51 protein-coding genes (1 of these 51 running past the window's edge) are annotated in these 55,622 nt (G+C 73.0%); 24 read left to right on the top strand and 27 right to left on the bottom strand.

Going from position 1 to position 55,622, the window contains the following annotated elements; translation table 11 throughout:
• The 3 genes from ACWEPF_RS06530 to ACWEPF_RS06520 all read left to right on the top strand — a co-directional run.
• Positions 1–329 carry the 3' portion of an enoyl-CoA hydratase/isomerase family protein gene (locus tag ACWEPF_RS06530; RefSeq protein WP_452171668.1) on the top strand. Its footprint begins 715 nt before the window's first position, so only the last 329 of its 1,044 coding nucleotides appear in the window; its start codon lies beyond the left edge, outside the window; it ends in the stop codon at positions 327–329.
• 104 nt (positions 330–433) lie between these two features.
• On the top strand, positions 434–1,264 hold the full coding sequence (locus ACWEPF_RS06525) for a hypothetical protein (RefSeq protein ID WP_452171667.1): 831 nt from the start codon (positions 434–436) through the stop codon (positions 1,262–1,264).
• Between the two features lie 113 nt (positions 1,265–1,377).
• Positions 1,378–2,154 carry an enoyl-CoA hydratase gene (locus ACWEPF_RS06520; RefSeq protein WP_345279301.1) on the top strand — a complete coding sequence of 259 codons (777 nt, stop codon included), beginning with the start codon at positions 1,378–1,380 and terminating at the stop codon, positions 2,152–2,154.
• Positions 2,155–2,206: 52 nt separating this feature from the next.
• Here the strand turns inward: ACWEPF_RS06520 and ACWEPF_RS06515 are convergent, their stop codons facing one another.
• Complete coding sequence (locus tag ACWEPF_RS06515; protein WP_452171666.1) at positions 2,207–2,821, bottom strand: HdeD family acid-resistance protein; 615 nt, start codon at positions 2,819–2,821, stop codon at positions 2,207–2,209.
• A gap of 186 nt (positions 2,822–3,007) precedes the next feature.
• Between ACWEPF_RS06515 and ACWEPF_RS06510 the strand changes: the two genes are divergently transcribed.
• Positions 3,008–4,831, top strand: coding sequence for an NAD-binding protein (locus ACWEPF_RS06510; protein WP_452171665.1), 1,824 nt, complete (start codon positions 3,008–3,010; stop codon positions 4,829–4,831).
• Positions 4,832–4,835: 4 nt separating this feature from the next.
• Here the strand turns inward: ACWEPF_RS06510 and ACWEPF_RS06505 are convergent, their stop codons facing one another.
• Positions 4,836–5,165 (bottom strand): antibiotic biosynthesis monooxygenase family protein, encoded by a 330-nt coding sequence (locus ACWEPF_RS06505; RefSeq protein ID WP_345279309.1) that lies wholly within the window; start codon positions 5,163–5,165, stop codon positions 4,836–4,838.
• A gap of 134 nt (positions 5,166–5,299) precedes the next feature.
• On the opposite strand from ACWEPF_RS06505, the gene ACWEPF_RS06500 reads away from it, so the two are divergent.
• The 3 genes from ACWEPF_RS06500 (at position 5,300) to ACWEPF_RS06490 (ending at position 6,326) form a co-directional block, all read left to right on the top strand.
• Complete coding sequence (locus ACWEPF_RS06500) at positions 5,300–5,557, top strand: Prokaryotic metallothionein (RefSeq protein ID WP_345279311.1); 258 nt, start codon at positions 5,300–5,302, stop codon at positions 5,555–5,557.
• A 119-nt stretch (positions 5,558–5,676) separates the two neighbouring features.
• Positions 5,677–6,012, top strand: coding sequence for a hypothetical protein (locus ACWEPF_RS06495; protein WP_452171664.1), 336 nt, complete (start codon positions 5,677–5,679; stop codon positions 6,010–6,012).
• A complete protein-coding gene (locus ACWEPF_RS06490) occupies positions 6,006–6,326 on the top strand; it encodes a hypothetical protein (RefSeq protein WP_449794582.1) in 321 nt (106 codons plus the stop codon). The genes ACWEPF_RS06495 and ACWEPF_RS06490 overlap by 7 nt, the downstream gene beginning before the upstream one ends.
• A gap of 47 nt (positions 6,327–6,373) precedes the next feature.
• Here the strand turns inward: ACWEPF_RS06490 and ACWEPF_RS06485 are convergent, their stop codons facing one another.
• The 3 genes from ACWEPF_RS06485 to ACWEPF_RS06475 all read right to left on the bottom strand — a co-directional run bounded on the left by ACWEPF_RS06485 (position 6,374) and on the right by ACWEPF_RS06475 (position 9,826).
• A complete protein-coding gene (locus tag ACWEPF_RS06485) occupies positions 6,374–7,648 on the bottom strand; it encodes an ATP-binding protein (RefSeq protein ID WP_452171663.1) in 1,275 nt (424 codons plus the stop codon).
• Positions 7,649–7,742: 94 nt separating this feature from the next.
• Positions 7,743–8,990: a cytochrome P450 gene (locus ACWEPF_RS06480; protein WP_380150536.1), complete on the bottom strand. Its 1,248-nt coding sequence runs from the start codon at positions 8,988–8,990 to the stop codon at positions 7,743–7,745.
• Positions 8,991–9,052: 62 nt separating this feature from the next.
• Positions 9,053–9,826, bottom strand: a complete 774-nt coding sequence (locus ACWEPF_RS06475; protein WP_452171662.1) for an EI24 domain-containing protein — start codon at positions 9,824–9,826, stop codon at positions 9,053–9,055.
• A gap of 215 nt (positions 9,827–10,041) precedes the next feature.
• Between ACWEPF_RS06475 and ACWEPF_RS06470 the strand changes: the two genes are divergently transcribed.
• Positions 10,042–10,608: a hypothetical protein gene (locus ACWEPF_RS06470; RefSeq protein ID WP_452171661.1), complete on the top strand. Its 567-nt coding sequence runs from the start codon at positions 10,042–10,044 to the stop codon at positions 10,606–10,608.
• 73 nt (positions 10,609–10,681) lie between these two features.
• Positions 10,682–11,155 (top strand): hypothetical protein, encoded by a 474-nt coding sequence (locus ACWEPF_RS06465; protein WP_452171660.1) that lies wholly within the window; start codon positions 10,682–10,684, stop codon positions 11,153–11,155.
• Between the two features lies 1 nt (position 11,156).
• On the opposite strand, the gene ACWEPF_RS06460 is transcribed toward ACWEPF_RS06465, so the two are convergent.
• Together ACWEPF_RS06460 and ACWEPF_RS06455 are read right to left on the bottom strand one after the other, a co-directional pair.
• On the bottom strand, positions 11,157–12,230 hold the full coding sequence (locus ACWEPF_RS06460) for a Fic family protein (RefSeq protein WP_452171659.1): 1,074 nt from the start codon (positions 12,228–12,230) through the stop codon (positions 11,157–11,159).
• A complete protein-coding gene (locus tag ACWEPF_RS06455; RefSeq protein ID WP_452171658.1) occupies positions 12,227–12,871 on the bottom strand; it encodes a DUF6426 family protein in 645 nt (214 codons plus the stop codon). Before ACWEPF_RS06455 ends, ACWEPF_RS06460 begins: the two co-directional genes overlap by 4 nt.
• Before the next feature lie 174 nt (positions 12,872–13,045).
• Here ACWEPF_RS06455 and ACWEPF_RS06450 point away from each other — a divergent pair, with 174 nt between their 5' ends.
• The 3 genes from ACWEPF_RS06450 (at position 13,046) to ACWEPF_RS06440 (ending at position 17,176) form a co-directional block, all read left to right on the top strand.
• A complete protein-coding gene (locus ACWEPF_RS06450; RefSeq protein WP_345279325.1) occupies positions 13,046–13,777 on the top strand; it encodes a maleylpyruvate isomerase family mycothiol-dependent enzyme in 732 nt (243 codons plus the stop codon).
• A 365-nt stretch (positions 13,778–14,142) separates the two neighbouring features.
• Complete coding sequence (locus tag ACWEPF_RS06445; RefSeq protein ID WP_452171657.1) at positions 14,143–16,362, top strand: NADP-dependent isocitrate dehydrogenase; 2,220 nt, start codon at positions 14,143–14,145, stop codon at positions 16,360–16,362.
• Positions 16,363–16,474: 112 nt separating this feature from the next.
• Positions 16,475–17,176, top strand: a complete 702-nt coding sequence (locus tag ACWEPF_RS06440; protein WP_452171656.1) for a GNAT family N-acetyltransferase — start codon at positions 16,475–16,477, stop codon at positions 17,174–17,176.
• Positions 17,177–17,207: 31 nt separating this feature from the next.
• Here ACWEPF_RS06440 and ACWEPF_RS06435 read toward each other — a convergent pair whose 3' ends face one another.
• Positions 17,208–17,573 carry a hypothetical protein gene (locus tag ACWEPF_RS06435; RefSeq protein ID WP_452171655.1) on the bottom strand — a complete coding sequence of 122 codons (366 nt, stop codon included), beginning with the start codon at positions 17,571–17,573 and terminating at the stop codon, positions 17,208–17,210.
• A gap of 155 nt (positions 17,574–17,728) precedes the next feature.
• Between ACWEPF_RS06435 and ACWEPF_RS06430 the strand changes: the two genes are divergently transcribed.
• Entirely contained in the window at positions 17,729–18,217 is a 489-nt protein-coding gene (locus tag ACWEPF_RS06430) for a cupin domain-containing protein (protein ID WP_452171654.1), read from the top strand.
• Positions 18,218–18,275: 58 nt separating this feature from the next.
• Here the strand turns inward: ACWEPF_RS06430 and ACWEPF_RS06425 are convergent, their stop codons facing one another.
• Together ACWEPF_RS06425 and ACWEPF_RS06420 are read right to left on the bottom strand one after the other, a co-directional pair.
• Positions 18,276–20,039: a hypothetical protein gene (locus ACWEPF_RS06425; protein ID WP_452171653.1), complete on the bottom strand. Its 1,764-nt coding sequence runs from the start codon at positions 20,037–20,039 to the stop codon at positions 18,276–18,278.
• Positions 20,040–20,231: 192 nt separating this feature from the next.
• Positions 20,232–21,656 carry a lipase maturation factor family protein gene (locus ACWEPF_RS06420; RefSeq protein WP_452171652.1) on the bottom strand — a complete coding sequence of 475 codons (1,425 nt, stop codon included), beginning with the start codon at positions 21,654–21,656 and terminating at the stop codon, positions 20,232–20,234.
• A 250-nt stretch (positions 21,657–21,906) separates the two neighbouring features.
• Between ACWEPF_RS06420 and ACWEPF_RS06415 the strand changes: the two genes are divergently transcribed.
• A complete protein-coding gene (locus ACWEPF_RS06415; protein ID WP_452171651.1) occupies positions 21,907–22,866 on the top strand; it encodes an EamA family transporter in 960 nt (319 codons plus the stop codon).
• A gap of 217 nt (positions 22,867–23,083) precedes the next feature.
• Entirely contained in the window at positions 23,084–24,166 is a 1,083-nt protein-coding gene (locus ACWEPF_RS06410) for a sugar ABC transporter substrate-binding protein (protein WP_452171650.1), read from the top strand.
• Between the two features lie 80 nt (positions 24,167–24,246).
• Here the strand turns inward: ACWEPF_RS06410 and ACWEPF_RS06405 are convergent, their stop codons facing one another.
• Both ACWEPF_RS06405 and ACWEPF_RS06400 read right to left on the bottom strand, forming a co-directional pair.
• Positions 24,247–24,774: a hypothetical protein gene (locus ACWEPF_RS06405; protein ID WP_452171649.1), complete on the bottom strand. Its 528-nt coding sequence runs from the start codon at positions 24,772–24,774 to the stop codon at positions 24,247–24,249.
• Positions 24,775–24,827: 53 nt separating this feature from the next.
• Entirely contained in the window at positions 24,828–25,778 is a 951-nt protein-coding gene (locus ACWEPF_RS06400; protein WP_452171648.1) for a DMT family transporter, read from the bottom strand.
• Here ACWEPF_RS06400 and ACWEPF_RS06395 point away from each other — a divergent pair.
• A complete protein-coding gene (locus ACWEPF_RS06395) occupies positions 25,777–27,216 on the top strand; it encodes an aminotransferase-like domain-containing protein (RefSeq protein ID WP_452171647.1) in 1,440 nt (479 codons plus the stop codon). The two genes, ACWEPF_RS06400 and ACWEPF_RS06395, sit on opposite strands and share 2 nt — an antisense overlap.
• Before the next feature lie 43 nt (positions 27,217–27,259).
• On the opposite strand, the gene ACWEPF_RS06390 is transcribed toward ACWEPF_RS06395, so the two are convergent.
• On the bottom strand, positions 27,260–28,042 hold the full coding sequence (locus ACWEPF_RS06390; protein ID WP_452171646.1) for a hypothetical protein: 783 nt from the start codon (positions 28,040–28,042) through the stop codon (positions 27,260–27,262).
• A gap of 77 nt (positions 28,043–28,119) precedes the next feature.
• On the opposite strand from ACWEPF_RS06390, the gene ACWEPF_RS06385 reads away from it, so the two are divergent.
• Entirely contained in the window at positions 28,120–28,998 is an 879-nt protein-coding gene (locus ACWEPF_RS06385; RefSeq protein ID WP_452171645.1) for an Fpg/Nei family DNA glycosylase, read from the top strand.
• Here the strand turns inward: ACWEPF_RS06385 and ACWEPF_RS06380 are convergent.
• Positions 28,991–29,278, bottom strand: a complete 288-nt coding sequence (locus tag ACWEPF_RS06380; RefSeq protein ID WP_452171644.1) for a putative quinol monooxygenase — start codon at positions 29,276–29,278, stop codon at positions 28,991–28,993. The genes ACWEPF_RS06385 and ACWEPF_RS06380 overlap by 8 nt on opposite strands.
• 7 nt (positions 29,279–29,285) lie before the next feature.
• Entirely contained in the window at positions 29,286–30,329 is a 1,044-nt protein-coding gene (locus ACWEPF_RS06375; protein ID WP_449798653.1) for an NAD(P)-dependent alcohol dehydrogenase, read from the bottom strand.
• 158 nt (positions 30,330–30,487) lie between these two features.
• Here ACWEPF_RS06375 and ACWEPF_RS06370 point away from each other — a divergent pair, with 158 nt between their 5' ends.
• Positions 30,488–31,324 carry a helix-turn-helix transcriptional regulator gene (locus ACWEPF_RS06370; protein WP_380150543.1) on the top strand — a complete coding sequence of 279 codons (837 nt, stop codon included), beginning with the start codon at positions 30,488–30,490 and terminating at the stop codon, positions 31,322–31,324.
• Between the two features lie 72 nt (positions 31,325–31,396).
• On the opposite strand, the gene ACWEPF_RS06365 is transcribed toward ACWEPF_RS06370, so the two are convergent.
• Positions 31,397–32,743, bottom strand: coding sequence for a M14 family metallopeptidase (locus tag ACWEPF_RS06365; protein ID WP_452171643.1), 1,347 nt, complete (start codon positions 32,741–32,743; stop codon positions 31,397–31,399).
• Between the two features lie 201 nt (positions 32,744–32,944).
• On the opposite strand from ACWEPF_RS06365, the gene ACWEPF_RS06360 reads away from it, so the two are divergent.
• Positions 32,945–33,979, top strand: coding sequence for a phosphatidylinositol-specific phospholipase C domain-containing protein (locus ACWEPF_RS06360; RefSeq protein ID WP_452171642.1), 1,035 nt, complete (start codon positions 32,945–32,947; stop codon positions 33,977–33,979).
• Positions 33,980–34,059: 80 nt separating this feature from the next.
• Positions 34,060–35,250: an aminotransferase-like domain-containing protein gene (locus ACWEPF_RS06355; RefSeq protein ID WP_452171641.1), complete on the top strand. Its 1,191-nt coding sequence runs from the start codon at positions 34,060–34,062 to the stop codon at positions 35,248–35,250.
• Between the two features lie 77 nt (positions 35,251–35,327).
• Here ACWEPF_RS06355 and ACWEPF_RS06350 read toward each other — a convergent pair whose 3' ends face one another.
• Together ACWEPF_RS06350 and ACWEPF_RS06345 are read right to left on the bottom strand one after the other, a co-directional pair.
• Entirely contained in the window at positions 35,328–37,838 is a 2,511-nt protein-coding gene (locus ACWEPF_RS06350) for a collagenase (protein ID WP_452171640.1), read from the bottom strand.
• Positions 37,839–38,116: 278 nt separating this feature from the next.
• Positions 38,117–38,869: a metallophosphoesterase gene (locus ACWEPF_RS06345; protein WP_452171639.1), complete on the bottom strand. Its 753-nt coding sequence runs from the start codon at positions 38,867–38,869 to the stop codon at positions 38,117–38,119.
• A gap of 78 nt (positions 38,870–38,947) precedes the next feature.
• Here ACWEPF_RS06345 and pdxR point away from each other — a divergent pair, with 78 nt between their 5' ends.
• Entirely contained in the window at positions 38,948–40,360 is a 1,413-nt protein-coding gene (gene pdxR, locus ACWEPF_RS06340) for a MocR-like pyridoxine biosynthesis transcription factor PdxR (protein WP_452171638.1), read from the top strand.
• 35 nt (positions 40,361–40,395) lie between these two features.
• Here pdxR and ACWEPF_RS06335 read toward each other — a convergent pair whose 3' ends face one another.
• Genes ACWEPF_RS06335 through ACWEPF_RS06325 form a run of 3 tightly spaced genes read right to left on the bottom strand, consistent with a single transcriptional unit; the run spans position 40,396 to position 46,209 of the window.
• Entirely contained in the window at positions 40,396–40,974 is a 579-nt protein-coding gene (locus tag ACWEPF_RS06335; protein WP_449798646.1) for a hypothetical protein, read from the bottom strand.
• Positions 40,971–41,294 carry a hypothetical protein gene (locus ACWEPF_RS06330; RefSeq protein ID WP_452171637.1) on the bottom strand — a complete coding sequence of 108 codons (324 nt, stop codon included), beginning with the start codon at positions 41,292–41,294 and terminating at the stop codon, positions 40,971–40,973. The genes ACWEPF_RS06335 and ACWEPF_RS06330 overlap by 4 nt, the downstream gene beginning before the upstream one ends.
• A complete protein-coding gene (locus ACWEPF_RS06325; RefSeq protein WP_452171780.1) occupies positions 41,287–46,209 on the bottom strand; it encodes an HD domain-containing protein in 4,923 nt (1,640 codons plus the stop codon). The genes ACWEPF_RS06330 and ACWEPF_RS06325 overlap by 8 nt, the downstream gene beginning before the upstream one ends.
• Before the next feature lie 169 nt (positions 46,210–46,378).
• On the opposite strand from ACWEPF_RS06325, the gene ACWEPF_RS06320 reads away from it, so the two are divergent.
• Positions 46,379–46,999 carry a hypothetical protein gene (locus ACWEPF_RS06320; RefSeq protein WP_452171636.1) on the top strand — a complete coding sequence of 207 codons (621 nt, stop codon included), beginning with the start codon at positions 46,379–46,381 and terminating at the stop codon, positions 46,997–46,999.
• A 94-nt stretch (positions 47,000–47,093) separates the two neighbouring features.
• Here the strand turns inward: ACWEPF_RS06320 and ACWEPF_RS06315 are convergent, their stop codons facing one another.
• On the bottom strand, positions 47,094–48,125 hold the full coding sequence (locus ACWEPF_RS06315) for an aminoglycoside phosphotransferase family protein (RefSeq protein ID WP_452171635.1): 1,032 nt from the start codon (positions 48,123–48,125) through the stop codon (positions 47,094–47,096).
• Between the two features lie 199 nt (positions 48,126–48,324).
• Here ACWEPF_RS06315 and ACWEPF_RS06310 point away from each other — a divergent pair, with 199 nt between their 5' ends.
• Together ACWEPF_RS06310 and ACWEPF_RS06305 are read left to right on the top strand one after the other, a co-directional pair.
• On the top strand, positions 48,325–48,999 hold the full coding sequence (locus ACWEPF_RS06310; RefSeq protein WP_452171634.1) for a scabin-related ADP-ribosyltransferase: 675 nt from the start codon (positions 48,325–48,327) through the stop codon (positions 48,997–48,999).
• A gap of 99 nt (positions 49,000–49,098) precedes the next feature.
• Entirely contained in the window at positions 49,099–49,608 is a 510-nt protein-coding gene (locus ACWEPF_RS06305; RefSeq protein ID WP_452171633.1) for a GNAT family N-acetyltransferase, read from the top strand.
• 4 nt (positions 49,609–49,612) lie between these two features.
• On the opposite strand, the gene ACWEPF_RS06300 is transcribed toward ACWEPF_RS06305, so the two are convergent.
• The 5 genes from ACWEPF_RS06300 to efeB all read right to left on the bottom strand — a co-directional run bounded on the left by ACWEPF_RS06300 (position 49,613) and on the right by efeB (position 55,495).
• Positions 49,613–51,115, bottom strand: a complete 1,503-nt coding sequence (locus ACWEPF_RS06300; protein ID WP_452171632.1) for an alkaline phosphatase family protein — start codon at positions 51,113–51,115, stop codon at positions 49,613–49,615.
• A 174-nt stretch (positions 51,116–51,289) separates the two neighbouring features.
• Positions 51,290–52,042, bottom strand: a complete 753-nt coding sequence (locus tag ACWEPF_RS06295; protein ID WP_345288743.1) for a GntR family transcriptional regulator — start codon at positions 52,040–52,042, stop codon at positions 51,290–51,292.
• A 31-nt stretch (positions 52,043–52,073) separates the two neighbouring features.
• Complete coding sequence (locus tag ACWEPF_RS06290) at positions 52,074–53,237, bottom strand: magnesium and cobalt transport protein CorA (protein WP_345288744.1); 1,164 nt, start codon at positions 53,235–53,237, stop codon at positions 52,074–52,076.
• 86 nt (positions 53,238–53,323) lie between these two features.
• A complete protein-coding gene (gene efeU / locus ACWEPF_RS06285; protein WP_452171631.1) occupies positions 53,324–54,154 on the bottom strand; it encodes an iron uptake transporter permease EfeU in 831 nt (276 codons plus the stop codon).
• A 45-nt stretch (positions 54,155–54,199) separates the two neighbouring features.
• Complete coding sequence (efeB, locus tag ACWEPF_RS06280) at positions 54,200–55,495, bottom strand: iron uptake transporter deferrochelatase/peroxidase subunit (RefSeq protein ID WP_452171630.1); 1,296 nt, start codon at positions 55,493–55,495, stop codon at positions 54,200–54,202.
• Positions 55,496–55,622: the final 127 nt, after the last annotated feature.

Here is a 55,622-nt window from a genome sequence, read left to right as displayed (position 1 = left end):
TGGAGCGCCTGGACGCCGAGGGCACCGCCGAGGCCAAGGAGGCGGCCGAGCAGATCCGGGCCAAGTCCCCCACCATGCTCAAGGTCACCCTGGCCGCCCTGCGCCGCGCCCGCGCCCACCACTCGCTGGCCGAGACCCTCGACCAGGAGTACCGGATCTCCTGCACCGCCCTCACCACCCCCGACCTGGTCGAGGGCATCCGCGCCCAGGTGGTCGACAAGGACCGCAACCCGCGGTGGAGCCCCGCCACCCTCGACGGGGTGACGGACGCTCAGGTCGACGCCTTCTTCGCCCCGCGCCCCGGCGACGAGCTCGGCCTGGCCGGCTGACGGCACCGGCGCGCCCGCCCGGCGCAGCGGTGCGTTGCGCCGGGCGGCGGCCCGGTCTTGACTGGGGGTGTGTACACGTCCCGTCCCGCCGGGGAGGCCGCCGCATGAGTTCGGGTCACGCGATGCCGGGCAAGGCCGACTTCGCCGCCGCGTACGCGGGGCCGGACCCGCGCGGGTACTTCCGGGCGCTGGCCCCGTACGAGTACCTGACGCCGCACCACGCCCAGCGGGTCTTCCGGCTGCTGACCGCCGCCCGGGCGCCCCGGGCGGTGGTGGACCTGTGCTGCTCGTACGGGGTGAACGCGGCGCTGCTCAACCACCAGCTGACCCTGGCCGAGCTCTACCACCGCTACACCGACCCGGCCCTGGACTCCCTCTCGGCCGAGGAACTCACCCTGCGGGACCGGCAGTTCTACGCCGCCCGGCGGCGGCCCGAGGCGGTGCCGGTGATCGGCGTGGACGTGGCCACCGGCCCGGTCGACCACGCCCGGCGGGCCGGGCTGCTGGACGCCGCCTTCGCGGAGAACCTGGAGCGGGCCGCACCCTCCCCCGCGCTGCGCGCGCTGCTGGCCGACGTCGGTCTGGTGACGGTGACCGGCGGCATCGGCTACGTCTCCGAGCGCAGCTTCGACCACCTGCTGGCCTGCACCGCCTCCCCGCCCTGGGTGGCGGCCTTCGCCCTGCGGGCGGTGCCGTACGGGCCGGTGGCCGAGGTGCTGGCGGAGTACGGCCTGGTCACCGAACGGGCCGCCGGGACCTTCCCGCAGCGCCGCTTCACCGGGCCCGAGGAGCGGGCGGGGGCGCTGCGGGCGGCGGTGGAGGCGGGCCTGGACCCGGCCGGGCTGGAGGAGGAGGGCTGGTACCACGCGGCGCTGTACGTCTCCCGGCCGGCCGCGCAGGTGACGGCCCGTCCGCTGGCCACCCTGCTGCGCTGAACCGCCCGCCTGACACGTGATCATCGTCTCGGATCGCGAGACTGGTGTGCGGCGCCCTTCTTCGGGATGGTTGTCCCCGGAGACCCGCAGGCGTACCGAGGGAGTCAACGAGGATGACCGAGTACCAGACGATCCTGGTGGAGCAGAAGGGGCGGGTCGGGCTGATCACGCTCAACCGCCCAGAGGCGCTGAACGCGCTGAACAACCAGCTGATGCGGGAGGTGGTGGCCGCCGCCACCGCCTTCGACCGGGACCCGGAGATCGGCTGCACCGTGATCACCGGCTCGGAGAAGGCCTTCGCCGCCGGGGCGGACATCAAGGAGATGCAGGGCAACGCGTTCCCCGCGGTCTACCTGGAGGACTGGCTGGGCCCCTGGGACGAGCTGGGCCGGCTGCGCAAGCCGGTGATCGCCGCCGTCGCGGGCTACGCGCTGGGCGGCGGCTGCGAGTTGGCGATGCTCTGTGACGTCCTGATCGCGGCCGACACCGCGAAGTTCGGCCAGCCGGAGATCAAGCTCGGTGTCATCCCCGGCATCGGCGGCTCGCAGCGGCTCACCCGGGCGATCGGCAAGGCCAAGGCGATGGACCTCTGCCTCACCGGCCGGATGATGGGCGCCGAGGAGGCCGAGCGGGCCGGGCTGGTGGCCCGGATCGTTCCGGCCGCCGACCTGCTCACCGAGGCGCTGGCCACCGCCGAGACGATCGCGGCGATGTCCACCACCGCCTCCGTGATGATGAAGGAGAGCGTGAACCGGGTCTTCGAGACCACCCTCGCCGAGGGCGTGCGCTTCGAACGCCGCCTGTTCCACGCCCTGTTCGCCACCGCGGACCAGAAGGAGGGGATGGCCGCCTTCGCCGAGAAGCGCAAGCCGTCCTTCGAGAACCGCTGACCGCGCGGGACCCCCGGCCGGGCCGGCCGGGGGTCCCGTTGGTCCGACGCCCTCAGACGCCCGCCGGGATCTCCTTGGAGCGGCGGCGGACCTGGAGCGCGGTGACGATCTCCATCAGGCCGAGCACCAGCAGCCACACCCCCGCCAGCACGGTCAGGGCCGCCACCGAGTGCACCGGCCAGACCATCAGCAGCACGCCCGCCAGGGTGTTGAGCACCCCGCCGAAGACCTGCCAGCCGCGGGCCGGCATCCGGGGGTCGGAGGCGGTGGCCGCGAGCTGGGTGATGCCGCGGAACAGCCAGCCGATCCCGATCCAGATCCCCAGCAGCGCCAGCGACTGCACCGCGCTGCGGAAGCAGAGCAGCCCCAGCAGCAGGCAGAGCGCCCCGCTGACGAACGCCAGCACCCGCAGCGCCGTGGTGGCGTGCGTGCCGAAGGCGGCGACCAGCTGCACCACGCCGATCACCACCAGGTAGAGCCCGAACAGCACCCCCACCACCCACAGGGTCTGCTTGGGCCAGACGAAGACGATCACACCGAGCGCCAGCGAGACGACGCCCGCGGCGAGCAGCACCTGCCAGGCCATCTTGGCCAGCCGCTGGATCGGGCCCTCGAAGCCGGGGTGCTCCTCGTCGGGGATCGGGGTGGGGCGGTAGACCTCGTTCACGGCGCGGCTCCTGACGGGCAGTGGTGTCGATCGTCCCCACTCTGCCGCTCCCCCCGGTGGTGCGCCGTACGGGAACGGCCGTTCGGGGGACGGCCATCGGACCGCCATCCGGCGGACACCTCGCTGGTTATGATCGGGTCGGGGGCCGCACCACTGGGCCGGAGCGGGACGAGGTCGGGGGGCCGGTTGAGTCACTACCTGGTGTGCGGCGGCAACGCGCTCGCCCACCGTCTGATCCGCGAGCTGATCGAGCACTACGACGTCCCGGTGGTCGCGCTGGTCCCGGACCTGACGAAGGACCACGGACCGCGGATCAGCCAGATCCCCGGGCTGGCCGCGGTGCACGAGTACGCCGCCATCTCGGCCGAGACGCTGCGCGCCTGCGGGGTGGCGGACGCCAACGGGATCGCCCTGGTGGACGGCACCGACCAGGGCAACATCCACGCCGCGATGGCCGCCGAGGGTCTCAACCCCGGGATCCGGATCGTGCTGCGGATGTACAACCAGCGGCTCGGCCAGCACATCGAACGGCTGCTGCCCAACTGCACCTCGCTCTCCGGCTCCGCCACCGCCGCCCCGGCCTTCGCCGACGGCGCCCTGGAGCGGCCCAACTCGGTCCAGGTCAACGGCCGTTACCTCTACGTCGCGTACGACGAGGAGATCCACGAGAACCAGCTCACCGTGGTCGCCGACCGGATCGACCCGCAGGACCTGAGCCGGCTGCGGCTGCTTCCCGACACCGCCGGACGGGCCGCCGAGTTCATCGAGCTGGCCCGCCGCTTCGGCGACGAGGGCCAGGGCGGGCCGCCGCCCGAGCGGGCCGAGCGCGAGCCCGGCGGGATCGCCGCGCTCCAGGCGCTCAACACCCCGCCGCGGCAGCGCACCCCCTGGTGGCGCAGGCTGCGCTGGCGGGTGCTGGACGCCCTGCGGTTCTTCACCAGCGCCCGGCTGCGGCTGCTGCTCACCGTGGCGCTGGGGGCGGTACTGCTCGGCGGGGCGGTGATCTGGTGGTCCACCGGCCACCTCGGCTGGGCCCTCTACTACACCCTGCTGGACGTGGCCGGGGCCGCCAACCCCGACCGGCCGGGCGACTCCCCCGGCGACGGCAGCGGCCCCTGGGCCCGGGCCGCCCAGGTGATCGTCACCTTCTGCGGCATCACCTTCGCACCCCTGGCCACCGCCATCGCGGTGGAGGCCCTGGCCACCGGCCGGCGCGGCCTGCCCCGCAGTCCCGGGGCCGGGCTGCGCGACCACGTGGTGGTGGTCGGGCTGAACAACCTGGGCACCCGGGTGGCCGGGATGCTCCGGGAGACCGGGGTGCCGGTGGTCTGCGTGGAGCGCGACCCGCAGTCCCAGGGCGTGGCCGCGATGCGGGCGCTCGGCGTGCCGGTGCTGCTCGGTGACGCCCCGTTGGACGGGCAGCTGCGCCGGGCCCGGGTCCAGCACGCCCGGGCGGTGGTCTCGGTGACCAGGGACGACGCCGCCAACCTGGAGGCGGCCCTGGAGGCCCGGGCGATCCACCCCGAGATCCGCATCGTGGTCCGGCTCTTCGACGACGAGTTCGCCCACCACGTCTACGCCACCCTCGGGAACGTGGTCTCCCGCTCCGTCTCCTACCTCTCCGCCCCCGGCTTCGCCGCCGCCCTGATGGGGCGTGAGGTGGTCGGCACCCTCTCGGTCTTCCGGCACGTGCTGCTGCTCGCCGAGCTGACCGCCGAGAGCGGCGAGAACGGGGTGGGCTCCAGCCTGCTCGGGCGGACGGTCTGGGAGCTGGAGGAGGCCGGCGGGGTCCGGGTGGTCGCGGTCCGGCTGGCCCGCCGGCCCGGGGTGGTGTTCTGGAACTTCGCCGACCGCGGCCACCGGTTGCAGGCCGGCGACCGGGTGCTGGTCGCCGCGACCCGCAGCGGCCTGGCCCGGCTCAGCCCGGCGCCGCCCGTCCCGCCCGAGGGGCCGTCCGAGGAACTGACTGAGGGGCCGCCCGAGGAACTGTCCGAGGGGGCGACTGCTTAGCTCCTCACCGCTGCTGGGCCGTCAACTCGGCGGCCAGCGGCAGGTGTTCGAAGTGCGACACGGACGGCGGGTGCTCCAGGAAGCCGAACTCCCCCTCCGCCCAGACCGGCCTGATCCGCCACATCGTCCCCGCGTAGGCCCGCAGCGCCGCCTCGTCCCGCCAGCGCGTCACCACCAGCACCCGGTGGTCCAGCTCGGAGACCGACCGCATCAGCTCGGCCCCCTCGAATCCGTCGGTCCCGTCCAGCGCCGGGATCACCACCTCGGTCAGCCTGGTGCAGAACTCGTCCCTGCGGCGCGGGACCACCTGCGCCTCCCAGATCCGGACGATCATCGCCACCACCTCCGGTAACCCCTCCATTCTCCGTTCGGCCGCCCGAGCTTGCCGCCCCTGGTGCCCGGTTCGACAGTGGAAGCGCGCGGCCGAGCCCGGCCGGGCGCCTTCCCCATCGGAGACGGAGCAATCCCATGGCAGTCTGCGTGGTCTGCGGCAACGACTACTGGCTGGCCTTCGAGATCAGGACGATCACCGGAGACAGCTACACCTTCGACAGCTTCGAGTGCGCGATGGAGAAGCTGGCGCCCCGCTGCGAGTACTGCCAGGTGCGGATCGTCGGCCACGGCGTCGAGGTCTCCGGCAAGTTCTTCTGCTGCGCCAACTGCGCCCGCCGCGACGGCGGCCTCGGCGAGCAGATCCGCGACGCCGTGGGCGCCCACCCGGCCTGACGGCCGGCGCCTCCGACCCCCGCCGAACGACGGGTGCTCTCCGATGTCCGGCCGTGCAAGGATTCCCGCATCGCACACGAAGCATCACTCTCGGTCACCAGTGAACATGTGGGAGCGCCATGAGAACCTCTTCCGCCACTCTCGGAAAGCGCCTGGGAAAGGCACTGCTGGCGGCCGCACTGGCGTCACCACTCCTCGTGCTGGCCCCCGCAACCACGGCGTCGGCCGACCCCGGCTTCTGCGGGGTCAGGGTGGCCGGGCCGACCCCGATCAACGGCGGTGACGTCCCGTACTTCGCCTACCGCGTGCACAACAAGTGCGGCACCGCCCACAACTTCAAGGTGTACATCCCGGAGAGCGGCCGGTCGACGTTCTGCGAGAGCATCGACCCGTACGGGGACCGCACCTACGTCTACGCGGGCAGCTCCACCTCGTGGGAGGTCCGTTCATGCTGAACACCAGCCGCAGGTTCGCCGCCGCAGGCATGAGCATCGCAGCACTCGCCCTCTCCCTCACGGTGGCCGGCCCGGCCACCACGGCATCCGCGGACCCCGGATTCTGCGGTGTCCGCGCCGGGGTGAGCGGAGGCAGCGGCCCGGCGGACGTCATCTACACGGTCCAGAACCGCTGCAGTTCCACGCACAGCTTCAAGGTCTACCTACCGGCCCCCGGCCGGACCAGCCAGTGCCAGAGCGCACCCCCTGGTGGGTACGCGTACTTCCTGTTCTCGTACGCCGACCGCGACTGGCAGGTCCTTGCCTGCTCCTAGCCGAACCGGATGCGCCGGCGGCCCGAAGCCCCGGCGCATCCACGGGCCTAGAGCCGGGCGTGGGTGGTGATGTCCGCCTCGAAGTCGGCGACCAGCTCCGGGGTGACGGTCGGGCGGCACTGGGCGATCGCCGCCAGGTAGTCGGCGGTGGTGGCGCCGGCCGTCGCCGAGGGGTCCTCGCCGGTGTCCCGCTCGAACGCCGTCTGGGCCGCCGCCCGGGCGGCGTGCTCGATGTCGGCCGGGGTGAAGAGCGCGCTCCGCTCGACCAGCAGGTCCAGGTCGACGCCCTCGCGGCCGGCCGTGTAGCGGGACCAGATGGCGTGCCGGGCCACCGCGTCCGGCGTGCCGATCGGGATCAGGTAGTCGAACCGGCCGTGACGCAGGAAGGCCGGGTCGATCGAGCGGATCGAGTTGGTGGCGCAGACCAGCAGCCGCTCCTCGCCCTCACGGAAGCCCGGGATCAGCTTGAGCAGCTCGTTGGTGACCCCGTGCAGTGCGGAGTCCACCGCCTCGCCCCGGACCGGCGCGATCTCCTCCACCTCGTCGACGAAGACCAGCACCCGCTCCAGTTCGGCGATCCGCCCGAAGGCGGTGCGCAGCGCGGCGGCCAGGTTGCCCCCGTCGGCCAGCCGGGAGGGCAGCAGCTCGACGAAGGGCCAGCCGAGCCGTGAGGCCACCGCCCGGGCGAAGGTGGTCTTGCCGGTGCCGGGCGGGCCGAACAGCGCGATCGCCCGTGGCGGCCGCACCCCGTGCCGGGCGGCCCGCTCCGGTTCGGCCAGCGGCTGCACCACCCGACGCTCGATCAGGTCCTTCTCGGTGCCCATCCCGGCCACCCGCTCCCACAGGTCGCCCGGCAGCAGCCGCCCGCCGAGCTCGTCCAACAGCCCGCCGCCCGGGCCGGCCTGCGGCTCGTCCTTCTCGAAGTACGCCACCGCCGGGCGGCGGGTGTACCCGGCGTTGTGCAGCCCCTCGCCGAGCTGCTCCTCCTCGGGGAGCACGTAGGCGATCCGGCGGACCCGGCGCTCCAGCAGCCGCCGCTCCAGCTCCCGCAGCAGCGCGCTGGCCAGGCCCCGGCCGCGCCAGCCGGGGGCGATGGCGATCCGCATCACCCAGGCCCGGTCCCCCGCCAGGTGGGCCAGCGCCGCCCCGATCGGCTCGCCCCGGCGGACCGCCACCACGGCGGGCTGACGGTCGGTCAGCGCCGAGATGCACTCGGCCAGCGAGAAGACCGACTCCTGGCCGAGGCCGGCGGTGGTGTCGATCAGGTGCACCACGGCCGCCAGGTCGTCCTCGCGGTAGTCGTGTATCAGCCACTCGTTCATGGCCCGGAACGCTAGGCCCGGGCGGCGGTCCGGACAGCCCGCCGGAACGGACAATCCGCCGCGCCGAACCGTACGTCCCGCCGCTTGCCCGGTCTCAGTAGGCGAGGCGCAGCGACTTCACCCGGTTGTCGAAGTTGGAGTGCACCAGGGTCGGCTCGCCGACCGAGCGGATCTCGGGCAGCCGGGTGAGCAGCTCGCGGAAGAGCACCTTCATCTCCTGCCGGGCCAGGTACGCGCCGAGGCAGAAATGCGGGCCGCCGCCGCCGAAGCCCAGGTGCGGGTTGGGCGAGCGGGTGATGTCGAAGGCGTCCGGGTCGGTGAAGACCGCCTCGTCCCGGTTGGCCGAGCCGAAGAAGAGCACCACCTTGTCGCCGGCGGCGAACCGGGTGCCGTTCAGCTCGTGGTCGACGGCCACGGTGCGGCGGAACTGGATGATCGGGGTGGAGTGGCGGACCATCTCCTCCACCGCGCCGCCGATCCGCCCGTCCAGGTCGGCCGTCAGCAGCTCGCGCTGCTCGGGGTGGGTGGAGAGCAGGTGCAGCCCGTGGGCCAGCGCGTTGCGGGTGGTCTCCACCCCGGCGACCAGCAGCAGGGAGAAGAAGGCGCCCAGCTCACGGGAGTTGAGGCGCCGCCCGTCCACGTCGGCGGTGACCAGGGCGGAGATCAGGTCCCCGGTGGGGCGGCGGCGGCGCTCCCGGCCGAGCGCGGCGATGATGCCCTGCATCCGGGCCAGCGCCATCAGCCCGCGGCCCGGGACGCGCAGCCGGCTGCGGGCCACGCCGGTGTTCTCGGAGGCGTCGTTGACCATCGCCAGGATGCGGTTCCGCTGGCGCTCCGGCACCCCCATCATGTTGCAGATCACCCGATAGGGGAGCTGGGCGGCCACCGCACCGACGAAGTCGGCGGGCCGCTCGGCCGCCAGGCCCTCCACCAACTCCCCCGCCACCGCGCGGATGTCCTCCTCGACCTTGGAGACCAGCCGCGGCGTGAAGGCCCGCGAGACGATCCGCCGCAGGTCCGCGTGGCGCGGGTCGTCCAGGTTCACCATCGAGTCGCCGAACACCGTCCGCACCCAGCGGGCCGGCTCGGGGGTGGTGACGCCGGGACCGCTGACGAACACCTCCGGGGTACGGCTGGCGGCGACCACGTCGGCGTGCCGGACCAGGGCGTGGAAGCCGCGGCCGGTGCGCAGGTCGGTGAAGTGCAGCGGGCCGTCCAGCGCGCGCAGCCGGGCGAACGCGGCGGCCCGTTCGGACAGCGGGAGCCGCCAGAACTCCGGGTCGGCGAGATCGATCCCGCCCGGGGTGTGCTGACGCTGACCGGTGTCCACCGTTGCCCTCATGCGGGCAGTTATCGTGCAGCTTCTGGCGGAATGTCAAATTCCACTAGCTTTGTCCTATTTACCTACTCATCGTCTTCCGTCTCGTCCTCCGTCTCGTCCTCCACCGGCACCAGGTCACGGGCCAGCAGGGTCGCACCGGCCACCGCGCCGGGCATCGCCAGCACCGTCACGAACGGCACCAGGAAGAGCACCATCAACGGCGCCCCGAAGCCCAGCGCCAGCCCCAGCCGCCCGCGCAGCAGCCGCAGCCGCTCCGGCTGGTCCACCCCGCGCCGCTGCAGCGCCACGGCCGAGAGCTCGGCCGCCATGAAGTACCCCGAGACGAGGATCCCGAGCACCGGCACCACCGTCTGCCCCACCACCGGGACGAACCCCGCGGCGAACAGCAGCACCCCGAAGCCCAGCACCCGCAGCAGCACGTACAGGCTGTCCCGCGCCGAGACCACCAACTCCCGCCACAGCGAAAGGTCCTGACGCGCCGGCGCCCCGCCCTCGGTCTCGTCCACCTTCTCGCACAGCGACTCGTAGAACGGCTGCCCGATCAGCAGCGTCACCGCCGTGAACGTCACCACCGACAGCGCGAACCCGCCCCCGAGCACCGCCACCTGCACCGCCCCGCGCACCAGCCCCTGCCACGGCGAACCCCACCCGTCCGCGAACGGCGTCGCCCACTCCGCGACGTCGTCCGCGTACACCCCCAGCACCACCAGCGCCGCCACGTACCCCACCAGGGCGATCAGCGCCGGGATCATCCCGAACCCCCACCACCGCCCGTGCCGCGCCACCCACTTCTGGCCCTTGACCAGATAGCCCATCCCCGCCACGAAATCACGCATGCCCGCAGCCTACGGGCCTGATCCGAACGCCCTTCGGCAGGGCGGCAGCTGTCCGCGGACGGTTCTGGTCATGCGTCATGCCGCCCGCCCCGAGGAGGTGACCAAGGGCCCGGGCGTTCCGGGACCTCGTCCCCGTCAAGGGCGGGTAAAGGCGGGATAGGTTGTGAATGCATTCACAAGCGATGCGAAGAGTCCTACCGAAGGGGTGCATTCCGATGGCCGCCGTCCTGAACCGTCCCGTCCGTACCGGCGAGGTGCGTCCGACCGGCTCGCCGGACGACGGGGTGATCGTCCGTTCGCGGGCCGCGCGGGGGGCGCTGGTGGCGCTGCGGATCCTGATCGCCTGGACCTTCCTGTGGCCGTTCCTGGACAAGATGTTCGGCCTCGGGTTCGCGACCAAGTCGGCCGCCGCCGTGGTCAACGGCGGCTCGCCGACCGAGGGGTTCCTGCTGCACGGGACGCAGGGCCCGTTCGCCCACCTCTTCGACTCGGTGGCCGGATCGCCCGTGCTGGACGCGCTGTTCATGGCCGGCCTGCTCGGCGTCGGCCTGGCCTTCCTGTTCGGCATCGGCACCCGCGTCGCCGCCGCCTCGGCCACCCTGATGATGGCCTTCATGTGGCTGGTCACCCTCCAGCCCGCGACCAATCCGATCACCGACGACCACTGGATGATCGCCATCGGCGCGATCGTCGTGGCACTCACCGCCGCCGGCGACCACCTCGGCCTCGGCCGCCGCTGGAAGGCCACCCCGCTGGTCCGCCGCTTCCCGTGGCTCGCCTGACCGCCCGTCACCGCCACGGCGCCCCCGGCCCACCCGGCCGGGGGCGCCGTGCGTTCACGTACGCTCGTCCCTCATGACCGGCCCCCACGACGACCCCGCCCAGGACCCGGACGAGCACGTCCGCTACCACCACTACCAGCGGCTCTTCGATGAGGTCACCCCGGCCGAGGCGGCCGCCCTGGTCACCCGGGTGCTCGCCGACCCCGACCGCGCCATGGCCAACAGCGCCGTCTGCGAGTACCTGGACCGCCGGGCCGCCGCCCTGCTGACGGACCCTCAGTTCCCGACCTGGCAGCAGGAGATGGCCGGGCCCGTCGCGGTCGACGAGTTCTCCGCCCGCCGCCTGACGGAGTGGGCCCTGCTGCGGACCGTCGCCCTGGACGAGCCCTGGTCGGCCGAGGAGCTGCTCACCGCCTCCAACTGGCTCCAGCTGCGCCTCGCGGAGACCGGCGACTCCCCCACCGCCCTCGCCACGCTCACCGAGGGCGGCCGGACCCGTCGGATCCGCACCATCGCCGACTCCCGCTCCCGCCGAGGGCGCCGCTGACTCAGCGGACGCCGGCGGTGAAGGGCTCGTCCAGGATCGCCACCAGGCGCGGGTGGAACAGCGCGCCGGGCAGGCGCGGGTGCGGGGTCAGGACCCCGGCCCGGGTCAGGCGGTCCAGGGCGGGGCCCGGGTCGCGGGTGGTGCGGCCCTTCAGCCACTGGGCCGAGACGGCGGGGGTCGCGCGGAGGTGGGCCAGCACTTCCCGGGCCGCCGGATCGCCCTTGGCCCGGTCCATCGCCGTGTCGAGCACCCGCCGGTACGCCTTGATGGTGGCGATCCGGTGGTGCGCCGTCTCGGTGACCATCCGCGCGAAGGTCGCCCCCCAGGCCATCAGGTCGCCGTCGACCGCGGCGGCGAAGGCGTCGTCGTCCGCCTGGCGGTTGCCGTGCACCCAGCCCTCCAGGTCCAGCAGCAGCCCGGGCATCAGCCCGGCGGCCACCAGGTCGCACTGCGCCAGCAGCCGCACCATCCGCCCGTTGCCGTCGGCGAACGGATGGATCGTCAGCAGCCGGATCGTGGAGAGCGCCGAGGCGTCGAGCGCCGGGGAGGTGGTGGCCAGGCCCCACGCGTACCAGCGCTGCACCTGCTCGTTCAGCTCCGCCCCGGGGGCGGTGCCGAAGAGGACGAGCCCGCCGTCGGCGCGGGTGACGGTGACGTTTCCCCGGCGCAGCCCGCCCCGGCCCGGGATGCTGGGGTCGGCGGCGGCGATCAGCCGGTGCAGTTCGGCGAGTGCGTCGGGGGCGAAGCACGGCCGCCGGCCCGGGTGTTCGCGGAGCTCCTCCCGGACGGAGTGCACGGCCAGCAGGCCGGCCTTGGTCCGCTGCTCGGCGGCGGTCGAGATCGCCTCGGTCAGCTCGCCCTCGTCGGTGGTGTGCAGGTGCCGGTGGTGCAGGGCCGTCCGGAACCGGGGACGGTGGAAGAGGTCGGGGTTGTCGAGGCGGGCGGCGGCCTTGCTCAACTCGGCGAGCGCGGCCAGCGCCCGCAGGCGGTCCCCGGCGGGGACCGCCTCGGCGTCCAGCGGCGGGTCGACGGGGAGCACCCGCCGGCCCGCCGTCGGAGAGACGGGAGAACTCACTGACAGGGACCCGAGCGGACGACGCCGGTGGGCTCCTTGACCGTCGCGTACTCCGGGCCGCTCGGAGTGAGGATCTTGTAGTAGTTGTTCTGGTACTCCACGTACATCGCCCAGCTCATGCCGGGCTGGATGGTGACCTCGATCGCGTGGCTCACGCTGGTCGTCTCGCCGAAGGTGACCCCGAGGCTCGCCGACAGGATCGAGTAGGCCGAGGCCGAGATGTTCCCGGTCACCTGGTAGGTCACGTTGTACGAGGAGTTGATGGTCTCCTTCACGGGGGTGGTGCTGTTGTTCTTGATGCAGTTCTGCCGCACCTCCTCCTTGGTGCCCTCCGCGATCTTCGTCGACGGATAGTCCCTCCCCGAACCGTCCCCGCCGCCTCCGCCCGCGTTGGCCCAGTCCGCGTTCCACACCGGAAGGGAGGAGGGCACCTCGGGCATCTCGGACAGGCCCTCGATGATCACCTGTTGCATGTACTCGTCGCCCAGGTCGTTGGAGCTCATGTCCCAGTCGTCGTCGCACTGACTGGTGTACCCGTCGCAGTAGGACGCCGAGGCGATGCTCGGAAAGACGACGGCGGGCACCGCAGTGAGCACGGACGTGCCCAGTGCGACGGTGGCGAGCATGGTCCTCAGCTTCACGGTTTCTCCTCGGTGACGATCGGGCACCTCTGGTACGCCCCGCCGGCGGAGGGATGACCTCCGAACGCTGGGGGCGGCCGCAACACTGACACAGCGTCAGAGCATCAGCCAGGATGAATTCAAGCCAATATTGCATCAGCTCATATGAATCTGCATGGTCTAAAGTCCGGCCCTGTGAACAGATCTGACTACGTGTCCGCCCTCCGCCGGCACGCCGGGCTGATGGCCGACGCCACCGCGAACGCCGACCTCACCACCCCGGTCCCCAGCTGCCCCGACTGGACCCTCGACGACCTGCTGTTCCACACCGGCACCGTGCACCGCTTCTGGACCCGGATCGCCGACGGCACCCTCACCGACCCCGACACCTGGACCGGCGCGGACGACGTCCCCGAGGACCCTGCCGAGCTGCCCGCCTGGCTGGCGGCGGGCGCCGAGGCCGCCGCCGCCACCGTGGAGGTGCTCGATCCGGCGGAGCCGCGGTGGTCCTGGTCCACCCGGAAGGACGCCGGGTTCATCCAGCGGCGGTTGGCCCAGGAGACCGCCGTGCACACCTGGGACGCGCTCGACGCCCTCGGCCGCGACGAGGCGATCGAGCGCGAGCTCGCCGCCGACGGCGTCGAGGAGTTCCTCACGGTCTGCCGCCACGAGACCCCGCCGGCCGGCTTCCCCGCCGACGGCCTCCACCTGCACGCCACCGACGGTCCCGGCGAGTGGACCCTGCGGGTGGCCGGGGACGGCACCTGGCAGCTCCTCACCGAACACGCCAAGGGCGCCGTCGCCGTCCGCGGCACCGCCTCCGACCTGCTCCTCTTCCTCTGGCAACGCCGCACCCCGGCCGACCTCGAGGTCTTCGGCTCCCCGGAGGACCTGACCGCCGCCTTCACCGCCTTCCGCCGCGACTGATCCCACCGGGGCCGCAGGAGCGCCGGCCGCCTCCGGCGGGGCGGGAGCAGCGGCGGGGCGGGAGGGCCTCTCGCTTCCGGCACCGCCGGGGTTCACGCAGGAGCACGGGAGCCTCCGGCGGGGGCGGGAAGGCCTCTTACTTCCTGCACCGCCGGGGTTCGCGCAGGAGCGCCGGGAACCTCCGGCTGTGCCCGACCCCGTCCCGTCGGCCCCGCCCCGGCCCCCACCGCAGGCGCCCGCCGGCGCCCGGCCGCTCCCGCCCCCGCCCGCCGACTGGAAGAAGTCTGGGCGAGGTTGGTTGTCAAAAAGGAGCTGTCACGGGATATCTTGATGTCGAGACGTTGTAGCCGTGAAGCGGAGTACCGATGACTGACTCGACCATCATCTACACCCACACCGACGAGGCGCCCGCCCTGGCGACGTACTCGTTCCTCCCGATCGTCCAGGCCTACGCCTCGACCGCGGGCGTGCGGGTGGAGACGCGTGACATCTCCCTGGCCGGCCGCATCATCGCCGCCTTCCCGGAGCGTCTCGAAGAGGGCCAGCGCATCGGCGACGCCCTCGCGGAGCTGGGCGAGCTCGCCAAGACCCCGCAGGCCAACATCATCAAGCTCCCGAACGTCTCCGCCTCGATCCCGCAGCTCAAGGCGGCCGTCGCCGAGCTGCAGGCCCAGGGCTACGCGCTCCCGGACTACCCGGACGAGCCGCAGACCGACGAGGAGCGCGACGTCCGCGCCCGCTACGACAAGATCAAGGGCTCCGCGGTCAACCCGGTCCTCCGTGAGGGCAACTCCGACCGCCGCGCCCCCGCCTCGGTGAAGAACTACGCCAAGGCCCACCCGCACCGCATGGGCGCCTGGACCCCGGAGTCCAAGACCAACGTCGCCACCATGGGCGTCAACGACTTCCGCTCCACCGAGAAGTCGACCGTGATCGCCGAGGCCGGCGCGCTCAAGATCGAGCTGGTCGCCGCCGACGGCACCACCACCGTGCTGCGCGAGTCCGTCCCGGTCCAGGCCGGCGAGGTCGTCGACGCCTCGGTCATGCGCGTGGCCGCGCTGCGCGAGTTCCTCGCCGCCCAGGTCGCCGAGGCCAAGGCCCAGGGCGTGCTGTTCTCGGTGCACCTCAAGGCCACCATGATGAAGGTCTCCGACCCGATCGTCTTCGGCCACGTGGTCCGCGCCTTCTTCCCGCAGACCTTCGCCAAGTACGGCGCCGACCTGGCCGCGGCCGGTCTGAACCCGAACAACGGCCTCGGCGGCATCCTGGACGGCCTGGACAAGCTCGCCAACGGCGCCGAGGTCAAGGCCTCCTTCGAGGCCGAGCTCGCCGACGGCCCGGCCCTGGCGATGGTCGACTCGGACAAGGGCATCACCAACCTGCACGTGCCGTCCGACGTCATCGTCGACGCCTCGATGCCGGCCATGATCCGCACCTCCGGCCACATGTGGGGCCCGGACGGCCAGGAGGCCGACACCCTCGCCGTCCTGCCGGACAGCTCCTACGCGGGCGTCTACCAGGCCGTCATCGAGGACTGCCGCGCCCACGGCGCGTTCGACCCGGCCACCATGGGCTCGGTCCCGAACGTCGGCCTGATGGCCCAGGCCGCCGAGGAGTACGGCAGCCACGACAAGACCTTCGAGATCGCCACCGCGGGCACCGTCCGCCTGGTCGACGCCTCGGGCGAGGTCGTGCTGGAGCAGGCCGTCGAGGCCGGCGACATCTTCCGCGCCTGCCAGACCAAGGACGCCCCGATCCAGGACTGGGTCAAGCTGGCCGTCAACCGCGCCCGCGCCACCGGCTCCCCGGCCGTCTTCTGGCTGGACGAGACCCGCGCCCACGACGCGGTGCTGATCAGCAAGGTCAACGCGTACCTGCCGCAGCACGACACCGAGGGCCTGACCATCGAGATCCTCTCCCCGGTCAAGGCCACCGCCTACTCGCTGGAGCGCATCCGCCGCGGCGAGGACACCATCTCGGTCACCGGCAACGTGCTGCGCGACTACCTGACCGACCTGTTCCCGATCCTGGAGCTGGGCACCAGCGCCAAGATGCTCTCGGTCGTCCCGCTGATGAACGGCGGCGGCCTGTTCGAGACCGGCGCCGGCGGCTCCGCCCCGAAGCACGTCCAGCAGCTGGTCAAGGAGAACTACCTGCGCTGGGACAGCCTGGGCGAGTTCTTCGCGCTGGCCGCCAGCTTCGAGCACCTGGCCCAGACCACCGGCAACGCCCGCGCCCAGGTCCTCGCGGACACCCTGGACCGCGCCACCGGCACCTTCCTCAACGAGGACAAGTCGCCGAGCCGCCGCCTCGGTGGCATCGACAACCGCGGCAGCCACTTCTACCTCGGCCTGTACTGGGCCCAGGAGCTGGCGCAGCAGACCGCCGACGCCGAGCTCGCCGCCGCCTTCACCGGCCTCGCCAAGACCCTGGCGGAGCAGGAGGAGGCCATCGTCGCCGAGCTGATCGCGGTGCAGGGCGCCCCGGCCGAGATCGGCGGCTACTACCAGCCGTCGCCCGCGCTGGCCGCGGCCGTGATGCGCCCGTCCGCGACCTTCAACGAGGCGCTGGCCCAGCTGGGCTGACGCACCGTCAGGAGCGCGTGAAGGAGGGGCCCCGCGGCTGTGCCGTGGGGCCCCTCCCCCTTTCCGCAGGACTTGCCCAGGACTTGCCCGGGACCACGAGAACGGATCAGCGATGCCGCACACCGACCCCCTGGCCAACCCGGCCCACTCCGCACTCCTCGGCCCGCACGCCGGGCTCGCCGAGCGGAGCGGCCGGGCCGCCCGCTACCCCGCCGACGTCTCCCCCTTCCACGCCCTCCCGGACGACCCGACCGAGGCGGACTGGGCCGATCTGGCCGCGCTCACCGGGCCGGGCGGCTTCGCCCTGCTGGCCGGGAACGGGATCACCCCGCCGGCCGACTGGCGGGTGACCTTCTCGCTCGACGGCGTCCAGCTGGTCGGCGACCGGCTCGCGCACGCCCACGACCCGGAGGCGGTGGAGCTGGGCCCCGAGGACGTCCCGGAGATGCTGGCCCTGGTGGCGGCCACCCGGCCCGGCCCGTTCGAGGCCCGCACCATCGCCCTGGGCCGGTACCTGGGCATCCGTCAGGACGGCGTCCTGGTCGCGATGGCGGGCGAGCGGATGCACCCGGTCGGCCACACCGAGATCAGCGCCGTCTGCACCGCCCCCACCCACCGCGGCCAGGGCCTGGCCGCCCGCCTGGTCCGCGCGGTCGCAGCGGGCATCCGCGACCGCGACGAGGTCCCGTTCCTGCACGCCGCCGGCGACAACGTGGACGCGATCCGCCTCTACAAGGCCCTCGGCTTCACCCAGAGCCGCCCGATGACCTTCCTGGGCGCCGTGGCCCCGGGCGGGGAGGCCGCTGACGCCTGATCAGCGGTCAGCCGTCGAGCGGGGGGAGGGTTCAGAGCCAGAGGACCAGGACGGCGAGCACGCCTCCGAGGACGGCCGGCACCCAGCGGGGCTTCTCGCTCGCCTGCCGGGCGGCCAGCACCAGGAACATCCCGGCGGGCACCAGGGTGAGCCCTCCCGAGAAGGTGAACCCCACGCCCAGGAAGGCGGCCAGGATGCCGACGATCGCCGAGAGGACGCGGAACAGCCATCGGTCGCGGCAGATCTGGGGCAGCAGGGTGAGCACCCCGAACAGGGCCGCCAGCTTGTCGAGGTCGATGTCGTCCCTGGAGAGACCCTCCACGAATGCGGCGGCGCAGGTCACGGAGGCCAGGGCAGCCAGCACGCGCGGCGACAGACGGACCGGATCAGTTGTCATCGTTCCCCCCACGAACTCTCTTGAACGTGTTCAAAGTCTAGCAGTTCCCGAAATGGCCCAAGGGATCAGGTGATCGAATGGACCAGATGCTTGGGCCGCTTGCGCCGTAGGCTGATCATCGAAGCAAGCGAGAACCGCACGAGGGGGAACCACACATGACCGAGAACCACGACGTCGTCCTGGTCCGCGCCGCCGCCGCCGAGGTGCTGACCGACGCACCCGGCAGCCTGATCACCCTGTTCGCCGACTCCGCCACCACCGGCGGCAAGGTGACCAGCAACCGGGCCACCTTCGAGAAGGGCGCGACCGGCGCCCCGCCGCACTTCCACACCCGGGCCACCGAGTTCTTCTTCGGTCTGGACGGCGAGCTGGACGTGCTGCTCGACAACCGCATCGAGACCCTGCGGCAGGGCGACTTCCTCGCCGTCCCGGCCGGCACCAGGCACGCCTTCGCCCCCGCCGCCGGCTCCACCGCCGACGTGCTGGTCCTCTTCACCCCGGGCATGGACCGCTTCGACTACTACCGCCTGCTGGACCGGGTCAACAAGGGCGAGGCCAGCTGGCAGGAGATCCGCGAGTCGGGCGAGCACTACGACAACCACTACGTCGAGAGCGAGGTCTGGCAGGCCCGTACCGGGCGCTGAACGTGCGGAACCCCCTGGACCCGTCGGGTCCAGGGGGTTCCGCACGTGTGACTGCGGGTCAGGAACGGACCTCGGCGACGGCCGGGGCCAGCGCCTCCTTCAGGCGGGGGCCGACCCGGGAGAAGCCGAGCTCCTTGACGGCGGCGCGGAGCAGCTCGTCCTCGCTGCGCTCCGTGCCGTCGGTGTCCAACCACCGGACCAGGGCGACCAGTTCGGCGGGCTCGTAGGCGGTCACGGCGCGGCCGGCGGTGATCGCGGGCTTCTTCGGACGCCGCGCCTTCTTCTCCGGCGCGGCGGCCTCCGGCTCCTCGGCGACCTCGGCCACGACGGGCTCCGGCTCGACCGCCGGCACGGCCTCCTCGACCACGACGACCTCGGGCTGGGGCTCGACCACGGCCGCGGCCACCGGCTCCTCGGCGACCGGCTCCGGCGCGACCTCGGGCTCAGCCTCCGTCAGCGCCTCGGTCACGGGCTCGAGTTCGGCCTCGACCTCAGGCTCGACCACGGGCTCGACCTCGGCCACGGGCTCCGGCTCGACGATCGGCTCGGCCTCAACCTCAGCCACCGGCTCGACCTCGACCACGGGCTCGACCTCGACCACGGGCTCCGGCTCGACGATCGGCTCGGCCTCAACCTCAGCCACCGGCTCAACCTCGACCACGGGCTCGACCTCGACCACGGGCTCCGGCTCAACGATCGGCTCGGCCTCAACCTCAGCCACCGGCTCAACCTCGACCACGGGCTCCGGCTCAACGATCGGCTCGGCCTCAACCTCAGCCACCGGCTCAACCTCGACCACGGGCTCGACCTCAACCTCGGGCTCGGCCACCGGCTCCTCCGCCACGGCCTCCACGACCGCCGGAGCCGGCTCCGCCTCCCGGGGACCGGCCGCGAGGACCTGGATGGCCTCCGCCTCGGTCGCCGTGCCGTGCAGCCGGTCGTACGCCGCGAGCGCCGCGTCCCGGTCGGCCTGACGGTCCGCCAGCTCGCCCAGCAGGTCGAGCAGCTCCGGCTCCGCCGCGAGCAGCGAGGCGCGCAGGGCGCGGAGCGCGGGCAGCCGGTAGAGGGTGCCCTCGTCGGCGGCCAACCGGTCGACCAGGTCGGCGAGTTCGCCCAGCGGGAGGGCGTCCAGCGGGTAGTCGGGGAGCAGCGCGCCGAGGGCGCGGGCGGCCTGGCCGAGCTCCTCGACGGTCTGGGCGAGGGTGGTCAGCCGGGCCGGGTCGGCGACCGGGGCCGGACGGCCGACGGCGCCGGCCGAGGCCCACTCGCCCTGGGTGGCGGCGGCGGCCCGGACCGCGTCGAGCAGGTCGGCCCGGCGGGTGCGGCCGTCGACGGCGAGGTTCTTGGCCTGGGCGCGGAGCGCGCGGCGGCGGCCCCAGCCGAGCTTGACGCCCTGCTCGCGGCGCTCCCGCCAGGGGGCGAGAGCGGCGGTGAGCGCGTCCAGGTCGGTGTCGTAGACCTCGGGGCGCAGGGTGGCCGAAGTGCCGTGCGCGCGCTGGAGGATGGCGGTGAGCCTGGTCAGTTCGGCCAGGTTGGCGGGGGTGGCGGCGGTGCCGAGGAGTTCGGCCAGGGCGTCGCGGGTGGCGAGCAGGTCGTGGCTGCGCAGTTCGGCCAGTGCGGTGGAGCCGGCGCGGGCGTCCTCGGGGGTGCGGACGGTTTCGGCGGCGGAGACCCACGGGTTGGTCTCGGCGGCGAGCGAGAGCCCGCCGAGCTCGGCGTAGCGGCCGAGGTCCTCGCGGGCCTCGCCGGAAGGCGCGGCGGTCGCGGAGGAAGAGGTGTCCACCGCCGGGTGGTCGGCGTCGTTCAGGTAGTTCACGGTCATGTGTGAAGTCCGGGTTCGTGGCTGGGCGGACAGGGCGGTGGCGGCGGCGGTCTCCGCCGGCACGGACGAGGGTGCGGGGCGTCCGGTGTGGACGCCAGGATACGGGTGGGCGTTCGAGGCCCGCACGCAACCCGGCCCCAACGCGCCGCGCGCCGGGGCGGTGTGCCCGAGCCGCGCGGGTGTGGTGCGGGTTCAGTGCGGATCGCCGCGCACCTGCGGGAAGTCCGCGAGGGCGACCGGTGGGAGGTACTCGCGCACCAGGGTGCGCTCCCACCAGGCGCCGGTGCCGCGCAGGGTGCGGAGGTCGGTGAAGCGGTAACGGTACAGCCGGGCACGGACGTAGGCGGGTGGCTCGCCCGCGAACGGGTCGTGGCCGAGCAGCCGCAGGGTGTCCCGGTCGGCGGTGAGCAGGCGGTGGACGAACGGGGTGAACCAGGGCCGGGCGTACGCCGGGGAGATGCCGGCGAACCACATCAGCCAGTCCAGCCGCAGGTGGTAGGGCGCGAACTGACGCGGCATCCGCCGCAGATCGCCGGGCTTGCCGCGGAAGCCGTACTCCCGCCAGTCCGCCCCCGGCCCGGGGACGGGCTCCCGCGTGCCCTCGACCACCACCTCGAAGCGGATCCGGTTGACGGAGCCGAACGCCCCGTAGGCGTTCACCAGATGGAGGCGGTCGAACGAACGGTTCATCACCTGACGGTGCGAGAGCAGGTTGCGCGCGGGGCGGTAGCTCAGCACCAGGACCAGGAGGGTGTACGCGGCGACCAGGCCCAGCCACCAGTCCGGCCCGGTCGGGCGGGGGTGCGGGGCGGCCGGGACGGCGGTGCAGGCGATGGCGATGGTGAGCCAGTTGAGCCAGGCGAAGTTGCCGGAGAGCACCAGCCAGAGCTGGGTGACGATGATCAGACCGGCGCAGATCCCGGCCACCGGCCGGGGCAGGAACAGGCCGACCGGGAGGGCGAGTTGCACGACGTGGTTGGCGGCGGCCTCGACCCGGTGCAGCGGGGCGGGCAGGTGGTGGAAGAACCAGCTCAGCGGGCCGGGCATCGGCTGGGTCTCGTGGTGGTAGCGCAGGCAGGTCAGGTCGCGCCAGCAGGCGTCCCCGCGCATCTTGATCAGCCCGGCCCCGAACTCGACCCGGAACAGCAGCCATCGGGCCAGCAGCAGCACCGGGAGCGGGGGTGCGACGCGGTCGTTGCCGAGGAGGGCGGCCAGGACGCCGGCCTCCAGCAGCAGGGACTCCCAGCCGAAGGAGTACCAGGCCTGCCCGACGTTGACGATCGAGAGGTAGAGCAGCCAGAGCACCGCCCAGAGCAGCAGCGCCGCGCCGAGCGGGAGCCGGTCCGCGGCTCCGGCCAGCACGGCGGCGGCGAGGGCGGCCCCGGTCCAGGCGGCGAGGGCGAACGCCCGGTCCGTGTAGTGGAACTGGAACAGGCTGGGTGCCCGGCGCCAGCCCGTCCGGGCCGTGAAGCGGGGCACCGGGAGCATGCCGTGCTCACCGATCAGCGCGCGGAACTGCCGTGCGGCGGCCACGAACCCGAGCAAGTAGACGGCGGCGACCAGCCGTTGGAAAGCCAGCCGCCCGAGCCAGTACTCGGGCGCCGCCACCCACTCCACCCCACCCTCCTCCCGCCGGACCGGTCCCATGACTACCACTCGGGTCCCGTCCCGGCCCCCAGCCCCACCGACGGCGTCAGCCACTCGGCGCACGCCTGGACCCTCCGGCACCGCGAAGGCGGCCGTCCCGGGGGCGCGGGGCACAACCGGCTGGCAGCAAGTCGTCCGAGCTTGGCAGCAAACGAACTCGCGCAGGTGGCGCGGGGTGTGGTGCCATGTGCGGCGACAGCACCAAATCCAGGAGAGGCTCATGACCGCCGCGCCCCAGCAATCCGCGCACTCCGCCAGGACGTCCCCCACCGTCACCCCCACCTCCGCCTCCCCCCTCCGCTCCATCACCCCTGCCGTCTGGGCCGCCCTCGCGGTGGTCTACGTGGTCTGGGGCTCCACCTATCTGGCCATCCGGGTCGTGGTCGAGACCATGCCCCCGTTCCTCTCCGCGACCGCGCGGTTCATACCCGCCGGCCTGCTGCTGCTCGCCCTGGTGGCGGCGAGGAGCGGCACGTCCGCCCTGCGCGTGACGCCCCGCCAACTGGCCTCCGCCGCCCTGGTCGGCCTGATGCTGCTGCTCGGCGGCAACGGCATGGTGGTGCTGGCCGAGCGCGACGTGCCCTCCGGCCTGACCGCGCTGATCATCGCCGTCGTCCCGCTCTGGCTGGTGCTGGCCCGCTGGGCCACCGGGCAGCGCCCGGCCTGGACCACCGTCGCCGGCGTGCTGCTCGGCCTGATCGGCCTGGGGGTGCTCTCCAGCTCCGGTCTGAGCGGCGAGGTGAAGCCGCTGGGCGTCGCGCTGATCCTGCTGGCCACGCTCTCCTGGGCCGGCGGCTCGTTCCTCGCCAAGCGGATCACGATGCCCGCCAACGTCTTCGCCACCAGTGCCTACGAGATGATCGCCGGCGGACTCGGCTGCCTGGCGGTCTCGCTCCTCAAGGGCGAGCCGCAGCGCTTCCACCCCTCCGAGGTCTCCACCGCCTCCTGGCTGGGCCTGGCCTTCCTGGTGGTCTTCGGCTCGATCGTCGCCTTCACCGCCTACGCCTGGCTGCTCCAGGCCGCCCCGCTGCCGCTGGTCGCCACCTACGCCTACGTGAACCCGGTGGTGGCCGTGCTGCTCGGCTGGCTGATCCTCTCCGAGCCGCTCACCCTGCCCGTGCTGCTGGGCGGCGCGATCGTGGTGGCCGCCGTCGTCCTGGTGGTGCGCACCGAACGCTGACGCCGCGTCAGGCCTCCGGGGCCCGCCCACCTTCTCAAGGTGAAGGCGGGCCCTTGGCATATACCGACCAATCGGGCGACTGCCTTCGAGTCCATAACGATTGGAGTCGCGCTCCGTTTCGTAGGGTTTAATTATTGACGGCAAGTCGGCTCACGGGCTTGACTCCCTCAGCACTGCCGCGACGCTGCGGCAGGCAGTCAGGGAGGCACCACCCACCATGAACGCACCACTGCGTCGCACCCTCGTCGGCATGCTCGCGCTGTCGACGGCGCTGACGCTGGCCGCCTGCGGCCAGGACGGCAAGTCGGCCGGTTCGACCGGCAACAAGACCATCGGCCTGCTGCTGCCCGAGCGCTCGTCCTCCACCCGGTACGAGGCCTTCGACAAGCCGCTCATCGAGTCGGCCATCGGCGGCCTGTGCACCAAGTGCGTGGTGGACTACGCCAACGCGGACGGCGACGAGGCGGTGCAGAAGCAGCAGTTCGACGCCCTGCTGGCCAAGGGCGTCAAGGTGGTGCTGCTCGACCCGGTGAACGCCCAGGGCACCGCCCCGTGGGTGGCCGAGGCCACCAAGCGCGGCGTCAAGGTGGTCGCGTACGACCGGCTGGCCGCCGGCAAGGTCGCCGCGTACGTCTCCTTCGACAACCACCGCACCGGCGAACTCCAGGGCCAGGCCCTGGTGGACGCGCTCGGGGCGAAGGCCGCGCAGTCCACCGTGGTGATGATCAACGGCTCCGAGACCGACCCGAACGCCGCGATGTTCAAGGCCGGCGCGCACAAGGTGCTGGACGGCAAGGTCAAGAAGATCGGCTACGAGCAGTCCGGCGAGTGGAAGCCGGAGGTGGCCGCCCAGAAGACCACCGAGGCGGTCAACTCCCTCGGCAAGGACGGCTTCCAGGCCGTCTACTCCGCCAACGACGGCATGGCCACCGCCATCATCGGCCAGCTCAAGGCCGCCGGCGTCAAGAACGTGCCGGTCGGCGGCCAGGACGCCTCGGTCGAGGCGATCCGCCGCCTGCTGACGGGCGAGCAGACCTACACCATCTACAAGCCGTACAAGCCGGAGGCCGACACCGCCGCCTCCATCGCGGTCTACCTGCTCAACGGCATCGACATCACCGGCGTGGCCAGCTCGGTGACCGAGAGCGGCGGCGAGCAGATCCCCTCGATGCTGCTCACCCCGGTCGTGGTCACCAAGGCCAAGATCGCCGAGACCGTGATCGCGGGCGGCCTGTACAAGCGCGAGGACATCTGCGACCCGGAGCACGCCCAGGCCTGCGCCGCCGCCGGCATCAACTGACGCCGAGCCCTACGCCGCACGCCCGACGCCCGCTCAGGGACGGGCCCGCCCTCGGTGGCGGCCCGTCCCGGCGGACGTCCTCAGCGGCCGGCCCTCGGCCGCAACTCCCCGGCGGCCAGCACGAGGGCGGCGATCACCGCGAGCGCCGCGGCCGGAGCGGCCTCCATCGCCCGGGTGTCGGACTCCGCCACCTCCTCGTACTGGGCACGCGTGATCTCCACCTCGCCGCGGGGGCCCTCCGGGGTGGCGCCGTGGGCGTAGTAGTGCCCGCCCCGTGCACTGGCGTCCTGCAGCGCGCCGTCGATCCGGATGCTCGACTCGGTGACCACTCCTGCGGTGACGAACAGCAGCAGCAGACCGCCCAGGACGGTGCGCGGCACGCTCAGCATCGCCCAGCCCAGCTCCTGCCGGTCCGTCGGCCACATGCGGGCCACCCGCACGAACATGGCGACGGCCAGCCCGAGCACCACTCCGAACTCCCCCAGGACCAGCCAGCTGTTCCCGGCCCACGGCTGAAGCCCCGGCAGCCAGGTCAGCACCGCGGCGGCCAACAGCACGACACCGGCGGCGGCGGTCACGCCGGCCTGACGCTCGAACGTCCATCTCATACCCGGCAGCGTGGCACTCATCCGGCCACCACAACAGTGGTTTGCGGCCCCAACTACCCCTTGGTACGCGCCCGTTGCGTGACCGCGATGCAGGCCAGCACGCCGACCGCGGTGACCGGGGCGGCCAGCGGGAGCTCCTCGGAGAGCAGCAGCACGGCCCAGAACAGGGTCAGCAGCGGCTGGGCGAGCTGGAGTTGACTGGCCCGGGGGACGCCGATCTGGGCCATGCCCCGGTACCAGAGCACGAAGCCGCCGAACTGCGAGACGGCCGCGACGTAGGCCAGGCCGGTCAGCGCACAGAACGTCAGGTGGACCGGCTCGGCCGACAGCGCCAGCGCGGTCACCACGGCCATCAGCGGGGCGGCCGCCACCACGGCCCAGCCAATCACCTGCCAGCCCGCCATCTCCCGGGCCAGCCGGCCGCCCTCGGCGTAGCCGACCGCGCAGACCAGCAGCGCCCCGGCCAGGTACAGGTCCGCCAGGCTGAACGCGCCGCCGCTCTGCTGGAGGGTGAAGGCCAGCACCACCGCGGCCCCGCCGAGCGCGGCGCCCCAGAAGGTGCGCGACAGCCGGGTGCGCGAGCGCAGCGCGGCGACGGTGGCGGTGGCCAGCGGGAGCAGGCCGACCACCACGGCGGTGTGCGCGGTGGAGGAGGTCTGCAGCGCCAGCGTGGTCAGCAGCGGGAAGCCGAGCACGCAGCCCAGCGCCACCGCGACCAGCCCGGGCCAGTGCCGGCGGGCGGGCAGCGGGACCCGGCTGAGCTTGAGGCAGACGGCGGCCAAGGCGGCGGCCAGCAGGCCGCGCAGGCCGGTGGCGGTCCAGGGGCCGAAGCCGTCGAGGGCCCAGACGGTGGCCGGGAAGCTGAGCGAGAAGCAGACCACGCCCAGGGCGGCCCGGACGGTGCCGCCCGCCGCCGCAGTGTTCCCGGCAGCGCTCCCCGCAGTGTTCCCGGTACCGCTGACCGCTATCGTGCTGGACTGAATAGCGCTATCGTGTGCTCTCATGCACGAGCGTAGCAGCGTCACCGAACTGGCCGCCATCCTCCGCCACGATCTGGACCGCTACTCTCCAGGTGAGAAGCTGCCGTCCAGCCGGGCCCTGATCGACCGGCACCAGGTGAGCCCGGTGACCGTCTCCCGGGCCATCGCCGCCCTGGCCGCCGAGGGGCTGGTGGTCAGCCGACCGGGCTCCGGGGTGTTCAAGGCCGCCGCCCGCACCGCCACTGCCGCCGAACCCCGGGATGTCTCCTGGCAGGAGGTCGCGCTCTCCGCCGAGCCCTCCCCCGGACCGGACCGCCGTGCCGACGCCACCGGCGTGCTCACCTCGCTCGCCGTCCAGCCGCCCGAGGTGATCGACCTCAACAGCGGCTACCTGCACCCCTCCCTCCAGCCCGAGCGGGCCCTGGCCGCCGCCCTGGCCCGGGCCGGCCGCCGCCCCGGCGCCTGGGGCCGGCCGCCCGTGGAGGGCCTGACCGAGCTGCGTGAGTGGTTCGCCCGGGAGATCGGCGGCCCCGACGGCACCCTGCACGCCTCGGACGTGCTGATCACGGCCGGCGGACAGGGCGCGCTCTCCACCGCCCTGCGCTCCCTGGTCAACCCGGGCGCCCCCATCCTGATCGAGTCGCCCGGCTACCCCGGCACCCTGGCGGCGGCCCGGGCGGCCGGCCTGCGGCCGGTCCCCGTCCCGGTGGACCGGGACGGCGTCCGGCCGGAGCTGCTGGCCGAGGCCTTCGCGGCCAGCGGCGCCCGGGCCTTCGTCTGCCAGCCGCTGTTCCACAACCCGACCGGCGCGGTGCTCGCCGCCGGCCGGCGGGCCGAGGTGCTGCGGATCGCCCGGGCCGCCGGGGCCTTCGTGATCGAGGACGACTTCGCCCGGATGCTGGTGCACGCCGACGCACCGTCACCCGCCGCCCCGCTGGCGGCGGACGACCCGGACGGCGTGGTGGTGCACGTCCGCTCGCTGACCAAGATCACCTCTGCCAGCCTGCGGGTCGGCGCCCTCACCGCGCGCGGGCCCGCCTTCGAACGGCTGCGCGCCGTCCAGGCGGTGGACTCCTTCTTCGTCTCCCGCCCGCTCCAGGAGACCGCCCTCGAACTGGTCGGCGCCCCCGCCTGGGCCCGCCAGCTGCGGACCGTCTCGGCCGCCCTGGCCGAACGCCGCCACACCGCCGCCACCGCCCTCGCCCAGCACCTCCCCGGCCTGCTGCCCGACCCCCTCCCCCAGGGCGGGTACCACCTCTGGCTGCGCCTGCCCGACGGCACCGACGACCGCGAACTCGCCGCCGCCGCCCGCCGCGAGGGCGTCGCCCTCACCCCCGGCCGCCCCTACTTCCCCGCCGAGGCCCCCGCCCCCCACCTCCGCCTCTCCTACGGCGCCGCACCCCACCCCACCGCCCTCACCGAGGGCATCACCCGCCTGGCCCGCGCGCTGCCGCAGGCCTGACGGTGGGTCAGGCAGTGGGTCAGGCAGTGGGTCAGGCGGCGGGTCAGGCAGCCCGCTCGTGCGCCGCCACCGCGTCGCCGACGCCCTTGAGCAGGGGCTCCAGCCGGTCAACGAGCTTCTGGTAGTCGGCGGTCCGGCCGTCGGACCACTGCCCCAGGCCCGCCACCATCGCCCGGCCCGCTCCGCTGAAGGCCTGGACCATCCCGCTGTCCGGGGCGAGGGTGGCCAGTCCCGAGCCCGGCGGCGGCGCCTGGGCCCCGACCTGGTAGTCGTCGAAACGCATGGACAGTTCGGTGGTCAGGTGAAGGGCGTCGACGGGGTCCTTCATGGTGAAGACCGAGAAGTTGAACTGGTTGTTCCCGGCGTCCTTGTAGAGCGCCACGTGCTGCCCCAGGCAGCCCTTGCCCTCCTCGATCATGGCGATCAGCCGGGGGCCGACCGAGTCCGGCTCGGTGCAGCTCTTCAGCGTCACGGCCCCCACCCGGGTGTACACGCCGCCCGCCGGATCCTTGACCTCCTTGGGGAAGGCCACGTCGAGCGCGACCACCGGCCGGGTGGACAGCGGCTTCGCGGAGGCGGACGCGCCGGGGCTCGCCGTGGCCGAGGCGGTCGCGGACGCCGAGGTGGCCGGGGACACCGGGGCACTCGGAGACGCCGGGGCGCTCGGGGACGCCGCGGCGACCGCGGGCTCCTCCTCCGCCTCGGAGGTGCCGGCGAGCCGGAACGCGAAGAAGGTCAGGGCGGCGGCCGCGAGGGCCAGGGCTGCGTTCCGGGGCCAGGCCGGGCGCTTGTGCTGCGGGGACACGGGAGTGGGATCGTTCGTCACCCGCCGACCCTAGTGATCATCAGCGCACCGGCAGGTCACGTCATGATCACCGTTCGATCGCACCTAGGCTGGGCAACATGCCCGAATTGCCGGAAGTGCAGGCCTTGGCCGAGCGGATCGCGGAGTACTCCGCAGGGCGCACCATCGAGCGGGTGGAGGTGTTCTCGGTCCAGGTGCTGAAGACCTTCGACCCGCCGGTGACGGCGCTGAACGGACAGGCCGTCACCTCGGTCGGGCGGCACGGCAAGTTCCTCGACCTGCTGGCCGGGGACGGGCCGCACCTGGTGCTGCACCTGGCCCGGGCCGGCTGGATCCGCCACCGCGCGTCCTTCCCGGCCCCCAAGCCGGGTGCCGGCGGCGGTCGGCCCGGCCGGGGGCCGCTCGCGCTGCGGATCGTGCTGGACGACGGCTCCGGCTTCGACATCACGGAGCAGGGCACCACCAAGCGGCTGGCCGCCTACGTGGTGACGGACCCCCAGCTGGTGCCCGGGGTGGCCCGGCTGGGCACCGACCCGCTCGGGCCGGACTTCACCGAGCAGCGGCTCGCCGAGCTGACCGCCGGTCAGCGGCACCGCCTGAAGACCTTCCTCACCGACCAGACCGTGCTGGCCGGCATCGGCAACGCCTACTCCGACGAGGTCCTGCACGAGGCCCGGCTCTCCCCCTACGCCCTGGCCTCCACCCTCACCCCCGAGCAGCTGACTGCCCTGCACACCGCGATCCGCGAGACCCTCGGCGCGGCGGTGGCCCGGGCGCACGAGACCACCGCCGACGCGCTCAAGGCGGAGAAGAGGGCCGGGATGGCGGTGCACGGCCGGGCCGGCGAACGCTGCCCGCGCTGCGGCGACACCGTACGGTCCGTCAACTTCGCGGACTCCTCGCTGCAGTACTGCCCCACCTGCCAGACCGGCGGCCGGGTGCTGGCCGACCGCCGCCTCTCCCGGCTGCTCAAGTAGCGGGCCCGCGGCCCCCGTACTGGAGCCGGACGGCGGCCGGGCGGGCCAGCAGCCCCGCCGTCCGCCCGGCCGACCAGCGCCGGTGGTGGTCCCAGCTGTCCAGGCAGGCCCACTCCTCGAAGACCGCCATCCGCTCAGGCCGGTTCGGGTCCACGTAGAGCTCGTACGCCAGACAGCCCGGCCACTCCGTGGCCGGCTCCAGCAGCGCCTCCAACTCGGTGCGAAGCCGGTCCTGCTGACCCTCCCGGGCCTGGTAGCGGACCACCACCGTCAGCACCACGACCGGATCAGAACGTCGCGGTGTCGATGACGAAGCGGTACCGCACGTCACCGGCCAGCACCCGGGCGAACGCCTCGTTGATCTGCTCCACCGAGATCACCTCGATCTCGGCGCCCAGCCCGTGCTCGGCGCAGAAGTCCAGCATCTCCTGGGTCTCCGCTATCCCGCCGATCATCGAACCGGCCAGCGAGCGGCGGCCGCCGATCAGCGAGAACAGGTTGAGCGTGATCGGGTCGGCCGGGGCGCCGACGTTCACCAGCGTGCCGTCGGTCTTCAGCAGACCCAGGTAGTCGTCGAAGGGCAGCACGGCCGAGACGGTGCTCACCACCAGGTCGAAGGAGCCCGCCAGTTCGGCGAAGGTGGCCGGGTCGGAGGTGGCCCGGTGGTCGGTGGCGCCGAGCCGGAGGCTGTCCTCCTTCTTGCGCAGGCTCTGGCTGAGCACGGTGACCTCGGCGCCGAGCGCGTGCGCGATCTTCACGCCCATGTGGCCGAGCCCGCCGAGCCCGACGATCGCCACCTTCTTGCCGGGGCCCGCCTGCCAGTGCTTCAGCGGCGAGTAGAGGGTGATGCCGGCGCAGAGCAGCGGGGCGGCCTCGGCCAGGTCGATGCCCTCCGGGATGCGCAGCGCGTAGTTCTCGTCCACCACGATGTGGCTGCTGTAGCCGCCGTAGGCGGGCTGCCCGTCGGAGCTGACCGGGTAGGTCGCGCTCATCCCCTTGAGGCAGTACTGCTCCACCCCGGCCAGGCAGTTGACGCACTCCCGGCAGGAGTCCACGAAGCAGCCGACGCCGACCCGGTCGCCGACCGCGTACCGGGTGACACCGGGGCCGACCTCGGCGACGATCCCGGCGATCTCGTGGCCGGGCACCATCGGGAACGGGGCCTGGCCCCAGTCCTCGTTCACCTGGTGGATGTCGGAGTGGCAGATGCCGGCGTACTTGATCTCGATCAGGACGTCGTGCTCGCCGACCGGGCGGCGCGGCACCGTGGTCCGCTCCAGCGGGGCCTTCGGGGCGGGCGCGGCGTACGCGGGGACGGTGGTGATGCTCATCGGGATGGACCCTCCATGGTCACGGTCTTCCTGTCACCGACCATGCTGCCCGTCCCCCCGCGACTCACCCAGCACCCCGTTCGACCTGGGAACCGTCCAACCTAGGTCTGCGAGAACCACCCTCCGGCACCACACCCACCCACCGTAGGATCGTCCCCATGGGCAACCGAGCAGAACTAGGCACCTTCCTGCGCTCCCGCCGAGCACGGATCAAGCCCGAGGACGCCGGCCTGCGCCAGTACGGCGAGCGCCGCCGCGTGCCCGGCCTGCGCCGCGAGGAGCTGGCCCAGCTGGCCGGGGTCTCCGTCGACTACTACGTCCGCTTCGAGCAGGGCCGCGCGGAGAACGTCTCCGACACCGTGATCGACGCGGTCGCCACGGCGCTGCGCCTCGACCAGTTCGAGCGCCAGCACCTGCTGCACCTGGTCCGCCCCGACCACACCGGCGCCCGCCCCGCCCAGCAGGTCCGCCCCGGGCTCCGCAGGCTCCTCGACTCGATGGCGGACACCCCGGCCTTCGTGCTCGGCCGCCGCACCGACATCCTGGCCTGGAACGAGCCCTTCGCCGCTCTGCTCGACGTCGACCTCGACGCCCTCCCGCCCGCCCGGCGCAACAAGACCTGGCTGGCGTTCTGCCACCCCGTGGTGCGCGAACGGTACGTCAACTGGGAGACCAAGGCCGCCGACCTGGTGGCCCAGCTGCGGATGGACCACGGCCGCCACCAGTGCGACCCGGAGTTCCACGACTTCCTGACCCGGATCTCCGCCGAGAGCGACGACTTCCGGCGGCACTGGGAGGCCCAGGAGGTGCGGGAGAAGAACCACGGCCGCTACCACCTGCGGCACCCGGCGGCCGGGGAGTTCACCCTCGACTACGAGTGCCTGCTGGTCCCGGACGACACGGCCCAGTTCCTGGTCGTCTACACCGCCGAACCGGGGTCACCCTCCGAGGCGGCCCTGCGCCTGGTCAACTCCCGGGTCTCCGCGGCGTCCTGACGTTCCTCCTGACGCCCCGCCGGCCGGGACCCGGGCAGGCCCGGCCGGCGGAGCGAACTCACGGTGCGGTCATCAGGACGCGATGCCGCAGTACTGCTGCTGCTTGCCGATCACCCGGTACATGCAGTCCGCCGTCTCCAGCAGCTTGAGCACCGCGTCCCGGTTCCGGCTGGTCTCCCGGCTGATGACCTCGTCGGGCGGGTAGAAGCCGCCGCCGCCGCTGCCGGTCGGGTACATCTCGAAGGTGTAGGCGAAGATCCGCTGCGCGCCCCACAGCCAGTCGTCGATGGTCCCGTCGGTGATGTAGAGGTCGCTCGACTGCTCGGGGGTGTAGCCGTTGCTGGCCGCCATGGTCTTGCCGAGGGTGGCGAAGGTGTTGCGCTCGTCGGTGGTCATGCCCGGCGCGGTGTCGTTGTACGTCCACCCGAACGGCCAGAGCACCAGCTCGCTGTAGGTGTGGAAGTCGATGGCGGCGGTGATCTGCTGCTTGCCGCCGACGATCCGGCTGCGCACGAAGTCGGAGACCACCTTCACCTCCTTGGCGGACTCCGGCGCGCTGCCCCGGTAGGTCTCGCTGGAGGTGGAGCTCGAACTGCCGCCGCAGCAGCCCCACTTGTAGTCCCAGTTGCGGTTCTGGTCGGTGCCGACGCTGCTGGAGCCGGAGTTGGGCTGCCGGTTCTTGCGCCAGCTGCGGTAGCTCCCGGTGGCGATGTCGTACTCGCCGCCGTCCGGGTTGACGTCCGGCACGATCCAGATCTCGCGACTGTTCACCACGCCCGCGATCCGGCTGTCGGTGGCGTACTTGTCGCCGAACTCGTGCATCAGGTAGAGCGCCATCTCGACGGTGAGGTGCTCGCGGGCGTGCTGGTGGGCGGTGAACAGCACCTCCGGCTCGGCCTCGTCGGTGGCCACGTTGTCGCTGATCTTGATGGCGAACAGGTCGCGGCCCTCGTAGGACTTGCCGATCACCCGCTTGCTCATGATGGCCGGGTACTTGGCCACCAGGGCGTTGATCTCCGCCGTCGCCTCGGCGTAGTTGTGGTACATCGAGTCCTTGCTCGGGAAGTCGTTGATCGTGATGTCCTTCGCGCCCGGGAGCTGCTGGCTCTCCTGGCCCGGAAGGGCGGTCAACTTCCAACCCATGGTGCGCAGTCGGGCCGCCTCGCCCTTGGTGGCCGACACCACCACCGAGCGGGCGTCCACCTCGTCGATCGACACCCCCGTGGCGGCGATCGCCGAGCGGTCGGCCACCGTGCTCGGGCCGTCGACGGCGTACTGGGTGATGGTCTCGTCCGCGACGGAACTCTCGTTCGGCGCAAGGGGTTTGGCGCTGGCGTCGGTGCCGAGCGGCACGGCCAGGGCGAGCGCGAGCAGCGCGGCAGCAGCCACGGCGGGCTTTCCGCGACGGGGCAGTCGCATGACTGTCCTCCTGTGGGGGTCCGGTAGGACGGAATGGAGGGAGGAGCTGCGGCGCGCGCCAGCACGATGGTGAGGCCCTGGCATGCCGGGGTCAAGGCGCCCGTGGCGTACGCTTCCTGCCAACTTCCTTGTCATGTCACCGCGCGTCCACTCCCATGGTCCACCCTGAGCTGCCCTCACCCCTGCTTCCTGGAGAGACCCTTGACGCTCCGTCGGACCGCCGCCGCCCTGCTCGCCGCCGCCACCCTCGCGCTCCTGCCGCACGCCCCGGCCTCCGCCGCCCCCGCCGGCCCGCTCCCCTTCATCGGCGCCACCACGGTCGGCATCCACAACACCTACGACCCGGCCGCCTTCCCCTACCTGGCCAAGGCCCTGGACACCGGCACCTCCCTGATCGAGCTCGACGCCTGGACCGACACCGTCACCACCGAGTGGAAGGTCAGCCACTCCAACCCCCTCGGCAACGCCAACAACTGCGTCGCCGCCACCTCCGCCGCCCAGCTCTACACCGGCTCCGGCAACAAGAACCTCGAACACTGCCTCGACGACATCCGCCTCTGGCTCGGCGCCCACCCCACCTCGGGCCCCCTGGTCGTCAAGCTCGAACTCAAGGGCGGCTTCGCCGCCAACCGCGGCATGGGCCCGGCCCAACTCGACGCCCTGATCGCCGCCCACCTCGGCCCCGCCGTCTTCCGCCCCGCCGACCTCCTGGGCGCCCACCCCACCCTGGACGCCGCCTCCCGCGCCGGCGCCTGGCCCTCCCGCGCCGCCCTCGCCGGCCGCGTCCTGCTGCACGTCATCCCGGGCACCGTCGAGGAGCAGAACCCCTTCGACACCCTGCACACCGACGTCGAGTACGCCCGCCACCTCCGCGACCTGGCCGCCGCCGGCCGCCTCTCCCAGGCCCAGGTCTTCCCCGCCGTCCACGGCGCCGCCACCGGTGACCCCCGCACCAAGTACGCCGACACCACCATCCGCCCCTGGTTCGCCGTCTTCGACGGCGACGCCGCCGCCTACCTCACCAACGGCGCCGACCTCTCCTGGTACGACCGCAATCACTACCTCCTGGTGATGACCGACGCCCACAACGTCGCCCCCGCCATCTCCGCCACCACCCCCACCCCCGACCAGGCCCGCGCCCGCATCACCCAACTCGCCGCCGCCCACGCCTCGATCGCCACCAGCGACTGGCGCACCCTCCCCGACATCCAGTCCCTGGTCCTCCCCCGCGGCTGACGCCCCGGCAGGTGGAGGTCCGATTCTCAAGCCGTGGAAAGGGGGTCGAACCGGACCGGGTCACCTCGTACGCTCGGGACATGACCAGAGCCGAGCTGCCGTCGTTCGCCAGCCGGGCCGCCTCCGTGGCGCCCTCCGCCGTGCGGGAGATCCTCGCCCTGACCGCCCGCCCGGAGGTGGTGTCGTTCGCAGGCGGGCTGCCGGCCCCCGAGCTGTTCGACGTCGCCGGGCTCCGCGCGGCCTTCGACCGGGTACTGGCGGAGACTCCCGACCAGGCGCTGCAGTACTCCACCACCGAGGGCGATCCGGCGCTGCGGGCCGCGATAGCCGAGCGGCTGACGGAGCGTGGGCTGGCGACCGGGGCGGAGGACCTGGTGGTGGCCACCGGGTCGCAGCAGGGGCTGACGCTGCTGATCACGGCGCTGCTGGAGCCGGGGGACGTGGTGCTGGTCGAGGATCCGTGCTACCTCGCCGCGCTCCAGGCCTTCGCCTTCGCGGGGGCCCGCGTCGTGCCGGTGCCGACCGACGAGCAGGGGCTGGTCCCGGAGGCGCTGGAGGAGGTGGTGGCGGCCGAGCGGCCCAAGCTGCTCTACCTGGTGCCCAACTTCCAGAATCCGACCGGCCGTACGCTCCCCGCCGAGCGCCGCCGCCGAGTGGCCGAGCTGGCCGGGCGGTACGGCTTCTGGATCGCCGAGGACGACCCGTACGGCGAGCTGCGCTTCGACGGGGAGCCGCAGCCGTGGATCGTCGGACTGCCCGGGGCCGAGGACCGCACCGTGCTGCTGGGCTCCTTCTCCAAGGTGCTCGCGCCGGGCCTGCGGCTCGGGTACCTGCGCGCGCCGGCCGCGCTGCGCCGGGCCTGCACGGTGGTCAAGCAGTCGGCCGACCTGCACACCTCCACCATCGACCAGGCCGCCGCCGCCCGGTACCTGCGCGACGCCGACCTGGACGCGCACCTCGCGAAGATCACCGCGGCCTACCGGGAGCGGCGCGACGCGCTGCTCGCCGGGCTGCCCAAGGCCCTTCCTCCGGGCAGCAGCTGGAACCGGCCCGAGGGCGGCATGTTCCTCTGGGTGACCCTGCCCGAGGGCTACGACGCCACCGAGCTGCTCGCCACCGCCGTCCGGCACGACGTGGCGTACGTCCCCGGTGCCCCGTTCCACGCCGTCGACCCGGACCCGCGCACCCTGCGGATGTCCTTCACCACCCACTCCCCCGAGGAGATCGAGGAGGGCCTGCGCCGTCTGGCCGCCGCTTTCGCCGAGCACTGAGGAAGCGAGCCGAAAGCCCCACCCACCGGGTCGCGGTGGGCGGGGCCGTTCGGTTCAGCGGGAGGTCAACCGGCCGCTCAGAACTCGGTCTTGACGGTGACGCCCTCGAAGCTCTTGGCCGCGAAGAGGCTGATGTAGACGTAGCCGGCCGGCGGCTTCTTGATGGTGAGGGTCTCCGCGTTGCCGGTCTTCACCGAGCGGGCGGTCCAGTCGGAGGTGGTGGCCCAGCCGTTGGGGTTGTAGTAGAGGTCGGCCTCGCCGGTGCCGCCGGAGACGGTGATCTTCAGCGAGTTGACCTTGGCCGGGAGGAAGACGAAGAAGGCGCTGTGGTTCCCCGCGGTGGCGGAGACGTTCGAGCGCTGGCAGTTCTTGCCCAACTCGTCCGTCCGGGCCGAGGTGCACTCGCCCTTGGGCGGCGCCACCACGGTGACCGGCTTGCTGGTGCTGGCGGTGGCGCCCTTGTCGTCGGTGACGGTGAGCTTCACGGTGTAGGTGCCGGCCGCGGTGTAGACCTTGGTCGGGTTGGCCGTGGTGGTGGAGGTGCCGTCGCCGAAGTCCCAGGCGCGGGAGGCGATGCTGCCGTCCGGGTCGACGGAGACGTCGGTGAAGTTGACCGACAGGCCGGTGGCCAGGGCGGTGAAGCCGGCCGAGGGGGCCTGGTTGACCGGGGCGGTGCTGCCGCAGTCGCCGGCCGCGCACTTCGCCAGCCAGGCGGCGAAGTCGGCGTCGTAGCGGGTGCCGATGGTCGAGGTCAGCAGGGTGCGGGCACCGGCCCAGTCACCGGTGCGGTACTCGGCCAGCAGCGCGGTCACGTCCTGCGGGTGGGACTGGAGCAGGTAGCGCACCGCCAGGTAGCCCCACTGGTAGACCTTGGTGGAGTCGGAGTTGTCGTAGGTGGTGTCGAACAGCGTGCTGAGCTTGTACGTGTTCTTGCCGGCCTCGGTGACCGCCCGGTCGTACGTGACGCCCCGGTAGGAGTAGGAGACGTACTCGGCGAAGCCCTCGACCCACATCACGGTCGGCGTGGTCTGCCCGGCCCTGAAGTCGCCGTACATGTCGAAGCGGCCGTCGAGGTAGTGGGTGTACTCGTGGTTCAGGTTCCAGATCTGGAAGTCCGGGCGGAGCCACTCCGCCTCGTAGGCGACGAAGCGCGGCTGGTTGCCGGCCACCTCGGGCTTGCCCTCCAGGTACATGCCGCCGTTGTCGGTGGAGATGTCGAAGATCTTCCCGGCGTAACTCTTGTAGTCGGCGCTGGAGTTGAAGACCACGACCTCGATCGAGGTGTTGTTGTCGTCCGCCACCGGGCCCTTGTCCTGGACGACCTTGTGGAAGTAGGCGTCCTGGCTGGTCAGGCTGGTGCAGGCCGCGGCCAGGTTGGCCTCGGTCATCTCCTGGGCGACGATCCGGATGCTCGGGCTGCAGGTGTACTTGACCGTCAGGACGGCGGCCTTGAGCTTGGCGGCCAGGTCGCAGACCTCGTAGAAGGCACAGTTGGCCTGGTCGTAGGAGTCGGCCATCTCGGCCAGCGCGATCCAGAGCGAGCCGGTGCGGCCGGTGATGCTGCTGCGGCCGAGCAGCTCCTTGACCAGCGGGCGGACCGTCGGCTTCAGCGCGTCGTGGCGCAGGAAGCGGCCGAGCTCGCGGCCGGCGTTGGCCGCCAGGTACCACTGGTCGGTGCCGAGCAGGTCGTCGTGGGCGACGGCGAAGTCGCGCAGCACGGTGAACAGCGCCGGGTCGGCCTGCGCGGCGGGCAGGAAGTCGTCCATCTGGTGGCCGCGGAACAGCACGTTGTAGGCGTTGTTGGTCGCGGCGACCATGTACCACGAACTGTTGTAGGAGTTCGTGTAGTTGGCCAGCAGGCGCTTCACCACGTAGAGGTAGCGGGCGTTGCGCTGGGAACTGTCGATCAGGGTGACGGTCTCGGCCAGGATGTTGCCGTTGGCGTCATTGGCGTCGGCCGAGCGCGGGGCCGCGAAGAAGGCGTCGAGTGCGCCCTCGATGGAGCTCTTCAGGGCCGGGCCGTAGTCGCCGACGGCGGTGTCGTACCACTGGACGAAGTAGCCGGCCCGCAGGAAGAGCACCAGCTGGAGGGTGGACGTGCTGTTGTCGCCGGGGTAGTTGGCGACATTGGCGCGCAGCGCGTCGGCGATGGTGACCATCTGCGCCTCGCGGAACGCGGCCCGGGCGTCCGCACCCTTCAGGGTGAAGAGGGTGTTCACGCAGCCGGGCTCGGCCGACTTGACCTGCTGGACCAGCGCGGCGCCGGTCTTGGACGTGAAGTCGGAGACGGTGCAGGCGGCAGCGGCCGCCGCGGCGGCGCCGGCCGAGAGCTTGGAGCGGATCTGCTCGCTCTTCGCGGGGGTCTCGACGGTCTGGAACGGGGCGCGCTGCGCCGCGTCGACGGCGCCGTGGCCGTCCTCGGCGCGGGCGTCCCGGGCGATGGAGGAGATCGCGGGCTGCGGGGCGGCACCGGCGCGGGGCGCAGGGACGGGCTGCGGACCCTTGGTGTCGCGGGCCGCGGCCCTGGTGGTGGGGGTGAGCAGGGCAAGACCCAGACAACAGATCAACGCGGCTACGAGGAGCCGCACGAGGTCCTTCGTCGTGGGGGAACTACGCATGGAGTGGCCTCCGGGCCGGTCTGCGAGCCGTGATTCGGGGCACGGCGTCTGAGGGTGCGGACCGTGAAGGGCGACGGGAGTGGTGCTGTCGTTCTGCCGCCTGACGTGAACACGGTGGGGAGTGTGCCATGTACCATGGCACACATCACATGGCTCCGAAAGGGGTACGTGAAGGTTTCCTGAGAGCCTGACATCCCCTCAGTTGCCGTCTCCCGTGCACCGCTTGGCTGGTTCGTGCCCCGCTCGTCTCAGCAGCTGCGCACGTGCGTGGCGAAGCGCCCCTCACCGTCCAGGACGTGGAACGCCACCGCCGGCGGCAGCCCCCGGTGCACGTGCGCGTCCGGGGTCGGCCGCGCCTCCCAGGGGAGCCGCGCGGTCGACACCACGCCCGGGGCCACCACCAAGGGGCGGCCCGCGAAGGTGGTGGCGGTCGACAGGTGGGCGTGCCCGCAGAGGAAGGCCGCCACGTGCGGATGGCGGGCGGTCACCGCGGCCAGCCGCTCGGCGCCGAACTGCCGCAGCCCGTCCAGGTACGGGATGCCCAGCGGCACCGGCGGGTGGTGGAACGCGACGAAGGCCGGCACCCGCACCGAACCCAGCGCGCCGTCCAGCCACTCCAAGGTCCCCTCGTCCAGCCACCCGTCGTCCCGCCCGGGGCGGGTCGAGTCGCAGAGGGCGACGGCGAACCCCTCCGCGACGTGCAGCCGGTTCACGGGTGCACCGTCCGCCCCCACGGGGTCCTCGCCCAGCAGGACGGAGCGGAAGGCCGCGCGCTCGTCGTGGTTGCCCGGCAGGACCAGCAGCGGGTGACGGGTGCTCAGCAGCTCCCGGGCCTCCCGGTACTCGGCCGGGCTGCCGTGGTCCGCGACGTCACCGCTGACCAGCACGGCGTCCAGGTCGTACGGCAGCGCGTCGAGGTACGCCATCACCGCGCGGGTGCGGTCGGCGGCCCGCGGCGAGCCGTCCAGGTGGGTGTCGCTGAGGTGGGCGATGACGGGCACGGGGCTCTCCAAGGCGGTTCACGAGAGGGACGCATCTCACGCTAAGCAGCTTCCGGACCAGGGGTAAGGTCCAGTTCCATGGCGGAGGACTGGTCCAGTACGTCGGCGAACCACGCGCCCCGTGCGCTCGACCTGCACCTGGACGTCGGTGCCCTCGGCCCGGGCCGCCGGCAGGCCGGGCTGGAGCACGCCCTGCGGACCGCCGTCCGCGAGGGCCGCCTCGGCCCCGGTTCGGCCCTGCCCTCCACCCGGGCCCTGGCCCGCGAACTCGGCCTGGCCCGCGGCACCGTCACCGCCGCCTACGACCAGCTGGTGGCCGAGGGCCTGCTGCTCACCCGGCCGGGCGCGGCCACCACCGTCGCCGAACTCCCGCCCACCGTCTCCGCGTTCGCGGCCGCCGCCCGCCCGGCCCCGCCCGTCCTCCACGACCTCGGACCCGGCACGCCCGACGGCAGCGCCTTCCCCGCCCGGGCCTGGCTGGCCGCCACCCGGCGGGTGCTGGCCGGGGCCCGTCCCGCGGACTTCGGCCCCGGCGACCCGCAGGGCCGGCCCAAGCTGCGTGCCGCTCTGGCCGCCCAACTCGGCCGCACCCGAGGGGTGTTGACCACGCCGGACCAGGTGGTGATCACCTCGGGGTTCTACCAGTCGATCGGCCTGCTGGCCGAGGTGCTGCGGGCCTCCGGCGTCACCGAGCTGGCGGCCGAGGACCCCGGCCACCGCACCTACCGTGAGGTGGTGGCCCGCGCGGGGCTGCGGGTGCTGCCCGTCCCGGTGGACGGCGACGGCGCCCGGGTGGAGACCCTGACGGCACCGGCGGTCCTGCTCACCCCCTCGCACCAGTACCCGACCGGTGTGCCGCTGCACCCCGACCGCCGCCGGGCGCTGGCGAGTTGGGCCCGCCGCACGGACGGCCTGGTGATCGAGGACGACTACGACGGCGAGTTCCGCCACGACCGCCGCCCGGTCGGCGCCTTCCAGGCGCTGGCCCCCGACCGCACGGCCTACTGCGGCAGCGCCTCCAAGACCCTCGGCCCCGCCCTGCGCCTGGGCTGGCTCGCCCTGCCCCCGCACCTGGTGCGCCCCGTGGTCGAGGCCAAGGAGCGGGCCGACCTCTACACCGAGACCCTCGGCCAGCTCGTGCTGGCCGAGCTGATCGACACCCACGCCTACGACCGGCACATCCGCGCCGCCCGGCTCCGCTACCGCCGGCGCCGCCTCCTGCTGCACCGGCTCCTGGACCGCCACCCGGACTTCACCCCGCACGGGGTTCCCGCCGGACTGCACACCCTGGCCACCACCGACCGCGAGGAGGCCGCCCTGCTGGCCCGCTGCGCCGAACTCGGCATCGCCCTGCGCGGGTTGACGGAGCTCCACCACGACCCGGCCGCCGCCGCGGGCCGCCCCGGCGGCCTGCTGATCGGCTTCGCCGCCACCTCCGACCACGGGTTCGAGCGCGCACTCCACGCCCTGGACGAGGCGCTCGCCCCCTGACCCGCCCTGACGGAGCGGTACCGGCTACCCGCGCCTCACTGCTGGGCGCACTTGCCCACCGCCGTCACGGTCCCGGGGGCCAGCCGCTTCTCCTCGCCGTTCACCTTGAGCACGATCCCGTCCGGCCCGGCCGAGACCAGATCGCCGCACACCTCACCGACCCGCACCGGGTGCGCGGGCGCGGGCGGCGCCCCGAACCAGGCCACCGCCACGGCCGCCGTGACGGCCACCAGACCGCCGACGCAGCACCAGGTCGCCCTCCGCAGACCCTTGGTGACCCGTCCGATCTCCCGGTCCGTCCAGGCCCGCAGTCGCGGCCCGTTGCGCAGGATGGTCTCCCCCGGGCTGCCGTGCGCGGCCCGGACGGCGAGCAGCGTCCCGGAGACCAGCAGCACGAAGGCGGTGGCGACCGCGATGCCCGCCAGGTTGCGCAGCCCGTCCGGGAGTTCGGCCAGCCCGTCCCTCCCCTTGAGGACCGTCAGCACGGCCACCAGGGCGGCCAGGCCCGACAGCCCGTTGCGCCAGCCCTCGGCCTGCTTGCGCAGCTCCGGCAGCTGGGTGAACTCCAACTCCCGTGCCAGCGCCTCCCATCGGCGGTCCGCCTGCTCGCTCACGGCGCCACCCCGATCTGCCAGCTCGCGCCGCAGCCGGCGAACGGGGCGTTCGGCGCCATCCCCGGATGGGGGTAGCCGCACTCGCAGTAGTGCACCTCCGGCAGGGGCTCGGCGGGCACCGCCCGGTTCCGCCGGAAGATCGCCTTCGTCCCGGTGCCCGCCAGCCCGTGGGCCCAGTTGGTCTCCGTCCGCCCCTGGCACCGCGGGCACGGGCCCACCACTCGGACGCCCTTGCCGTCCTCCGTGCGCGTGTAGTCCGCCTGCGGCGCGTCGGGCAGCCGCTGCTCGACGTACGGCTCCTCGAACCTGTGCTCAGCCATCCTGCTTCCGTTCTCCCAAGTCCAGCCCGAACATTCCCCGGTAGAGCTCCAGCCGGTCCCAGACCCACTCCTCGCCCTCCCCGATCTCCCCCGCCACGAACGCCACGTGCTCGCGGCTCACCCGCCCCGTGACGGCCGGGAGCAGCCCGTCCAGGTACACGGAGAGGATCGCGAAGTCCTGCCAGAGCGGCAGCACGTCGGGCCGCTCCGGCACCTGCGGCGCCGGGCCGAGCGGGAGGTAGGGCTCGATCCGCCGCCACACCTCGGCGACCGACTCGCCGAGCCGGCCGGCGATGCTCACCAGGTCCAACGGCACCAGCGGAGTGCCGGAATCGCTGACCCGGTAGTCGTCCTTCAGCGCTGCGCGGGTGGGTGCGTCGCACGAGGCGGAGTGCAACGCGGCGATCTGCTCGGACGTCAGCTCCGGTACCAGCGCGCCGAAATCGCGGACCCTCGCCAACTCCCGGTACGCGTCCCCGGGGTCGCGCCTGCCCTCCAGGCCGGCGAACTCGGCCAGCAGCTCGCCGGTCAGCTGCTTCCACTTCGGCTGGTCGGCGGGGAGATCCACCCGCAGGGCGAACGGATCGGGCTCGCCGGTCTCCAGCAGAGCCCTGCTGTGCTGCGGGCCGGGCCGGAAGCCGGCGAGGCCCGGTGGAAGCTCCGGGCAGGGGAGCCCGAACCGGTCCGCCATCGTCCGGGCCAGCGCCCAGACCTCCTCCAGCGGCTCGCCCAGACGCCGCGCAGCGGCGAACAGGCCCGCTTCGGTCATGCGCTCGGCCGGAGTGAGCCTGTCCTCGCCCTCGGAGGTGCCGTTCGCCAGCACGACCTTGGCTTGGAGGCGCAGCTCCCGCCACTCCTGGATCAGCTCGCTCCCGGGCGGCAGCGGGACACCCAGCCGGCTCAGCTCCGCCGCCGCCTCGACCACCTTGTCGGGGTGTGCGAACAGGCTTGCCCGCACCATTGCCCCGAGCCCGGTCTCCGTCTGCTCCCGATCGGAACACATCGCGGCCGTGACCCGGGAGGGAATCAGCTCGTCCAGTGACTCCCCTCGCTCGGGCCCCGGAGCACGGGCCAGGCCCAACTCCCCCGCCAGCTCGGCGACGAGCTCGGCCGCCCGCCGCACGGTGATCTCCAGCTCGCGCGCCAGGGCCACCTCCGCCAGGGGCAGCAGCTGCCAGCCGTCCTCCCGGCGGACCATCAGCTTCGTGAGCGCCGAGCGCACTTCGGCGGGGAGTACCGACCAGGCCGTGACCGCCGACCGGTCCGGGCACCTCCACCCGAGCCAGCCGAATGCCTCCAGGGTGTCCAGAACGGCCACCACGTCACCGTCCGGAGCCACTTCCAACACGTCCCAGTACGTCGTGACCCGACCGGTGTCGACGTACAGCATGCCGATCTCCGCCGCCGTGGTCACGTGGTCCCGGTGGTGGTCCGGGACGGTGGGAAGCTCCAGGCCGTGCAGCGGCGCGAGCCGGTGCAAGCGGTCGACCAGCTCACCCAGCGGTCGACGGAGCAGCATGGACGCCCAGAGCAGGCCGTCCAGCTCGGAGTGCCACATGCGTGGGAAGAAGCTCCGGTCCGTCTGCTGTGCCGGCAGCCTCCAGTCGAGCGCGTCGATCAGGGGCAGGTCACCGTCGGACAGGCCGACCCGTGCCAGCTCCGGTGTCAGGCGTGGAGCGGCCAGCTCCGGGTGGCAGATCCGCAGAGCGCGTCCCTCACGCTGGAAGTCGCCCAGGCTCAGACCCCGGCCGGAGGCCTCCCGCAGGACCGCCTTCCAACCGTCGGCCAGGACCTCGGCCCTGGCGATGTCCCCGGGTGCGGCGACGGGGTAGCCCGTGAGGAGGCGCGGCGGCACCTGCCGCTCCGAGGCCCGGGCCGCCCACCGGGCGGCCGTGCGCCAGTCGATGAGCGCGGAGGACAGGGAGTCGGAGAGCCCGTGCAGGTCCGTGGCATGAGGGGCTCGGTCGAGATGGCACCAGCCGGCCTCGCCCAAGCGGACGTAGCGGCCCTCCTCCTCCCGCTCCACACTCACCGGCACGGCCAGGCCCCGGTCCTTCAGCCTCGGCCAGAGAGCCCGGGCCAGGGGGAGTTCACGGAGCTCCAGATGCCAGAACCACTCCATGCTGATCCGGGGCCAGGCGATCAGCGCGTCGAGCCCCGCCAGGCACGTGACCGTCTCCCACTCCCGGTCGTACCCCTGCAGCGTCTTGCGGTCCACGCTCAGCCGCCCGGCCCGCGGCCCGGTCAGGTTCAGCACGTACCCGGTCGGCCACCGGTCGGAGACGATGCCGTCGCAGAGCACGGCCCCGTTCCCCCGCACCCACCAGAGCGTCCTGTCCACCGCCGGCTGGGCGTCCCCGTCGGCGTTCCACGGGCCCGGGCGCAGGACGTCCGCCACCCACTCCTCCGCCAGGTGCCCGTCCCTCGCCTCCATCGCGAACTCGCTGACCGCCACCTGGCGGTCCAGCGTCGCCACGCAGGACAGCTCGGCCAGGTCCGCGTCCTGGCGCAGGTAGAGCCGTACCCGGGTGCCACCCTCCGGGAGGTCGTCCTCCGTGGGATCGGTCTGCTGCTGGATCCGGAAGAGGCTGCCGCTGCTGGGGATCTCCACCCGCAGCGCGTGCGGGGCCACCGCGCCGTCCGGGAGGACCTCGCGGGTGACCACGGTCATCTCCTCGGCGAGCATGAAATAGCTCAACACCCCGATCCCGAAACGCGAGTTCGGGTAGAGGCGCAGCTCCGGGTCGTGTCGCAGCCAGGCCGCCTGCTCCCGCCGGAAGGACCGCGACTGCTCGAACCGCCGCCCCGCCCGCGTGAACGTCGACTTCAGCTGCTCACGGCCCATCCCCACACCGTTGTCCCGGCACTCCACGTACCGCCGCCCCGCCCCGTCCACCCCCTGGGTGAAGGCGATCCGCCCCGTCCACGGCACCGGCACCGGCCCCTTGGACCGCAGGTACCGCCAGCGCATCTCCCGGTAGCGGCAGGCGTCCATCGCGTTCTGGTACAGCTCACGGATCGCCAACTCCGGCTCCCCGTACAACTGCCGACCCATCAACAGCTCCCGCACCTCCGACTGCGCCAACTGGAAGCGCAACAACGGGACCTCGTACCGGGCCCGCCCGTCCCGCGAGCCCGCCTCCAGATGGTTGTCGGTCACGCGCTGCGGAACGGCCGCCAGCAGGTCCGCCTCCCGGGCCGGCAGCCGTTCGCGCCCCCGGCCGATGCCCTCCGCGATGCGGTCGGCCCGCTCGACGACCTCGGCCATCGCGGCGTGCACGGCCTGGTGCGGACTCACCAGGTACAGGTGGAGAAGCCCCTGGGCGTCGCGTTCCCACTCCGTCTCCCGGACCACCCGCAGCAGGAGGTCGGGCGTCACCGGGTCGGAGACCGCCAGGTGGTCGGCGACCACCGAAGGCAGCGCCCGCGCGTCGGCGGCCAGGGCGGCCGCCAACCGGAGCAGGGCCGCCAACGGACGGATCCGCAAGGACTGCGCGGCCAGGCCGAACGGGCGGATCCGGACCTCCTCCCGCACCGCCTCCGACTCGGCGGGCAGGTCGAGCCCGATCTGGCCCGCCAACTCCCGCAGTGCGGCGACGAACTCGGCTGAGCGCGATCCGGCCACCAGCTCCGCGAACTCCCCGGCCGCCCGCGCCGGTACGGCGACCGCGTCCGTCTCGAACCGCTCGTTGACCCACCGGTGGGCCAGCCAGAGCGCCAAGGCCTCGGCGTCCCCGGGCCGATTGCCCTCCTGGCAGCGTTCCAGCCGGCGGGCCAGGTGGCGGTAGTGGTCGTGCACCTGCTCCAGGTGACGTCTCAACTGTCCGCCGCCCGGGCGGCGTTCGGCGCTCAGCGGCTCGATCTCGGCCAGCTGCAACCAGCGGTCGGCCCGCGCCTGCTCGTGCAGGAAGGGCGCGGCGGCGAGTGCGGCGACCTCGACCGGCAGGCAGCTGCCCCGGCCCCGCGGCAACAGCTGCGGCAGGACCCGCAGCAGCCGCAGCGGGAAGTCCTCGTCGGCCCACGGGTCCGGAAGCCGGGACTGCGCACGGTGCACCGACCGCGCGCAGTCCCGCACCAGCTCCACCAGGACCTGCCGCAGCCGATCGACGACCTCCTCCTGACCGGGCGCCACCACCTCCCAGAGGGCGGGTGCCGTGACCGCCGCCTCCCACTCCTTCAGCAGCTGCCGTCCGCCGCAGATCTCGGTCCCCCTGGCCGCCTCCTCCTGATCGGCGCCGTAGCGGATCCAGGCGTCCTGCCGGTGCCCCGCCATCGCCGCCGAACGGACCGTCCTGGCCCGGGCCGCCTCGAACACCTCCTGGACCGTCCTCGGAGCGGAGAGCGAACCGAGCGCCTCGGCGAGGCCGCGGGTGAAGAAGCTTCCCTCCTCCGAGTAACCGCTGCGCTGGCCCGGGGAACAGCCGACCACGACGGCGTAGCGGCCGACGGGCTGGCCCCGGGTGACGGCGGTGCCGAACCCCTCGTCCGCCCCGTTCAGCGAGTCGCGGCAGGCGTCCATCAGCCAGAGCACCAGGCCGGCCCGGCAGTCCGTCAGGTAGTCACTGACGTCGGCCGGGAGCAGCGACTCCAGGTGCGAGCGGCGCCACGGCCCCTCCACCGGGGCACGGGCGTCGGCCGGAACGAGGTAGTCGGTGCGGCCGTGGCGGACGCCGTGGCCGGAGAAGTACAGCAGGAAGGTGCCGCCCTCGGGGACGGCGGAGGCCGCCTCCTCGATCGCGGTGGCGATGCCCGAGCGCCCGGCCTCCCGCCCGGTGACGGTCTCGACGAGGTACCCGGACTCCTCCAGCGCCGTACGCATCGCGGCCAGGTCGGCGGCGACCGGCTCCGCGAGCGACCCGAACTCCCGCTCCGCGTCGGGGGTCTCCCCCACGCCGATCAACAACGCGTGCCGCACCTCAGCCAAACCCCACCCCTTGATCGCTCCCCCGGCGGACGAGCCTATCCGCCCTGGAGCGGAGGACGTGCCGCACGGTGCGGAACGGGGAGGAGTGGGAAGCATCCGAACGGCGTGCCACCCGACACCCCGTCAGAACGGCCCGCCCCGGACCCGGGAGACCACCTTCATGCACCTGCGCCACGCTTCCGTCCTACTGCTCACCGCGGCCCTCCTCACCGCCTGCGCCTCCACCACCGCCGCACCGGACGCCGCGACCTCACAGCCGGCTGCCCCGCCCTCCCCTCCCTCCCCGACCGCCTCGCCCTCGCCCACCGTCGTCACGACCCCCAGTGCCGCCTTACAGGACGTCGCCGCCGCGCTCGGCGACCAGGGACGGGGCGGACCGTTCACCGATGTGTTCGGCAGCATCGTCCTGAACGGGCCCGGCAACACCGTGACCCTCTACGCCACGGACGAGAGGCGGGCGAGCGCACTGATCACCGCCGCGAAGGCCGCCCAGCCGGAGATCGACACCACCCTGGTCCGCGTCGTCAAGTGCCCCTACTCGCGGAAGCAGATCGACGCCGTCATGGACCGGATCATGGACCGCTCCCAGGCCGGGGCACTCCCCTTCACCGTCCAGGAAGCCTCGATGGAGTACGACGCCTCCGGCATCAAGGTCGGCGTCGAACCGGCCGGAGTGGACTCCCCCGAGCTACGACAGGCCCTCACCCACCTGACCGACGGCATCCCGGTCACGGTCTCCCCGGCCCGCCCGGGCTCCGACCTCCTCGGCGGGCACCCGTAGTCCGCCACCAGCGCTCATGGGTGAGCGTCCCGTGCGGTGGACGCGGCCGTCTCGGGCCGTCTATCGGATTCGGCGGGCCCGCCCGTGCTTCGGGCTACGGGCGTTCGGCCGGGACCGGGGGGAGGGTGGGCCAGCGGGTGAGGACGGCGTTGCGGAGGTCGGCGCAGAGAGTGGCCAGGGCGGTCAGGTCGGGGCGGGTCGAGGCCAACTGGTGCACCACGCCGAGGCGGTGGGTCAGGCGGCGGCGGGCGGTGGTGGTGCCCCAGGTCCAGTCGTGGGCGGGGAGACGGGCGAGGTGGTCGGTGGTGCCGCGGTCGGCGCGGGGGACGAGGGCGTCGCCGCGGAGGAGCCAGCCGGTGCAGGCGTCGGTGAGGTCGGTGTCGTCGAGGGGGACGCCGGTCGCGGTGTGCCAGGCGGTGCGGTAGGCGCTCTCCGCGCGGGAGAGCAGCGGGTCGGGGGCGGAGGTGACGCACCAGCAGGTGGGGAACCCGATGCGCAGGTAGGCGAGTTCGACCAGTCCGCTGCCGAGGGAGGCCTGTTCGAAGTCGATGAAGCGGACCCCGTCGGGGGCGTGCAGGTCGTTGCCGGGGCAGGGGTCGCCGTGGAGCAGGGCGTGGCCGGGGGCGTGGCCCAGCCGGTCGACGAGCTCGCCGAGGGTGGTGGCCAGGCCGGCCGGGGCGGGGACGCCGAGGGTGGCGGCCAGGGCGAGGAAGGAGTCGACGTCGGCCCGGGAGGGGCCCTGCCAGCGGGGCAGTGCGCCGGCGTCCTGCGGGCCGGCGGTCGCGTGCATCCGGGCGAGGGCCTCGGCGTAGGCCACGATCCAGTCCCGGGACGGTCGTTGGTGGTCCAGGTGCTCGAGGACGAGGACCCGGGCGGCGGGGTCGGCGCCCAGGACGGCGGGCACCACCGGGGTGGAGGCTCGGGCGGCGATCCGCAGCCCTGCCAGCTCGCGGGTGTAGCGCTCCTCGGCGTCGGCCCCCTCCACCGCCTGCTTCACCACCGCCGGACGCCCGTCCAGCTCGACCCGCCAGACGCGCGAACGCGGGCTGCTGACCAGGCGGCGGGCGCGCTTCGGCGAGCCGAGTTCAGCGCGCAGCTCATCCCCGAACGGCACTCGTGACCACATCCGGCCATCCTCGCACGTGGCCGAACGAACGTCCGTGAATATCCGATCGCCTTGTGGGACAACGGACTTGTCACACTGATCGGCCTGCCACCGCCCGGTAGCCCACAGGGGTGAGGGCGGACCGTTTCGGCAGCCCCGGTGATCATCCGGCGCTGTAGAAAGGCCCCGTCCCCCGTTGATCACCTGATGGACTCTCACCATGCTCAAGGCCGCTCTGCGCCTCGCCGCCGCCACCTCCCTCGCCCTCGCCTCGCTGGCCGTCACCACCCCGGCGGAGGCCGCCGGCCCCGACACCGGCCCGTGCGGCCCGGTCGGGCCCGTCCACCTCTCCGACTGGTGGCGCACCACGACCTCGACCTCCTCCACCCTCGTCCCGGACGTCCTGCACGCCTCCGTGACGGAGAACTGGCAGTGGCGCGAGGACACCAACACCCTCTGGCGCGGCGACACCCGGGAGACCGTGGAGCAGATCTTCGAGGACGGCTTCACCCCGCGCGGCGACTACCTCGCCCCGCTGGACGAGTACATCGTCAAGGGCGGCGGCCAGAACACCGCGCACCTGAGCACCAGTTGCGAGAAGTGGGTGGCCCAGAAGTTCGCCACCTACGGCGCCGCCAAGACCGGCTGGGTCTACGAGATCGAGGCCCCGGGCGGCATCGACGTGAACGCCACCGCCGCCGTCAACGGCTACCAGTCGCCCTACCTCTGGAACAAGGAGATCGACTTCCCCGGCGGCATCACCGGGGAGCACATCAAGGGCGCCTGCAAGTTCCGCCTCCTCTGGACCGACCCCGAGACCCGGGTCAACACCTACGACAACCTCGGCTGCAAGACCAACGCCCACTTCGACCCGGCGGCCGCCGTCTCGCACTGACGCCCCTACCGAGGCCTGGGTGAACTCCCGACCGGACTACGGACGTTCACCCAGGAAACGGGGAAGCGTCAGCCGGGGAGCTGGCGTAGCGTCCTCGGCATGTCCGAGATCCGGCTCCAGCTGCTCCGTCCCGACCACGCGTCCGCGGTCCTCGCCTTCGAGCGGGCGAACCGGGCGTACTTCGCCGCCTCCGTCCCCGACCGCGGGGACGAGTACTTCGCCGCCTTCGGCGAACGCCACCGCGCGCTGCTGGCCGAACAGGCGGCCGGGGTCTGCTACTTCCACGTGCTGCTGGACGAGGCCACCGGCGAGGTGCTGGGCCGGTTCAACCTGGTGGACGTGGCCGGCGGCGAGGCGGAGCTCGGGTACCGCGTGGCGGAGGGGGCGGCCGGCCGCGGGCTGGCCACCGCCGGCGTGCGCGCGCTCTGCGAACTCGCCGCCCGGGACTACGGCCTGACCGCGCTGCGGGCCGGCACCACGGTCGGCAACGCCGCCTCGCGGGCCGTGCTGGCCCGTACGGGGTTCGCCGTCACCGGGGAGACGACGCTCGGCGGTGGCCTCCCGGCCCTGACGTTCCGTCGGGGGCTGGACCGGGAGGCCACCGCCTGACGGATCAGGCGCCGTAGACCCGGACGTTGTCCAGGACCCAGTACCAGTTGTTGCTGCCGGTGTAGCGGAAGCGCAGGCGCAGGTCGGTGGCGCCGGCGGGGACGGTCAGGGTCAGGGTCTGACGGCCGTTCACCAGGGCGCTGTAGGAGGCGATCTGGACGGGGGTGCCGCCGCTCCAGGAGGCCAGCACCTTGGCGGTCTGGGAACCCTCCTGCTGGTAGTAGCAGGTGTACTCGACCTTGACGGTGGTCAGGCCGGAGACCGGGTAGGCCGGGCTGACCAGGGTGGTGTCGTAGTTGCCGGAGAAGGACTTGTCGGCCCACTCGTCGGAGTCGGCGACCGCGAAGACGTTGCGGGAGCGGACGTTGAGCTCGCGGTACTGGTCGCGCTGGGTCTTGGTCCAGAACTCGTCGGTGGTGAAGGACCAGCCGCGCCACTCGGTGACGCCGCCGGTGCCCATCGCCGAGTTGTCCACCGACCAGCCGCTCGGCGGGGTGTGGGTGAAGCCGAGCACGCCGGCCGCGATGCCGGTCTCGTCCACCCGGCCGGTGAGCTGGGGGCGCAGCGAGTCGAAGGCGTCGGGGGTGAGGCTGGAGACCGGGGCGCCGTCCAGGCCCCAGGCCGGGTCGATGGCGATGCCGAGGTGGGCCAGGGCGGTGGGGGCGATGTCGACCATCCGCACGTCGTAGCGGACCGAACCGGCGGTCAGACCACCGCCGTTGGCGATGACGAAGGTCTGCCGCTCCTCCCAGGTGGAGCCGCCGTGGCCGCCGGTCGGGGTGTGGCCGTGGTCGGCGGTGACCATGATCAGCCAGTTCTCCTGGGCGTACGTGGCGCGGGCCCGGACGGCGGCGACGATCTGGCCGACCTGGGCGTCCACGCCCTTGATGGCGTCCAGGTAGGCCTGGCTGGCGGAGCCGCTGGCGTGGCCGGCGTGGTCCACGTTGTCGAGCTGGACGAAGACCGCGTCCGGGTTGGCGTCCCTCAGCTGGGCGACCGCGCGGGAGGTGGTGCCGGTGTCGTACTCGGCGCTCGGGGTGGCGATCCGGGTGTCGACCTTGGAGGAGTAGATGGTGTTGGGGATCGAGGCCCAGGAGGCCACCACGTAGGTGGACAGGCCCGGGCGGGCGTTCTCGGCGCGGGTCAGCCAGTCCGGGTAGGCCGCGAAGTTGGGCGCCGTGAAGTTGTTGTTGACCACGTTGTGCTTGTCCGGCCAGACGCCGGTGGCGATGGTCGACCAGCCGGGGCCGGAGGAGGTCTCGGCCATCGGGTTGGCGTAGAGGCTGCTCGCGGAGGTCATGCCGCCCGCCATCAGGGCGTCCAGGTTCGGGGCGTCGGCGTCCTTGATCCGGTTGAGCATGGTGCCGTCCAGGCCGATGACCAGCACCTTGGGGGTGAGGGCGGTGGCGGCGAGCGCGGTCCGGGCGAGCGGGCCGGCGGTGAGGGCGGCGGCAGCGGTGCCGGCGGCGCCGAACAGCACGCTGCGGCGGGGGAGTCCTGCGGTCACGGCGTTCTCCTGGGGAAGCGTCGGGAGCGGGGCGGGGCGCCGACCAATGTCCGGCCGGCCGGTGGCGCGGTCTCCCCCAATCGCCGTACCACGCATGAACACCGCCCGAACTTCGGTCCAGACCCGTTATCTTCTCGTGACCGTACGGGCCCGCACGCGCTGCCCTCCGGACCGTCAGGTGACGGGCCCCAGCTGGGTGGTGAAGCTGAAGCGGTCGCCGCGGTAGAGGGAGCGGACGCGCTCCAGCGGGACGCCCTCGGTGTCCTGGGTGAGGCGGTGCAGCAGGAGCATGGGCAGGGCGGGCGGGGTGCCGATCAGCAGGGCCTCGCGCGGGGTGGCCAGGACGGTCTCGATCCGCTCCTGCGCGCCGCCGAAGCCGATGCCGAGCTTCTCGGTGAGGAAGGCGTAGAGCGAGGAGGACGGGTCGAACTCCTCCTCCAGCGAGGGCAGCCGGGCCACCGAGAGGTAGGTGCTCTCCAGGCCGACCCGCTCCCCGTCGGCCAGCAGCACGCGCTCCAGGTGCCAGACCGGCGCCCCTTCCGCCAGCCCCAGCTGCTGCGCCAACTGCCGCTCGGCGCCGAGTCGTTCGAGTCCGATCAGGGTGCGGCCCGGCACCCTCCCCTGGCGCCGCACGCCCTCGGTGTAGCTGGCCAGCGACAGCGGCTGCTCCAGCTTCGGCCCGGCCGCCACCGTCTGCCGCCCCCGGCGCCGCACCCGCCCCTGGATCAGCAGGTCCCGCAGCGCCTGCCGCAGGGTCTCCCGGGACACCTCGTACCGCGCCGCCAGCTCCCGCTCGGTGGGCAGCGCCCCGCCCTCCCCCAGCCGGTCGAGCAGGGCCTCCAACTCGGCCTTGACGGCGTAGTACTTGGGCACCCGTCCGTGCTCGGGCACTCCGGATCGGTTCGGCAGGTCGGCGGCGTTCTCCACCCCGCCATCCTCTCAGCCCGGGCGGACCGGCTCAGAGCCAGTCCCGGCGCTTGAAGACCAGGTAGAGGCCGGTGCAGACCAGGGCCATCAGGGCGATGGCGAAGGGGTAGCCGTAGACCCACTCCAGTTCGGGCATGTGGGAGAAGTTCATCCCGTAGACGGTGCCGATCAGGGTCGGGGCGAAGAGGATGGCGGCCCAGGAGGAGATCTTCTTGATCTCGTTGTTCTGGGCGTGGCCGGCCTCGGCGAGCTGCTTCATCTCCTCGTTCTGGGCCTGGGAGACCAGGGTGGCGTTCAGGACCAGGACGTTCTGGAGCAACTGGCGGAAGTTGTCGACCCGTTCGGCGGCGGTGGTGGCGTGGTCGGCCACGTCGCGCAGGTAGCGCTGGAGCTCCTCGTCGGTGCCGTACTTGCCGAAGCCGGCCTCCAGGCTGCCCATGATGTCCAGCAGCGGCCGGGTCGAGCGCTGGAACTCGATGACCTCGCGGGAGAGTTCGTAGATCCGGCGGGAGACGCCCGGGTCGCCGCCGAACACCTCGGTCTCGATCTCGTCGATGTCGTGCTGGAGGCCGGCGATCACCGGGGCGTAGCCGTCCACCACCGCGTCGAGCACGGCGTAGAGCACCGCCTCGGGGCCGAGCGCCAGCAGCTCCGGGTCGGCCTCCAGGCGGCGGCGCACCACCGAGAGGTCCGGGGCCTGCGAGTGGCGCACCGTCAGGACGAACTGCGGGCCGACGAAGAGGTGGATCTCGCCGAAGTCGACCTGCTCGGTCTCGTCCAGGTAGCGGGCGGCCCGCAGCACCACGAAGAGGGTGTCGCCGTACCGCTCCAGCTTGGGGCGCTGGTGGGCGACGATGGCGTCCTCGACCGCCAGGTCGTGCAGGCCGAAGCGTTCGGCGGCCTCCAGGACCTGGGCCTCGGCCGGGCGGTAGAGGCCGATCCAGGCCATGGTGCCCGGCTCCCCGGGCACCTGGCGGTAGACCTCGGGCAGGGTGTCGGCGCCGGCGATCCGGCGGCCGTCCCGGTAGACGGCGGCGTCCACCACGGAGCGCTCCAGGGAGACCCGGGGCTCCTCCCGGCCGCGTTCGGAGCGGGGGTCCATCGAATGCTCCGGTGCCCGCTCGGCCGACCGGCCGTCAGTGCGGGAGAAGGGCCGCAGACCGGCTCGGGCCGCGCGGGAACGCCAGTCGGACATGGGAAGGACCTCCGCCGACCAGTCTGGGACGCGACGACCCGCCGCGCACGGTGGCGCGGCGGGTCGGGGTGACGCGGAGGGGTGAATCAGGCGGCGGGCGCCGGGGCCGGCTTGACCGGCGTGTTCTGCTGACGGGTGAACAGCACGACCGTCGGCGCCAGGTAGAGCAGCCAGACGGCGACCTGGAGCACCGTCGGGTCGGGCTGGAAGTTGAACACGCCCTTGAGCAGGGTCCCGTACCAGCTGTCCTTGGGGATGACCGAGGAGATGTCGAAGGCGAGGGTGTGCAGACCGGGCAGCCAGCCGGCCTCCTGGAGGTCGTGCACGCCGTAGGCGAGCACGCCGGCCGCGACGACGATCAGCATCCCGCCGGTCCAGGTGAAGAACTTGGCCAGGTTGATCTTCAGGGCGCCCCGGTAGAACAGCCAGCCGAGCACCACGGCGGTGAGCAGGCCGAGCGCGGCGCCGACCAGCGGACGGATGCCGTCGCTGGTCGCCTGCACCGCGGCCCAGATGAAGAGCGCGGTCTCCAGACCCTCGCGGCCGACCGCCAGGAAGGCGGTGAGCACCAGGGCGAGGGTGCCGGTGGCCACGGCCGCGTCGAGCCTGCCGTGCAGCTCGGCCTTGAGGTGACGCGCCGTCCGGCGCATCCAGAACACCATCCAGGTGACCAGGCCGACCGCGATGATCGACAGTGAGCCGCCCAGCGCCTCCTGCGCCTCGAAGGTCAGCTGCGAGGAGCCGTAGGTGAGCAGGGCGCCGAAGGCCATGCTGAGGCCCACCGCGACGCCCACCCCGGTCCAGACCGGAGGGAGCGCTTCGCGGCGCCCGGTCTTGACCAGGTAGGCGATCAGGATGCAGACCACCAGGCTGGCTTCCAGACCCTCGCGCAGGCCGATCAGGTAGTTGCCGAACACGCGCGTGTCCTCCGTTTCAATGCTGGTGACGGGTGGTCAGGGGGGTCAGCCGAGGAGCGACTGGCCCCACCACTCGCCGGGCTTGCGGACGCCGGGCGGGCAGGCGAAGTGCGCCGAACCGACGTGCTGGATGTACTCGTTGAGCGCGTCGTTGGCGGCCAGCCGCCGCTGGACGGTGACGAAGCCCTTGCGGGTGTCGCGCTGGTAGGCCAGGAAGAACAGGCCCGCCTCCAGGCGGCCGAGGCCGTCGGTGCCGTCGGTGAAGGAGAAGCCGCGGCGCAGCAGCTGGGCCCCGCCGTTGCTGTCCGGGTGGGCCAGGCGCACGTGCGCCTCCTTCGGCATGGCCGCGAGGTCGGGCGCGTCGTGCTCCTTGGACTTCCCGAACGGGGCGCCCTCGCGCTTGGTCCGCCCGAAGATGTCCTCCTGCTCCTTGAGCGGGGTGCGGTCCCAGGTCTCGATGTGCATCCGGATCCGACGGGCCACCAGGTAGGAGCCGCCGGTCATCCAGTCCGGGCCGTCGCCGGGCGCGGACCAGACGTGCTCGGCGAGGGTCTTGTCGTCGGTGCCCGCGATGTTGCGGGTGCCGTCCTTGAAGCCCATCAGGTTGCGCGGGGTCTGCGCGTCCGGGGTGGTGGAGGAGGTCTTGCCGAAGCCGAGCTGGGACCAGCGGACGTTGACCACGCCCATGCCGATCCGGGCCAGGTTGCGGATCGCGTGCACCGCGACCTGCGGGTCGTCGGCGCAGGCCTGCACGCAGATGTCACCGCCGCTGCGGGCCGGGTCCAGCGCGTCGCCGGGGAACTTGGGCAGCTCGATCAGGCCCTCGGGCCGCTTGGCCTTGAGGCCGAAGCGGTCCACCCCGTCCTTCTCGAACAGGGTCGGGCCGAAGCCGATGGTGAGGGTCAGCCGGGACGGCGGCAGGCCGAGCGCCTCGCCGGTGTCGTCCGGCGGAGCCTCCGCCAGACCGGTGGCGCCGGTGCCGACCTCGCGGCCGCCGGTCATCACGGCGGCCGCCTTGGTCCACTCCTTCAGCACCCGCACCAGCGCGTCGCGGCTGGTGGTGGAGACGTCGAAGGCGGCGAAGTGCAGCCGGTCCTGGACCGGGGTGGCGATGCCGGCCTGGTGCTCCCCGTAGAAGGGGACCTCGGGGACGGCCTTGAGCGCGGCCTCGGCCTGCTCCGACGAGTCCCGGGTGGCCGCGGCCACGGTGCCGACCGCGGCGGCGCCGAGCGCCACCCCGGCACCGGCCCAGCCGATCACGGCACGGCGGCTGACACCGGCGGGGGCGTCCGCCTCGGTGGTCGTCGCGACGGCCGCGGCCGTCTCCTGCTGCTCGGTCATGACTGCCCCTCGGGCTCTCGGACTCTCGGACTTCAGTTGACGACGGTGGCGGCGGCGAGCTTGGAGAGCGGCTCGGCCAGGGCGTTGACGGCGTCCGAGAAGGCCTTGCGCTCGGTGTCGCCGACCT

The sequence above is a fragment of the Kitasatospora sp. NPDC004289 genome, assembly GCF_053602875.1.
This window is presented reverse-complemented; position numbering and strand designations above follow the sequence as displayed.

Excerpts from the sequence above, each read along its gene's own strand:
- pdxR (WP_452171638.1), top strand. The coding sequence starts at position 38,948 with ATGGCGGAGGACTGGTCCAGTACGTCGGCGAACCACGCGCCCCGTGCG.
- ACWEPF_RS06500 (WP_345279311.1), top strand. The coding sequence starts at position 5,300 with ATGGCAGTCTGCGTGGTCTGCGGCAACGACTACTGGCTGGCCTTCGAG.
- ACWEPF_RS06400 (WP_452171648.1), bottom strand. The coding sequence starts at position 25,778 with ATGAGAGCACACGATAGCGCTATTCAGTCCAGCACGATAGCGGTCAGC.
- ACWEPF_RS06375 (WP_449798653.1), bottom strand. The coding sequence starts at position 30,329 with ATGAGCATCACCACCGTCCCCGCGTACGCCGCGCCCGCCCCGAAGGCC.
- ACWEPF_RS06445 (WP_452171657.1), top strand. The coding sequence starts at position 14,143 with ATGACTGACTCGACCATCATCTACACCCACACCGACGAGGCGCCCGCC.
- ACWEPF_RS06320 (WP_452171636.1), top strand. The coding sequence starts at position 46,379 with ATGCACCTGCGCCACGCTTCCGTCCTACTGCTCACCGCGGCCCTCCTC.
- ACWEPF_RS06385 (WP_452171645.1), top strand. The coding sequence starts at position 28,120 with ATGCCCGAATTGCCGGAAGTGCAGGCCTTGGCCGAGCGGATCGCGGAG.
- ACWEPF_RS06330 (WP_452171637.1), bottom strand. The coding sequence starts at position 41,294 with ATGGCTGAGCACAGGTTCGAGGAGCCGTACGTCGAGCAGCGGCTGCCC.
- ACWEPF_RS06370 (WP_380150543.1), top strand. The coding sequence starts at position 30,488 with ATGGGCAACCGAGCAGAACTAGGCACCTTCCTGCGCTCCCGCCGAGCA.
- ACWEPF_RS06290 (WP_345288744.1), bottom strand. The coding sequence starts at position 53,237 with ATGTCCGACTGGCGTTCCCGCGCGGCCCGAGCCGGTCTGCGGCCCTTC.
- ACWEPF_RS06505 (WP_345279309.1), bottom strand. The coding sequence starts at position 5,165 with ATGATCGTCCGGATCTGGGAGGCGCAGGTGGTCCCGCGCCGCAGGGAC.
- efeB (WP_452171630.1), bottom strand. The coding sequence starts at position 55,495 with ATGACCGAGCAGCAGGAGACGGCCGCGGCCGTCGCGACGACCACCGAG.
- ACWEPF_RS06440 (WP_452171656.1), top strand. The coding sequence starts at position 16,475 with ATGCCGCACACCGACCCCCTGGCCAACCCGGCCCACTCCGCACTCCTC.
- ACWEPF_RS06315 (WP_452171635.1), bottom strand. The coding sequence starts at position 48,125 with ATGTGGTCACGAGTGCCGTTCGGGGATGAGCTGCGCGCTGAACTCGGC.
- ACWEPF_RS06480 (WP_380150536.1), bottom strand. The coding sequence starts at position 8,990 with ATGAGGGCAACGGTGGACACCGGTCAGCGTCAGCACACCCCGGGCGGG.
- ACWEPF_RS06405 (WP_452171649.1), bottom strand. The coding sequence starts at position 24,774 with ATGAGATGGACGTTCGAGCGTCAGGCCGGCGTGACCGCCGCCGCCGGT.
- ACWEPF_RS06475 (WP_452171662.1), bottom strand. The coding sequence starts at position 9,826 with ATGCGTGATTTCGTGGCGGGGATGGGCTATCTGGTCAAGGGCCAGAAG.
- ACWEPF_RS06430 (WP_452171654.1), top strand. The coding sequence starts at position 17,729 with ATGACCGAGAACCACGACGTCGTCCTGGTCCGCGCCGCCGCCGCCGAG.
- ACWEPF_RS06520 (WP_345279301.1), top strand. The coding sequence starts at position 1,378 with ATGACCGAGTACCAGACGATCCTGGTGGAGCAGAAGGGGCGGGTCGGG.
- ACWEPF_RS06365 (WP_452171643.1), bottom strand. The coding sequence starts at position 32,743 with ATGCGACTGCCCCGTCGCGGAAAGCCCGCCGTGGCTGCTGCCGCGCTG.
- ACWEPF_RS06495 (WP_452171664.1), top strand. The coding sequence starts at position 5,677 with ATGAGAACCTCTTCCGCCACTCTCGGAAAGCGCCTGGGAAAGGCACTG.
- ACWEPF_RS06470 (WP_452171661.1), top strand. The coding sequence starts at position 10,042 with ATGGCCGCCGTCCTGAACCGTCCCGTCCGTACCGGCGAGGTGCGTCCG.
- ACWEPF_RS06435 (WP_452171655.1), bottom strand. The coding sequence starts at position 17,573 with ATGACAACTGATCCGGTCCGTCTGTCGCCGCGCGTGCTGGCTGCCCTG.
- ACWEPF_RS06305 (WP_452171633.1), top strand. The coding sequence starts at position 49,099 with ATGTCCGAGATCCGGCTCCAGCTGCTCCGTCCCGACCACGCGTCCGCG.
- ACWEPF_RS06395 (WP_452171647.1), top strand. The coding sequence starts at position 25,777 with ATGCACGAGCGTAGCAGCGTCACCGAACTGGCCGCCATCCTCCGCCAC.
- ACWEPF_RS06465 (WP_452171660.1), top strand. The coding sequence starts at position 10,682 with ATGACCGGCCCCCACGACGACCCCGCCCAGGACCCGGACGAGCACGTC.
- ACWEPF_RS06525 (WP_452171667.1), top strand. The coding sequence starts at position 434 with ATGAGTTCGGGTCACGCGATGCCGGGCAAGGCCGACTTCGCCGCCGCG.
- ACWEPF_RS06485 (WP_452171663.1), bottom strand. The coding sequence starts at position 7,648 with ATGAACGAGTGGCTGATACACGACTACCGCGAGGACGACCTGGCGGCC.
- ACWEPF_RS06355 (WP_452171641.1), top strand. The coding sequence starts at position 34,060 with ATGACCAGAGCCGAGCTGCCGTCGTTCGCCAGCCGGGCCGCCTCCGTG.
- ACWEPF_RS06310 (WP_452171634.1), top strand. The coding sequence starts at position 48,325 with ATGCTCAAGGCCGCTCTGCGCCTCGCCGCCGCCACCTCCCTCGCCCTC.
- ACWEPF_RS06410 (WP_452171650.1), top strand. The coding sequence starts at position 23,084 with ATGAACGCACCACTGCGTCGCACCCTCGTCGGCATGCTCGCGCTGTCG.
- ACWEPF_RS06415 (WP_452171651.1), top strand. The coding sequence starts at position 21,907 with ATGACCGCCGCGCCCCAGCAATCCGCGCACTCCGCCAGGACGTCCCCC.
- ACWEPF_RS06490 (WP_449794582.1), top strand. The coding sequence starts at position 6,006 with ATGCTGAACACCAGCCGCAGGTTCGCCGCCGCAGGCATGAGCATCGCA.
- ACWEPF_RS06425 (WP_452171653.1), bottom strand. The coding sequence starts at position 20,039 with ATGACCGTGAACTACCTGAACGACGCCGACCACCCGGCGGTGGACACC.